This window comes from Kitasatospora sp. NPDC096147 (genome assembly GCF_044763225.1).
Taxonomy (GTDB): domain Bacteria; phylum Actinomycetota; class Actinomycetes; order Streptomycetales; family Streptomycetaceae; genus Kitasatospora.
In genome coordinates this window covers 57380-115050 of the sequence record NZ_JBIWFX010000011.1, presented here as the reverse complement: position 1 = coordinate 115050, position 57671 = coordinate 57380, and the positions used below count along the sequence as shown (strand labels likewise).

The 57671-nt window shown below is 73.5% G+C and carries 47 protein-coding genes and 2 tRNA genes; 36 read left to right on the top strand and 13 right to left on the bottom strand.

The genetic code is table 11. The features are described from left to right. Window positions 1-37: 37 nt before the first annotated feature. The gene (locus ACIRBX_RS28725) at window positions 38-895 is read right to left on the bottom strand and encodes a peptidase (protein WP_402300987.1); all 858 of its coding nucleotides are present in this window, start codon (window positions 893-895) and stop codon (window positions 38-40) included. A gap of 2 nt (window positions 896-897) precedes the next feature. Then, window positions 898-2184, bottom strand: a complete 1287-nt coding sequence (locus ACIRBX_RS28720) for a VWA domain-containing protein (RefSeq protein WP_402300985.1) — start codon at window positions 2182-2184, stop codon at window positions 898-900. A gap of 223 nt (window positions 2185-2407) precedes the next feature. On the opposite strand from ACIRBX_RS28720, the gene ACIRBX_RS28715 reads away from it, so the two are divergent. From ACIRBX_RS28715 to ACIRBX_RS28680, 8 genes are all read left to right on the top strand, one after another. Then, window positions 2408-2908, top strand: a complete 501-nt coding sequence (locus tag ACIRBX_RS28715) for a DUF1269 domain-containing protein (RefSeq protein WP_402300983.1) — start codon at window positions 2408-2410, stop codon at window positions 2906-2908. Window positions 2909-2953: 45 nt separating this feature from the next. Next, a complete protein-coding gene (locus ACIRBX_RS28710) occupies window positions 2954-4324 on the top strand; it encodes an FtsW/RodA/SpoVE family cell cycle protein (protein ID WP_402300981.1) in 1371 nt (456 codons plus the stop codon). Between the two features lie 56 nt (window positions 4325-4380). Then, window positions 4381-5844: a penicillin-binding transpeptidase domain-containing protein gene (locus ACIRBX_RS28705; RefSeq protein WP_402301238.1), complete on the top strand. Its 1464-nt coding sequence runs from the start codon at window positions 4381-4383 to the stop codon at window positions 5842-5844. 168 nt (window positions 5845-6012) lie between these two features. Beyond that, the gene (locus tag ACIRBX_RS28700; protein ID WP_402300979.1) at window positions 6013-7263 is read left to right on the top strand and encodes a glycosyltransferase 87 family protein; all 1251 of its coding nucleotides are present in this window, start codon (window positions 6013-6015) and stop codon (window positions 7261-7263) included. A gap of 1 nt (window position 7264) precedes the next feature. Then, on the top strand, window positions 7265-8881 hold the full coding sequence (locus ACIRBX_RS28695; RefSeq protein WP_402300977.1) for a DUF2079 domain-containing protein: 1617 nt from the start codon (window positions 7265-7267) through the stop codon (window positions 8879-8881). Between the two features lie 248 nt (window positions 8882-9129). Then, complete coding sequence (locus ACIRBX_RS28690; protein ID WP_402300975.1) at window positions 9130-10608, top strand: amino acid permease; 1479 nt, start codon at window positions 9130-9132, stop codon at window positions 10606-10608. Window positions 10609-10841: 233 nt separating this feature from the next. Continuing rightward, window positions 10842-12155: a hypothetical protein gene (locus tag ACIRBX_RS28685; protein WP_402300973.1), complete on the top strand. Its 1314-nt coding sequence runs from the start codon at window positions 10842-10844 to the stop codon at window positions 12153-12155. Window positions 12156-12237: 82 nt separating this feature from the next. Further along, window positions 12238-13767: a N,N-dimethylformamidase beta subunit family domain-containing protein gene (locus ACIRBX_RS28680; RefSeq protein WP_402300971.1), complete on the top strand. Its 1530-nt coding sequence runs from the start codon at window positions 12238-12240 to the stop codon at window positions 13765-13767. Between the two features lie 16 nt (window positions 13768-13783). Here the strand turns inward: ACIRBX_RS28680 and ACIRBX_RS28675 are convergent, their stop codons facing one another. From ACIRBX_RS28675 to ACIRBX_RS28660, 4 genes are all read right to left on the bottom strand, one after another. Beyond that, window positions 13784-15448 (bottom strand): penicillin-binding transpeptidase domain-containing protein, encoded by a 1665-nt coding sequence (locus tag ACIRBX_RS28675; protein WP_402300968.1) that lies wholly within the window; start codon window positions 15446-15448, stop codon window positions 13784-13786. A 125-nt stretch (window positions 15449-15573) separates the two neighbouring features. Beyond that, window positions 15574-17409, bottom strand: coding sequence for a dolichyl-phosphate-mannose--protein mannosyltransferase (locus ACIRBX_RS28670; protein ID WP_402300966.1), 1836 nt, complete (start codon window positions 17407-17409; stop codon window positions 15574-15576). 208 nt (window positions 17410-17617) lie between these two features. Beyond that, complete coding sequence (locus ACIRBX_RS28665) at window positions 17618-18052, bottom strand: YdeI/OmpD-associated family protein (protein ID WP_402300963.1); 435 nt, start codon at window positions 18050-18052, stop codon at window positions 17618-17620. Between the two features lie 75 nt (window positions 18053-18127). Next, entirely contained in the window at window positions 18128-18541 is a 414-nt protein-coding gene (locus tag ACIRBX_RS28660; protein ID WP_402300961.1) for a VOC family protein, read from the bottom strand. 118 nt (window positions 18542-18659) lie between these two features. Here ACIRBX_RS28660 and rsmI point away from each other — a divergent pair, with 118 nt between their 5' ends. From rsmI to ACIRBX_RS28615, 9 genes are all read left to right on the top strand, one after another. Further along, on the top strand, window positions 18660-19508 hold the full coding sequence (rsmI, locus tag ACIRBX_RS28655; protein WP_402300959.1) for a 16S rRNA (cytidine(1402)-2'-O)-methyltransferase: 849 nt from the start codon (window positions 18660-18662) through the stop codon (window positions 19506-19508). Between the two features lie 260 nt (window positions 19509-19768). Continuing rightward, window positions 19769-20179 carry a hypothetical protein gene (locus ACIRBX_RS28650; protein WP_402300957.1) on the top strand — a complete coding sequence of 137 codons (411 nt, stop codon included), beginning with the start codon at window positions 19769-19771 and terminating at the stop codon, window positions 20177-20179. An 85-nt stretch (window positions 20180-20264) separates the two neighbouring features. Next, window positions 20265-21884 (top strand): methionine--tRNA ligase, encoded by a 1620-nt coding sequence (gene metG, locus ACIRBX_RS28645; RefSeq protein ID WP_402300954.1) that lies wholly within the window; start codon window positions 20265-20267, stop codon window positions 21882-21884. Continuing rightward, entirely contained in the window at window positions 21884-22753 is an 870-nt protein-coding gene (locus tag ACIRBX_RS28640) for a TatD family hydrolase (RefSeq protein ID WP_402300953.1), read from the top strand. The genes metG and ACIRBX_RS28640 overlap by 1 nt, the downstream gene beginning before the upstream one ends. 28 nt (window positions 22754-22781) lie before the next feature. Beyond that, a complete protein-coding gene (locus tag ACIRBX_RS28635; protein WP_402300951.1) occupies window positions 22782-23348 on the top strand; it encodes a Uma2 family endonuclease in 567 nt (188 codons plus the stop codon). A gap of 16 nt (window positions 23349-23364) precedes the next feature. Then, window positions 23365-24249 carry a 16S rRNA (adenine(1518)-N(6)/adenine(1519)-N(6))-dimethyltransferase RsmA gene (rsmA, locus tag ACIRBX_RS28630; protein ID WP_402300949.1) on the top strand — a complete coding sequence of 295 codons (885 nt, stop codon included), beginning with the start codon at window positions 23365-23367 and terminating at the stop codon, window positions 24247-24249. Beyond that, window positions 24249-25169: a 4-(cytidine 5'-diphospho)-2-C-methyl-D-erythritol kinase gene (locus ACIRBX_RS28625; RefSeq protein WP_402300946.1), complete on the top strand. Its 921-nt coding sequence runs from the start codon at window positions 24249-24251 to the stop codon at window positions 25167-25169. The genes rsmA and ACIRBX_RS28625 overlap by 1 nt, the downstream gene beginning before the upstream one ends. 79 nt (window positions 25170-25248) lie before the next feature. Then, window positions 25249-26238, top strand: coding sequence for an aldo/keto reductase (locus ACIRBX_RS28620; RefSeq protein ID WP_402300943.1), 990 nt, complete (start codon window positions 25249-25251; stop codon window positions 26236-26238). Window positions 26239-26320: 82 nt separating this feature from the next. Next, window positions 26321-28123 carry an ABC-F family ATP-binding cassette domain-containing protein gene (locus ACIRBX_RS28615; protein WP_402300941.1) on the top strand — a complete coding sequence of 601 codons (1803 nt, stop codon included), beginning with the start codon at window positions 26321-26323 and terminating at the stop codon, window positions 28121-28123. A gap of 152 nt (window positions 28124-28275) precedes the next feature. On the opposite strand, the gene ACIRBX_RS28610 is transcribed toward ACIRBX_RS28615, so the two are convergent. After that, window positions 28276-30156 carry an FUSC family protein gene (locus ACIRBX_RS28610; protein ID WP_402300939.1) on the bottom strand — a complete coding sequence of 627 codons (1881 nt, stop codon included), beginning with the start codon at window positions 30154-30156 and terminating at the stop codon, window positions 28276-28278. A gap of 196 nt (window positions 30157-30352) precedes the next feature. Here ACIRBX_RS28610 and ACIRBX_RS28605 point away from each other — a divergent pair, with 196 nt between their 5' ends. The 8 genes from ACIRBX_RS28605 to ACIRBX_RS28570 all read left to right on the top strand — a co-directional run bounded on the left by ACIRBX_RS28605 (window position 30353) and on the right by ACIRBX_RS28570 (window position 39514). Beyond that, window positions 30353-31660, top strand: coding sequence for an MFS transporter (locus ACIRBX_RS28605; RefSeq protein ID WP_402300937.1), 1308 nt, complete (start codon window positions 30353-30355; stop codon window positions 31658-31660). Between the two features lie 94 nt (window positions 31661-31754). Continuing rightward, window positions 31755-31827: transfer RNA gene (locus ACIRBX_RS28600), tRNA-Thr, on the top strand. Between the two features lie 166 nt (window positions 31828-31993). Then, window positions 31994-32689, top strand: coding sequence for a LuxR C-terminal-related transcriptional regulator (locus ACIRBX_RS28595; protein WP_402300935.1), 696 nt, complete (start codon window positions 31994-31996; stop codon window positions 32687-32689). 188 nt (window positions 32690-32877) lie between these two features. Further along, window positions 32878-33972 carry a galactose-1-phosphate uridylyltransferase gene (galT, locus tag ACIRBX_RS28590; protein WP_402300933.1) on the top strand — a complete coding sequence of 365 codons (1095 nt, stop codon included), beginning with the start codon at window positions 32878-32880 and terminating at the stop codon, window positions 33970-33972. Continuing rightward, complete coding sequence (gene galE, locus ACIRBX_RS28585) at window positions 33965-34927, top strand: UDP-glucose 4-epimerase GalE (RefSeq protein WP_402300930.1); 963 nt, start codon at window positions 33965-33967, stop codon at window positions 34925-34927. Before galT ends, galE begins: the two co-directional genes overlap by 8 nt. After that, entirely contained in the window at window positions 34924-36054 is a 1131-nt protein-coding gene (galK, locus tag ACIRBX_RS28580; RefSeq protein ID WP_402300928.1) for a galactokinase, read from the top strand. The genes galE and galK overlap by 4 nt, the downstream gene beginning before the upstream one ends. A gap of 999 nt (window positions 36055-37053) precedes the next feature. After that, entirely contained in the window at window positions 37054-37917 is an 864-nt protein-coding gene (locus ACIRBX_RS28575) for a LuxR C-terminal-related transcriptional regulator (protein ID WP_402300926.1), read from the top strand. A 58-nt stretch (window positions 37918-37975) separates the two neighbouring features. Beyond that, window positions 37976-39514 (top strand): polysaccharide biosynthesis protein, encoded by a 1539-nt coding sequence (locus tag ACIRBX_RS28570; protein WP_402300923.1) that lies wholly within the window; start codon window positions 37976-37978, stop codon window positions 39512-39514. Between the two features lie 103 nt (window positions 39515-39617). Here the strand turns inward: ACIRBX_RS28570 and ACIRBX_RS28565 are convergent, their stop codons facing one another. From ACIRBX_RS28565 to ACIRBX_RS28555, 3 genes are all read right to left on the bottom strand, one after another. Beyond that, window positions 39618-40109: a MarR family winged helix-turn-helix transcriptional regulator gene (locus ACIRBX_RS28565; RefSeq protein ID WP_402301235.1), complete on the bottom strand. Its 492-nt coding sequence runs from the start codon at window positions 40107-40109 to the stop codon at window positions 39618-39620. An 80-nt stretch (window positions 40110-40189) separates the two neighbouring features. Continuing rightward, window positions 40190-40978 (bottom strand): TetR family transcriptional regulator, encoded by a 789-nt coding sequence (locus ACIRBX_RS28560; protein WP_402300920.1) that lies wholly within the window; start codon window positions 40976-40978, stop codon window positions 40190-40192. A gap of 26 nt (window positions 40979-41004) precedes the next feature. Beyond that, on the bottom strand, window positions 41005-41967 hold the full coding sequence (locus ACIRBX_RS28555) for an acyl-CoA desaturase (RefSeq protein ID WP_402300919.1): 963 nt from the start codon (window positions 41965-41967) through the stop codon (window positions 41005-41007). Between the two features lie 181 nt (window positions 41968-42148). Between ACIRBX_RS28555 and ACIRBX_RS28550 the strand changes: the two genes are divergently transcribed. The 6 genes from ACIRBX_RS28550 (at window position 42149) to ACIRBX_RS28525 (ending at window position 47072) form a co-directional block, all read left to right on the top strand. Further along, window positions 42149-42219 (top strand) — tRNA-Gln (locus tag ACIRBX_RS28550). 156 nt (window positions 42220-42375) lie between these two features. Beyond that, window positions 42376-43824: a bifunctional UDP-N-acetylglucosamine diphosphorylase/glucosamine-1-phosphate N-acetyltransferase GlmU gene (gene glmU / locus ACIRBX_RS28545; RefSeq protein WP_402300916.1), complete on the top strand. Its 1449-nt coding sequence runs from the start codon at window positions 42376-42378 to the stop codon at window positions 43822-43824. Between the two features lie 213 nt (window positions 43825-44037). Further along, window positions 44038-45018 carry a ribose-phosphate diphosphokinase gene (locus ACIRBX_RS28540; RefSeq protein WP_402300915.1) on the top strand — a complete coding sequence of 327 codons (981 nt, stop codon included), beginning with the start codon at window positions 44038-44040 and terminating at the stop codon, window positions 45016-45018. Between the two features lie 380 nt (window positions 45019-45398). Then, complete coding sequence (locus ACIRBX_RS28535) at window positions 45399-45983, top strand: 50S ribosomal protein L25/general stress protein Ctc (RefSeq protein WP_402300912.1); 585 nt, start codon at window positions 45399-45401, stop codon at window positions 45981-45983. Between the two features lie 103 nt (window positions 45984-46086). Further along, window positions 46087-46662, top strand: coding sequence for an aminoacyl-tRNA hydrolase (gene pth, locus ACIRBX_RS28530; RefSeq protein ID WP_402300911.1), 576 nt, complete (start codon window positions 46087-46089; stop codon window positions 46660-46662). Between the two features lie 146 nt (window positions 46663-46808). Beyond that, the gene (locus ACIRBX_RS28525; protein WP_402300909.1) at window positions 46809-47072 is read left to right on the top strand and encodes a hypothetical protein; all 264 of its coding nucleotides are present in this window, start codon (window positions 46809-46811) and stop codon (window positions 47070-47072) included. A 69-nt stretch (window positions 47073-47141) separates the two neighbouring features. On the opposite strand, the gene ppc is transcribed toward ACIRBX_RS28525, so the two are convergent. Further along, the gene (ppc, locus tag ACIRBX_RS28520; protein WP_402300908.1) at window positions 47142-49922 is read right to left on the bottom strand and encodes a phosphoenolpyruvate carboxylase; all 2781 of its coding nucleotides are present in this window, start codon (window positions 49920-49922) and stop codon (window positions 47142-47144) included. A gap of 310 nt (window positions 49923-50232) precedes the next feature. Between ppc and ACIRBX_RS28515 the strand changes: the two genes are divergently transcribed. Next, complete coding sequence (locus ACIRBX_RS28515; RefSeq protein ID WP_402300906.1) at window positions 50233-51501, top strand: sensor histidine kinase; 1269 nt, start codon at window positions 50233-50235, stop codon at window positions 51499-51501. A gap of 160 nt (window positions 51502-51661) precedes the next feature. Here the strand turns inward: ACIRBX_RS28515 and ACIRBX_RS28510 are convergent, their stop codons facing one another. Then, window positions 51662-52174, bottom strand: a complete 513-nt coding sequence (locus tag ACIRBX_RS28510; protein ID WP_402301232.1) for an SUKH-3 domain-containing protein — start codon at window positions 52172-52174, stop codon at window positions 51662-51664. A gap of 133 nt (window positions 52175-52307) precedes the next feature. After that, on the bottom strand, window positions 52308-52763 hold the full coding sequence (locus ACIRBX_RS28505; RefSeq protein WP_402300904.1) for a YwqJ-related putative deaminase: 456 nt from the start codon (window positions 52761-52763) through the stop codon (window positions 52308-52310). 271 nt (window positions 52764-53034) lie between these two features. On the opposite strand from ACIRBX_RS28505, the gene ACIRBX_RS28500 reads away from it, so the two are divergent. The 4 genes from ACIRBX_RS28500 to ACIRBX_RS28485 all read left to right on the top strand — a co-directional run bounded on the left by ACIRBX_RS28500 (window position 53035) and on the right by ACIRBX_RS28485 (window position 57639). Continuing rightward, window positions 53035-54201, top strand: a complete 1167-nt coding sequence (locus tag ACIRBX_RS28500; protein WP_402300902.1) for a Gfo/Idh/MocA family protein — start codon at window positions 53035-53037, stop codon at window positions 54199-54201. Further along, the gene (locus tag ACIRBX_RS28495) at window positions 54198-55178 is read left to right on the top strand and encodes an NAD-dependent epimerase/dehydratase family protein (protein WP_402300900.1); all 981 of its coding nucleotides are present in this window, start codon (window positions 54198-54200) and stop codon (window positions 55176-55178) included. Before ACIRBX_RS28500 ends, ACIRBX_RS28495 begins: the two co-directional genes overlap by 4 nt. A 178-nt stretch (window positions 55179-55356) precedes the next feature. After that, window positions 55357-56484, top strand: a complete 1128-nt coding sequence (locus ACIRBX_RS28490) for a DegT/DnrJ/EryC1/StrS family aminotransferase (RefSeq protein ID WP_402300898.1) — start codon at window positions 55357-55359, stop codon at window positions 56482-56484. A 51-nt stretch (window positions 56485-56535) separates the two neighbouring features. Beyond that, a complete protein-coding gene (locus ACIRBX_RS28485; RefSeq protein WP_402300897.1) occupies window positions 56536-57639 on the top strand; it encodes a DegT/DnrJ/EryC1/StrS family aminotransferase in 1104 nt (367 codons plus the stop codon). Window positions 57640-57671: the final 32 nt, after the last annotated feature.

Genomic DNA, 57671 nt, shown 5'->3' with positions numbered 1-57671 from the left:
CCGGGGCCCGATGGGCCCCGGCCCCCTCGGGGGTGGGTCAGTAGGTGCTCGGCGGCTGCGGCGGGGGCGGGCCGGCCGGCTGGGGGGTGGGGCGGTGGCCGCGCGGGTGGCGGGTGAGGCGGTAGCCCGCGACGCCGGCCAGGGCGGCCAGGATGCCGCCGGCCACCGTCCAGTACCAGCGGGTGTTGGCACCGGTGACGGCGGCCGAGATCCAGGACTCGTCGTCCTCGCCGGGGGCGACCGCGCGCTCGGAGGCGGCGGCGGACGGCGCGGTGGCCGGTGCGGTGCCGGCGGTGCCGGCGTTCACCGGCGGGACCAGCGGGGCGTTCAGCTCGCCGCCCTCGGGCTGGGCGTCGCCGGCCCCGCCGCGTTCGGTGAGCCGGAGCTTCACCTGGGCGGCCAGGCCGAGGTCCTGCTGCGGCACCTGACCGGCCGTCAGCCGGACGTAGTAGGTGCCCGGCAGCGGGTCGCCGGACCACGGCTCGGCCCAGGACCGGACCTGCCGCAGTGAGCAGCGCAGCTTCAGCACGGCGTCCGCCTGCTGCGCGGTGGCGTCCTGCGGCCCGGAGGTGCAGGACTGCCGGCGGCGCAGGCCGTCGAAGAACTCCACCGACCAGCTCTGCGCGCCGTGCCGTTCGGCGGTCGGCGGCAGGGTGACGTCGACGTCCACCGTGACCGTCCGCCCCTCGGCGGCGGCGAAGGCCCAGTACAGGTAGTCACCGGTGGAGGCGGCCACGTCGGCACCCTGCCCGGCCGCCAGCGTGGTGGCGGTCAGGAAGGAGGTGCCGGCGTCGGTCACCGGCTTGAGCGGGCCGGAGGGCGAGGGCGAGGCGGCGAGCAGCAGCGGGGCCGCCAGCAGCACCGCGCCGGCCCGGGTGATCAGAGTCGTACGCATCGTCAGTTCTCCCGCCAGACCGCGATCCGCCAGCGTGCCAGCCAGCCGAAGACCAGACCGGCCAGCAGGCCGGCCAGGGTGAGCACCAGCAGCAGCACCCAGCCGCGCCCGAGGCCGGCGGACCAGCCGTCGGGGGCGGGGGAGGCGGCGGCCAGGTCGACGGTCAGCTCCAGCGGCAGGCCGGGCTCGGCGGCGACGCCGGGGGCCGGGGCGAAGGAGTTGCTGACCACCAGGCAGACGGTGTCGGCCTGCTGACTCGCCGTCGGGGTGGCGGTGGGCTCCTTGCCGGAGGACCAGCGGACCCCGGTGGAGGCCACGTCGGTGCGACCGCTGCCCGCGTCGGTGCCGCGCACCAGCTCCTGGCCGGTGGTGTCGGTGGCCTTCAGCAGCACGCCGTAGTCCCGGGCCAGCGCCCGGTCCAGCGAGAGCGAGACGGAGGCGCGGAGCTCCTGGCCGGGGCGGACCGCGACCCGGTAGACCCGGTGCTCGGAGAACTTCTCCCGGTCGCTGTAGACGCCGGGGGAGAGCATCGGGGCGGTGTCGCACTGCTCGGTGCCGGCGGCCTTGGCCGGGGCGGTCCGGTTGGTGGTGCCGGCCCGCTTGACCAGCTGCTTGACCTTGTCGGTCAGCTGCTGCTGGCTCTGCACGTCGGTGAAGGTGCCGCCGGTCGCGGTGGCGATGCAGAGCAGCTGCTGGCGGGTCTTCTCGTCGTGCGCCAGGCCGAGGGTGTCGACCACCAGGTGGGTGCCGGCGGCGGCCAGCTCGCGGGCCACCTCGCACGGGTCCGGCGGGGCGCAGGAGTCCTCGCCGTCGGTGATCAGGACGATCCGGCGGGTGGTGGTGCCGGTGCCGAGGTCCTGGGCGGCGCCGCGCAGGGCCAGGCCGATCGGGGTCCAGCCGGTGGGCCGCAGGGTGGCGACCGCGGTCTTGGCCTCGGTCTTGTCGGTCTTGCCGACCGGGAAGAGCTGCCGGGTGTCCTTGCAGCCCTCGGTCTTGTCGTTGCCCGGGTAGGTGGCGCCGAGCGTGCGGATGCCGAACTGGGTCTCGTCGGGCAGCGCGTCGATCACCTCGCGGATCGACTGCTGGGCCACCTCCATCCGGCTCTTGCCCTGGATGTCGGTGGCCCGCATCGATCCGCTCACGTCGAGCACCAGGTCGACCCTGGGCGGTTCGACCCCCAACTCGTCGGCCTGGGCCGGGAATCCGTGCATCAGGGCCCCGGCGGATATCGCCAGGGCGGCCAGCAGCCCGAGCGGGCGGGCCGGCGTTCGTCCTCGTCTGGTGGTCACCGCCGCATCCTATGGATCATCAGTTCGCCCCTCCAAAGGGCCCCGTGGGCTTCCGGCCACCCCCGCGCCGGTGTCCGACGGTGCGTCAACGGACGTTTCACGCGCTCCGCCGGTCGGCCTGCCGCGAGGGGCCAATTCAGGACACACCACCCCTAAGGCCAATAAATATGGCTAATCCCGGTAGGGTCGGCGGAGAAACCCGTCGAGTTGGAAGGACCTCCCCGTGAGCAACCTGTTCGCGATCGCCTACCCCGACCTCGCCACCGCCCAGCAGGTCCGGGCCGAGGCGGTCGGCCTGCAGAAGCAGAAGCTGATCGACCTGGAGGACGCCGTCGTCGTGGAGCGGCGGGAGGACGGGAAGATCAAGCTGCACCAGGCCGTCTCGACCACCGGGGCGGGCGCCGCCTCGGGTGCGCTCTGGGGCGGGGTGATCGGGCTGCTGTTCTTCATGCCCTTCCTGGGCGCGGCGGTCGGCGGCGCGACCGGCGCGGCGGTCGGGGCCTCCACCGACGTCGGGGTGGACGACAACTTCATGCGGCAGGTCGGCGAGCACCTCCAGCCGGGCAGCGCCGCCGTCTTCCTGCTGGTCCGCAAGGCGACCGCCGACAAGGTGGTGCCGGCCCTGGCCCGGTACGGCGGCCAGATCATCCAGACCTCGCTGAGCGCCGAGGCCGAGGCCGAGCTGCGCGCCACCGTCGAGGCCTCCCGCGGCACCACCGCCTGACGGCCCCTCACCCGCCACCGCAGCGACAGCCCCGACAGGAGGTCCGTGGCCTCGCCGTCCACCACCGCCCCGCCGTCCGGTCCGCCGCAGGACCGCCCGCCCACCCGCCGCAACACCGAACTCGCCCTGGTGCTCGGCGCGGTGCTGATCGCCGTGCTCGGCTACGTCGAGGTCGGGGCGAACATCGACGGCGAGGTGCCCTCCGGCGCGGCCGGGTACGGGGCGGCGCTCGGCGTGCTGGCGCTGCTGGCGCACGGGGTGATCCGGTGGAAGGCGACGTACGCGGACCCGCTGCTGCTGCCGATCGCGATCCTGCTGAACGGGATCGGACTGGTCGTCATCTACCGGCTGGACCGGGCCACCCCGAGGAGCGAGGCGGCGCCGACCCAGCTGCTCTGGTCCACCCTCGGGGTGGCGCTGTTCATCGCCGTGGTGGTGCTGCTCCGGGACCACCGGCTGCTCCGCCGCTACGCGTACGTGGGCGCGCTGGTGGCGCTGGTGCTGCTGATCCTGCCGATCTTCTTCCCGCCGGTGTACGGCTCCCGGATCTGGATCACCGTCGGCCCGCTCTCCTTCCAGCCCGGTGAGTTCGCCAAGATCCTGCTGGCGATCTTCTTCGCGGCCTACCTGGCCGTGCACCGGGACGCGCTCGCGCTGACCGGGAAGAGGCTGTGGAAGTTCCAGTTCCCGCGCGGCCGGGACCTCGGGCCGGTGCTGCTGATCTGGGCCGCGTTCGTCGGGGTGCTGGTGCTGGAGACCGACCTCGGCACCTCGCTGCTGTTCTTCGGCCTCTTCGTGGTGATGCTCTACGTGGCCACCGCCCGCAGCGGCTGGATCGCCATCGGCCTGTTCCTGGCGGCGGTCGGCGCGGTCGCGGTGGGCTGGCTCTCCCCGCACGTGCACAGCCGGGTGACCGCCTGGCTGGACCCGCTGGGCTCGATCGCGGCGGGGGAGGGGGCGAACCAGATCGCCCAGTCGCTGTTCGCCTTCGCCTGGGGCGGGGTGCTCGGCACCGGCCTCGGCGAGGGCCACTCGATCCTGATCGGCTTCGCCGCCAAGTCCGACTTCATCCTGGCCACCATCGGCGAGGAGCTGGGCCTGGCCGGGCTGATCGCGGTGTTCCTGCTGTACGCGCTGCTGATCTCGCGCGGCTTCCGGACCGGCATCGCGCTGCGTGACCCGTTCGGCCGGCTGCTGGCGATCGGACTGGCCGCGATCGTCGCCCTCCAACTCTTCGTGGTGGCCGGCGGGGTGCTCGGGCTGATCCCGCTGACCGGCATGACACTGCCGTTCATCGCCCAGGGCGGGTCCTCGGTGGTGACCAACTGGATCATCGTGGCGCTGCTGGTCCGGATGAGCGACCAGGCCCGCCGCCCCGCCCCCGTCCCCGTCGCCGTCCCGGAGCACGCGGAGTGAAGCTGAGACGCCGTCAGGGCAGCACCTCCACCGGTGGCCCGCAGGGCCTGCCGGGCATCTCCACCACCGGCCGCCGGGCCGCCACCTTCTGCCTGCTGCTGATCCTGGCGCTGATCGGCCAGGCCAGCTACGTCCAGGTGTTCCAGGCCCGGGAGTTGGACGACAACCCGGCCAACCAGCGGGAGACCATCCAGCGCTACGCCCAGCCGCGCGGCAACATCCTGGTCGGCGCCGAGCCGGTGACCGGCTCCGCCCCGACCGGCGGCCGGTACGCGTACAAGCGCACCTACACCGACGGGCCGGCCTACGCCGCCGTCACGGGGTACTCCTCGCAGACCTACGGCAACACCCAGATCGAGGGCGTGGACGACAGCCTGCTCTCCGGCACCGACACCCGGCTGGCGAGCTGGGCGCTCTGGGACGCGATCGCCCGCCGGCAGAACCCCGGCGGCGACGTCCACACCACCCTCAGCAAGGCGGCCCAGCAGGCCGCGCTCAAGGGGCTCGGCGGCCAGACCGGCGCGGTGGCCGCGATCGAGCCGGCCACCGGGCGGATCCTGGCGCTGGCCTCCACCCCGTCCTACGACCCGGGCTCGTTCGCCGGCTCCTCCTCGGCCGACCAGGACGCCTGGAACAGGCTCCAGGCCGACAGGAACCAGCCGATGCTGAACCGGGCGCTCCGTCAGATCTACCCGCCCGGCTCGACCTTCAAGGTGGTCACCGCCGCAGCCGCGCTGGCGAACGGCGTGGTCACCGACATCAACGCGCCGACCGGTGCGCCCTACCCCTTCGTGATGCCGGGCACCACCACCGCGCTGGTCAACGACACCACCGCCTGCGACGCGCCCGGCCAGTCGCTGGACCGGGCCATGGTGCTCTCCTGCAACTCGGTGCTGGGCTGGCTCGGCACCCAGGTCGGGCTGGAGAGGATGACCGCGACGGCGGCGGCGTTCGGCTTCAACGACGCCAAGCTGGACATCCCGGTCCGGGCCGCCCGGTCCAACTTCGACACCGAGATGAACGCCTCGCAGGTGGCGCTCTCCTCGATCGGCCAGTACGACACCGCCGCCACCCCGCTGGTGATGGCCATGGTCGCCGCCGGGGTGGCCAACGACGGCAAGGTGATGCACCCTCAGCTGGTCGACCGGCTGACCAGGTCCGACGGCACCGACGTCCAGGTGATGGAGCCGGCCGTCTACCGGCAGGCACTCACCCCGGCGGTGGCCCGCCAGGTCCGGCAGCTGATGACCGACGTGGTGGAGAACGGCACCGGCCGCAACGCCCGGATCGCCGGCGCCACCGTCGGCGGCAAGACCGGCACCGCCCAGCAGGGCGTGGACAACTCCGGCATCCCGTACGCCTGGTTCGTCTCCTGGGCCGCCCCGAGCGGCTCCACCGGCGTGCCCCCGGTGGCGGTCGCGGTGGTGATCGCCGACAGCGGCGCCACCGACGTCACCGGCGGCGGACTGGCCGCACCGATCGCACGGTCCGTCATGCAGGCGGTGCTGAACGGAGGTTGAGACGCACTCATGAACCGGTGACAGGGCTGTGACAGCAGGTGTGGCCGGTGTCACTTCCCGCTCCCGGGCGCTCCGTTAGGGTGATCCGGTCCCTTTCGCTCCCGAGGAGATCCCCCATGCCGCCGTGCGCCCGTACCAGCCCCAGTCGTCCGAGGGTTGCGGGCCCGCGTGGCTGACCGGGGGGCTCGGACGACGCTCGGCCCCGCGCTCTGCGGCGCGGTGGTGCTGCTCTCCGCCTTCGCGGTGGTGCGCCACCTGCACGGCTTCAACATGGTGGACATGCTGGTCTACCGGGCCGAGGGCGAGGCGGTGGCCGACGGGCGGGACCTCTACGCGATGCGGCTGCCGGGCTGGGACCTGGCGGCCACCTACCCGCCGTTCGCGGCGATGCTGTTCGTGCCGGCCGGCTGGTTCGACGTCTCGCTGCTGCGGGTGCTGGTCACCCTGGCCAACGTCGCGCTGCTGGCCCTGCTGGTGCACCTCTCCTTCAAGCTGGTCGGCTGGCCCCGCCGGGTGGACCGCCCGGCCGCACTGCTGCTGGCCACCGGCGCCGGGGTCTTCCTGGAGCCCGTCTACACCACCTTCCAGTACGGCCAGATCAACCTGCTGATCGCCTGTCTGGTGCTCTGGGACCTCACCCGCTCCGACGCGCACCGCCTCAAGGGCGTCGGGATCGGCCTGGCGATGGGCATCAAGCTCACCCCCGGCGTCTTCGCCGTCTACCTGCTGCTGACCGGACGGATCCGGGCCGCGCTGGTCTCCGGCGGGGTGTTCGCCGGCACCGTGCTGCTCGGCGGGGCGGTCCTGCCCACCGACTCCTTCGGCTTCTGGACCGAACACCTCTGGGACTCCCGCCGGGTGGGGATCACCGAACTGGTGGACAACCAGTCGGTGCGCGGGATGGTCGCCCGGCTGCTCTCCACCAACCAGCCCGGGACGGTCGGCCTGCTGGCCGGCGCGCTGGTCGCGGTGGCCGGCTTCACGATCGCCGTGCTGGCCGCCCGGTCCACCCGGATGCTGCGCCGGGCCGAGGCCTGGGGCGTGCTCACCGTCGCGCTGACCGGGGTGCTGATCTCGCCGATCAGCTGGAGCCACCACTGGATCTGGTGCGTCCCGCTGCTGGTGCTGCTCGGCGCCGAGGCGGCCCAGGAGTCGGCCCGCGCGCTGGCCTGGCGGGAGCGCCGCTGGGCCTGGCTGCTCGGCGGCACCGCCCTGGTCTTCTTCTCGCATACCCTGTGGGTCGTGCCCAAACGCAGCGGTCTCGGCATCGAGCCGTACTGGCAGCCGCTGGCCTCGCCGTACCCGCTGCTCGGTCTCGCGGTCCTCGTCGTCACGGCGGTCCGGCTGCACCGCCGACTGCGCCGCCCCGCCGGGCTGCCGGGCACCACCGCCGTACCCGTGCTGACCGAGCAGAGCTGACGTGACCTCACCCGCCGTGCGCCCCGCGCCCGCCACCACCCCGTCCGCCGCCGTACCCGCCGCCGCCCCGTGGTGGCGGGACGCCCGGTACCGGGGCCCGGCCACCGCGCTCGGCGCCTTCCTGGTGCTGCTGGCGATCGGGATGCAGCAGTGGAGCTCGGTGCAGCTCGGCGGGTTCGACCTGGGGATCTTCGACCAGGGGGTGCGCGGCTACGCGCACTTCGGGCTGCCGGTCTCCTCGCTGAAGAGCTACCACCACGAGTTCCCGCCCGGCTTCTCGCTGCTGGGCGACCACTTCTCCCCGGTGCTGGCGCTGCTCGCCCCGCTGTACTGGATCTGGGACGACCCGCGCTCGCTGATCCTCGGTCAGGCGCTGCTGTTCGCCGCCGGGGTGCCGCTGGCCCGGCGGATCACCGCGCGCTGCTTCGCCGCCGCCGACCCGGGCACCGCACGCCGTGCGGTCGACCTGGCCGGCCTGGTCTACGGCCTGGGCTGGCCGCTGCTGGTCGCCTCGCGCGGCGGCTTCCACGAGGTGGCCTTCGCCGCCCCGCTGACCCTGCTGATGTTCGAGCGCGGCCAGGCCCGCCGGTACGGCGGCGTGCTGCTGGCGGCGGTGCTGCTCTGCTGCGTCAAGGAGGACCTCGGCCTGGTGGTCGGCGCCTACGGGCTGGTGCTGGTCCTGCGCGCCCGGCGGGCCGGGGACGACCGGCCCGGGCTGCTCACCGGCCTGGGCCTGTTGGTGGCCGGGCCGCTGGTGGCCGCGCTGACGGTCGCGGTGCTGATCCCGGCGATGGGCGGCGAGCCCGGCTACTACTGGAACTACGCCGCGCTCGGCACCGACGGCGGCGACGCGGTGCGCAACGTGCTGGGAGATCCGCTGCTGCTGGTGCGGGCCGCCTTCGACGCCCCGCTCAAGCCGCTGCTGCTGCTCTGGCTGCTCGGCACCACGCTGGCCCTGCCCCTGCGCTCGGCCACCCTGCTCTGCGCGGTGCCGCTGCTGGCCGAGCGGATCCTCTCCGCCAACCCCAACCACTGGTCGATCGCCCGGCACTACGACGTCTTCCTCTGGCCGATCCTGTTCACCGCCACCGTCGAGGTGCTCGGCCGGCTCTGCGTCGAGGGTGCCCCCACGGCCCGCCGGTACCGCCGGCTGGGTGCGGCGGCGGCCGGGCTCTCGCTGGCCCTGGCGCTGCCGTTCGGGGTGGCCCAGCTGGCCCTGCCGTTCGCCTGGCAGGCCAAGCCCAGCGAGGCGGCCCTGCTGCGCGGCGCCGCGCTGGTCCCTGACGGTGCGTCGGTCGAGGCGGACAACCAGGTCGCGCCCCGGCTCACCGCGCGCACCGACGTGGTGCTGGTGGACGGCACGCCGCGCGGCCGGGAGTACGTGCTGATGCGCTCGGACAAGCGGGCCTTCCCGTTCGCCACCGACACCGAGCAGGCGGCCCGGATCGCGCTGCTGGAGGCGAACGGCTACCGGCGGATCTGGTCCGAGGGCGGTGCGGTGCTGCTGCACCGGACGGGGGGTCAGCCGGTGCCCGGCGAGTCGGTGCCCGGGCCGGACAGCAAGCCGGTCCAGGACGTGGTCCCGTCCGACGTGGGGCACAACCTGTTCCGCGGCTGACACCGGGTCAGTCGGGGGTTAGCGCCGAACGGGCGAGTGCGCCGCGTGCGCTCTGTCCGGTTTGTCGGTTGATATGTGACGATCCGTACAAGGCGGACCCCGTCTCACACCGTTTGCGTGACTGGTGCGCTTCCGGGGTACTGTCCCATCTTTGTTCGGTTGGTCCGGATTGCCGCCCCCACAGCGGTCCCACAGCCTCCGGAGCAGCCGCCTAGGACACCCTCCCCCGCCTAGAAGGAACCACCGCCTTGAGCACCACGGGCACCGACCTGTTCCGCAAGAAGCCGGTAGCGACACTGATCGCCGAGAGCGGCGCCGCCGACGCACCGCCGCCCGGCGCCCCGGAGGAGGGTGGCCGGTCCGGCATCCACCTCAAGCGCTCCATCGGCCTCTGGCAGCTCTCCTCGATCGGCATCGGCGCCACCGTCGGCACCGGCATCTTCTTCGTGCTCAGCGAGGCGGTGCCGAAGGCCGGCCCGGCGGTGATCCTCTCCTTCGTGATCGCCGCGGTCACGGCCGGCCTGACCGCGCTCTGCTACGCCGAGCTGGCCTCCGCCATCCCGGTCTCCGGCTCCTCGTACTCCTACGCCTACGCCACCCTCGGCGAGGTGGTGGCGTTCGGCGTCGGCGTCTGCCTGCTGCTGGAGTACGGGGTCTCGGCCTCGGCGATCGCGGTCAGCTGGGGCGAGTACCTGAACGAGTTCTTCGACCTGGCCTTCGGCTTCCGACTGCCCGACTGGATGGCCAACCCGCCCGGTGACGGCGGGGTGTTCAACCTGCCGGCCGTCATCCTGGTCGCGATGGTGGTCTTCCTGCTGATGCGCGGGGCCAGCGAGTCGGCCAAGGTGAACGCGGCGATGGTGGCGATCAAGCTGGTCATCCTGGTGCTGTTCGTCGTGGTCGGCCTGACCGGCTTCCAGTCCGGCAACCTCGACCCCTTCATGCCGCTCGGCTTCGGCGGGGTCGCCACCGCGGCCTCCACCATCTTCTTCTCCTTCATCGGCCTGGACGCCGTCTCCACCGCCGGCGAGGAGGTCAAGAACCCGCGCCGCACCCTGCCGCTGGCGATCATCATCTCGCTGGTGGTGGTCACCCTGATCTACATCGGCGTGGCGATCGCCGCCGTCGGAGCGCAGCCCTGGGGCGAGTTCGAGGGCCAGAAGGCCGGCCTGGCGCAGATCCTGGAGGACGTCACCGGGCAGACCTGGCCGGCCATGATGTTCGCGGCCGGCGCGGTGATCTCGATCTTCTCCATCACCCTGGTGGTGATCTACGGCCAGACCCGCATCCTGTTCTCGATGGGCCGCGACGGCATGCTGCCGAAGAAGTTCGCCGAGCTCTCGCCGCGCACCGGCACCCCGGTCTGGAACACCCTGGTGGTCGGCGCCGCCGTGGCGCTGCTGGCCGCGTTCGTGCCGATCGACATCCTGGCCAACCTGACCAGCCTGGGCACCCTGGTCGCGTTCTCCGTGGTCAGCGTGGGCGTGCTCATCCTGCGCCGCACCCAGCCCGACCTGCCGCGCGGCTTCAAGGTGCCGGGCTACCCGGTGCTGCCGGTGCTCTCGCTGGTCAGCTGCGCCTACCTCATCTACGAGCTGCCGGGCGTCACGCACCTGTTCTTCGCCATCGCGCTGGCGCTGGCGGCGGTCGTCTACTTCACCTACAGCGTCAAGCACTCCAAGCTGCGCCACCCGGAGGGCGAGCCGACCGGCACCCGACGGTCCTGAGGGCGGGCACCCGGGGCGGGGCGCCGCCGACCTGCGGCCCCGCGCCCCGGGCCGACCCGCCCCAGGCCGACCCGCTCCGGCCCGTCCGCCGCCGGGCCCGCCCGGGGGAGCCGCACGGCCCCGCGCCGTCGGCCGCCACCCGGCCGGGACCGGCCGACGGCCCCGCCACACCTCCACCAAACCGTTGTCCCTTCCACGGCGGAAGGGCCCGGCCGACCCCCTAACCTTCCTGCATGGCCACCACGCGATCACCCGAGATACCCGAGCAGGCGCTCTGCGCCCTGCCCGAGACCGGGCGCTCCGTGCTGGCCGGAGGCCGGATACCCAGCCAGCGAACGGCCCGCCCGGCCCGGCGCAGCCTGCTCCGCCGCCGCCCGGTCCAGGTGCTCGGCTGCCTGGGCGCGGCGGGTTGGGCGGCGGCTTTCCCGCTGGTGTCGGACCTGTCGAACCAGGTCTTCTGGGGCTCAGTCGCCGCCCCCGCCTACCTGCTGGCCGCCGTGCTGCTGCTGGCCGTGCCGGGGCGGCGCGGGGCCAGGGCGGCGGCGGCCGTCGCCCTGATCGGTGCGGTCCTGGTGCCCTTGGTGCTGCTGGTGCTGACGGGGCGTCACCAGTCCGAGGTGATGGTGGTGGAGCGCTCGGCCCGGCTGCTGCTGGCGACCGGCAGCCCGTACCTGCCGCACCCGGTCACCGTCACCGACTACGACCCGTACCTCCCGGCGATGGCGCTGTACGGCCTGCCGCGCGCCCTGCTCGGCACCGGTGACCCGGTCTCCCTCCTGCTCGGCGACGCCCGGATCTGGTTCGCCGCCACCTTCCTGCTCTGCCTGCTGGCCTGCCGACGGCTGCTCCGCCCGAGCCGGGGCGGGGCCGCCCTGCTGCCGCTGGCCGCGCTGACCGCCTCGCCGCTGATCGCGCTGGCGCTGGCGGTCGGCGGGGTGGACCTGCCGCTGATCGGGCTCTGCTGCCTGGCCATGGCGCTGGCCGCCCGGGGCCGGGCCGTCCCGGCCGGGCTGGTGCTGGCGCTGGCCTGCACCCTCAAGTGGACCGCCTGGCCCGCGCTGCCGGTGGCCGCCCTGCTGCTCTGGCGGCTGTACGGGCGGCGCCCGGCGGCCCGGGCCACCCTCACCGCACTGGCCGGCGGGGCCGCCGTGGTGCTGCCCTACCTGCTGACGGTGCCCCAGGTGCTGCGCGAGCAGGTGGTCCGCTTCCCGCTCGGGATGACCGGCATCCGCACCCCGGCGGGCAGCCCGCTGCCCGGCAAGATCCTGGCCGGCTTCGGCCCGATCGGGCACACCATCTCGCTCTCCATGCTCTGTCTGGGCGCCTTCGGGGTGGCGGTCTGGCTGCTGGCCTACCCGCCCACCTCGGCGGTGCACGCCTGCGACGTGTTGGCGGTCGGCCTGGCGGTGGCCTTCGCGCTGGCCCCGGCCGGGCGGTTCGGGTACCTGGCGCTGCCGGCCGTGCTGGTGGTCTGGCCCCGGCTGGCCGCCGTGCCGCGCCGCCGACCGGACCGGCTGACCACCATCCTGACGGGCGTTCAGCTCTGAGCCGTGCCCGGCTCCGAGCCGTGCCCGGTCCCGGCCCGCGTGCCTGCGTCACCCCGGCCCGACACTGCGGGACGATACGGACATGTCGTACCCGACCGGACGCCGCCGCTTCCTCGGACTGGCCGCCGCCACCCTCGGACTGACGGCCTGTGGGGCCACCGCCGCGAGCGCCCCGGCCCCCGAGCCGACCGGCCCGGATCCCGCGCCCGCGCCCTCCCCTTCTCCGAGTGCCGTCCAGGACGAGAACTCCCGCCCCGGGGACGCCGACTGGGCGATCACCGACCCCGGCCCGCCGGAGGCGGTGCAGGGCTACGCCGACCGGGTCGGCGTGCTCCCCGGCGAGTCGTTCGGCCTGTACGTCTCCACCACCGACCCCGGCTTCACCGTCTCCGCCTACCGGATGGGCTGGTACGGCGGCGCCCGGGCCCGGCTGGTCTGGCGCTCCGGGCGGCTGCCCGGCACCCGGCAGCCGGCCGCCGTCACCGACCCGCGCACCCGCACCGTCCGGGCGCCCTGGGAGCGCACCACCACGGTGGACACCACCGGCTGGCCGGAGGGCAGTTACCTGCTCCGGCTGGACGCCGACACCGGCCGCCGCTTCGTCCCGCTCACCGTCCGCTCCCGCAGCACCGCCGGACGGACCGTCATCGTGAACGCGGTGGCCACCTGGCAGGCGTACAACGAGTGGGGCGGCCACAGCCTCTACAACGGGCCGACCGGCGGCTACCGCACCCGCGCGCTGGAGGTGAGCTTCGACCGGCCGTACCACTACGACGACGGCGCCGGGCTGTTCCTGGTCTACGAGGCCCCGCTGATCGCGCTGGCCGAGCGGATCGGCCTGCCGCTCGCCTACACCACCGGCCCGGACCTGGCCCGTGATCCGGCGCTGCTGCGCGGTGCCACCGCCGTGCTCTCCCCCGGCCACGACGAGTACTGGTCCGACGAGCAGCGCCGGCACGTCACCGCCGCCCGGGAGGCCGGTACCAACCTGGCCTTCCTGGGCGCCAACTGCTGCTACCGCCGGGTGCGGTACGAGCCCTCGCCGCTGGGCGAGGACCGCACGGTGGTCTGCTGGAAGAGCGACTACCGGGACGACCCGGGCTTCCGCGCGGGCCGGCCGGCCACCTGCGACTTCCGGGCGGGGCCGGGCGCCGATCCGGAGAGCACGCTGCTCGGGGTGATGTACGACGGCTACCCGGTGGACGCCCCGTACGTGGTGAGCAACCCCGGCCACTGGCTGCTGGCGGGGACCGGGGCGAAGGAGGGCGACTCCTTCCCGCACCTGGTCGGGGTGGAGTACGACCGGGTGCTGCCCGAGTGGCCGACGCCCGGGCCGATCGAGCTGGTCTCGCACTCCCCGGTGGTCTGCGAGGGCCGCGGCTCGTACGCCGACTCGGCCTACTGGACCGCGCCGAGCGGAGCGGCGGTGTTCGCCAGCGGGACGATGCGCTGGGTGGAGGCGCTGGACGCGAACGGGCCGGGCGGCGGCCGGGCCGACCACGGGATGGACCACCGGGCCGGCACCTTCACCCGTCAGGTCACCGAGAACCTGCTGCGGGCCTTCGCGGCCGGCCCGGCGGGCCCCGCACACCCGGTGCGGAGCCCGCTCTGACGGAGCGTCGGGCGGGTCAGCCGTTGCCGAGCTTGAGCACGGCGGCCGCGGCCGGTCCGGCGGCAGCCGCACCGTGGCCGCCGCCACCGACCTCGGCGGCCACCGCGAGGTTGCCCCGGTAGGCGGTGAACCAGCTGTTGTCGTCCGTCTGGCCGTCCACCTGGGCGGTGCCGGTCTTGGCGCCCGCGTTGGCGGTGATGCCGGCCATCACCTTGGCGGCGGTGCCCTGGGTGGCCGTCAGGTTCATCATCTGGCGCAGGCCGGTCAGGGTGGCCGGCGAGAGGGTCTTGGCGGCGGTCTGCTGCTCGTAACCCGGCACCACGATCGGCTGCTTGAAGACGCCGCTCTGCACCGTCGCGGAGACCGAGGCCATGGTCAGCGCGTTCATGGTGATCTTGCCCTGGCCGATCATCTGGGCGGCCCGCTCGGTCGCGCCGCCGGGCACCGGGGCGCTGGCCGGGGCGAGCGGGAGGCCGGTCTTCCAGGTCGGGCCGATGCCGAAGGCGTCCCGGGCCAGCTCCTCCATCTGACCGTTCTTCAGGAGGTCCTGGCCCTTCTGGATCATGGCGGTGTTGCAGGACTGGGCGAAGTCCTGGGAGAGCTTGTAGTCCAGGTGGTCGCCCTCGAAGTCGTTCTTGAAGGTCCGGCCGGAGACGTTCAGGGTGGCCGGGCAGGGCACCACGTCGTCCGGCTTGGCGCCGGCCTCCAGGAAGGCGGCGGCCGAGACCACCTTCATGGTCGAGCCGGGGGCGATGGCGGCCAGGAAGGCGCGGTTCTGGCCGGTGGCCGGGGCGTTGGCGATGGCCAGCACGTTCCCGGTGCTGGGCTCGATGGCCACCAGCGAGGCGGCCAGCCGTCCGTTGTCGGACGCGGCCTGGACGGCCTTCTCGGCCTCGGCCTGGAGGGTCGCGTCCAGGGTCACCTTGGCGGCCGGGCCGGGCTTGGGCTCGGTGATGGCGAACAGCGTCTCCTGGGAGCCGTTCGCCTTGGTGATCACCACACCGCTGCCGGCGGCGGCCGGGTCCACCTCGGCCGGCTTGATGTTGGCCAGCATGGCGTTCAGGGTGGGCGAGTTGAGCTTCTTCCCCTTGCGGTCCACCACCCCGGTGGGCTTGGCGCTGATCGGCTTGATGTCCGGGAACTCGCCCTGCTTCAGCTTGGGGTTGAGCACGCTCGACGCCCAGCGGACGGCCGCCTTGCCGTCGCTCATCTTCACCAGGCTGAGCCGGCCGTCGTAGGTCCAGGCGGTGCTGGTCCCGGCGAACTCGACCTTCGCCTTGAAGGTCAGCGGCACGCTGTTCGGGTCGGCGGCGGGCGCCGAGGCGGACGCGGAGGCGGATGCCGAGGCGGCGGGGGAGGGCGCGGCGGTCGGCGCCCCGCCCGGGGTCAGGGTGACCGCGCTCGGCTTCAACCGGTCCTGGAAGTTGCGCAGTTCGGTCTGGGCGGTGTCCGGCTTGTCGGTGAGCTTCCCGGCGGCCTCGAAGTCACCCTTGGCCCAGGCCTCCAGGAACTCCTTGGCCCCGGCCGCCGCCAGGTCGGCGGAGGGGGCCTCGGCCACCACCGTGCGCACCTTGGGCGTCTCCGCCTTGCTGCCGTCCGAGACGGAGTCGTAGATGTTGTAGGCGCCCAGCCCGGCCACGCCGACGACGCCGGCGCAGACGACGCCGATCCCTATCTTCACGCCCGTGTGCATGGTGGTCTTCCCCCGTTGGTCATGACAGGTCCACCCCACCATAAGCACAGGTCAACCACGCTCCCGTGACCGACGGGGCGGTTGTGACAGACCTGGTACGGAGTGTCGGACCGTCAGATCCAGGTGTTGAACCACATCCGGCCGCGCCAGTCCTCCATCGGGATGGTCTGCCCGGTGAAGATCGGCAGGAAGTAGAGGAAGTTCCACATCACCAGCAGCACGATCACTCCGGCCGCCGTGCCGCCGATCAGCCGGCGGTCCCGGCTCGCGGTGGCTGGCCCGATCAGCGCGCCGAGCATCATGGTCACCGCCAGCACCAGGTACGGGACGAAGACCACCGCGTAGAACAGGAAGATCGTCCGCTCCTGGTACATGAACCAGGGCAGGTACCCCGCCGCCAGCGCGCACAGGATCGCGCCGGCCCGCCAGTCCCGGCGGACCAGCCAGCGGTACAGGCAGTAGAGGATCGCGGCGATGCCGGCCCACCAGAGCAGCGGCGTGCCGATGCCGAGCACCTCGGAGGCGCACTCGCTGACCTTGCAGCCGGACTGGCCCTGCTTGGGGGACTCGTAGAAGAACGAGACCGGGCGGCCGACCAGCAGCCAGCTCCACGGGTTGGACTGGTAGGTGTGCGGGCTGGTCAGGTGGGTGTGGAAGTCCCACATGGTCGCGTGGTAGTGCCAGAGGCTGCGCAGCGACTCCGGCATCCAGCTCATGTCGAACTGGAAGGGCATCTTCAGGCCGCCCACGGAGTCCGGGGACAGCCCGGCCCGGCCGCCCGCCCAGTCCCGCCCGTAGCCACGGTCGGAGAGGAACCAGCCGGTCCAGCTGGAGAGGTAGACCGCGATCGAGATCACCAGCAGCGCCGGTCCCCAGATCAGCCCGTCCCAGAAGGCGCCGGCCAGAGGGGCCTTGGTACCGATCGTCTTCCGGGTGCCGTAGTCCCAGCAGAGCCCCAGCAGGAAGAACGAGAACAGGATGACCAGACCGCTCCACTTGGTGCCCAGGGTCAGCCCGAGGCACACCCCCGCCGCCAGCCGGTACGGCCGCCAGCCGAGGCTGAACCACTCCCCGGACGGCAGGTCACCCCGTTCGATCCGACGGGCGAGCAGACCCCGGGTGCGGTCCCGGTCCAGCAGCAGGAACCCGAAGGCGGCCAGGCACCAGAACATCACCACCAGGTCGAGCAGTGCCGACCGGCTCATCACGAAGTGCAGGCCGTCCACCGCGAGCAGCAGCCCGGCCACGCAGCCCAGCAGGGTGGAGCGGAACAGCCGCCGCCCGATCCGGGCGATCATCAGCACCGAGAGGGTGCCGAGCACGGCCATCGCGAACCGCCAGCCGAACGGGTTCATCCCGAACAGCTGCTCGCCGATCCCGATGATCCACTTCCCGACCGGCGGGTGGACGATGTACGCCGGGTCCGGGCGGAACGGGATCGACTGCTGCGGCGAGAGGATCTTGCCGTTGGAGTCGTCCGGCCAGCTGGTCTCGTAGCCCGCCTCCCAGAGCGAGTACGCGTCCTTGGCGTAGTAGGTCTCGTCGAAGATCAGCGAGCGCGGGGTGTCCAGCCCGGAGAACCGCAGCACCCCGGCGAACACCGCCACCGCGATCGGGCCGAGCCAGCCGGACCACCGACACAGCCAGGACCAGAGCGCGTCCGGCAGCCGGACGCCGAGCGTGAGCAGCACGGGGGAGGGCGGCACCCGACGGGGCGTCACCTTCGGTCCGTCCGGCATCGGCGGCACCAGCCGCTCGGCCACCGAGGACGGCTCCGCCGCCCGGTGTCCCAGCCGCTCCAGTGCCCGCCGCCAGCCCGACGTCGCCTCGTCGCCGTCCCTGGGGCCCGGCACAGCCACCGCCTCGTCCAGCAGCGCCACCGCGCCCGCCTCCGAGTGGTCTACGCCAACCGGTCCCTCGGGACCCTTCTCGCCGCTCACCCGCCACATCGTAGGGGTGCCCCCCTCCAAGGCAATGGCCCGCCGCAAAGCTGCCCGTTTCGTCACCAAATGAGGACGAGGCTCCCGGCAGGACCCCGAAGGTCGGGCCACCCGGCGGCCCGGGGCCGCAGGTCCCACCCGCAGGTCCCACCCGTGGGGGCCGCCCGCACCCGGCGCGGGGCCGGGCCCCGGGGGCTTCCGCCGAGCTGACGGGCGGTCAGCCGCGCAGGGAGGCGACGGCCTTCTCGATCCGGCGCTGCCGGGTCTCCGGCTTCTTCGCGCCCTCGACCGCACGCACGTGCTCGCGCTTGCGGCTGTCGGTGAGCAGCTCGTACGCGGCCCGGGCGGCGGGCTCCGCGTCCAGTGCCTCGGCGAGGTCGGCCGGCAGCTCGACCACCCGGGGCTCGGTGTCGAGCTCCACCTGCACCTCGACCCGCTCGCCGATCTCCACCCCGGCCGCCCGCCGGTTGGCGTTGCTCAGCCCGAGCAGGTGGCGCCCGCGCAGGATCGCCACCCGGCTGCGCCAGGAGTGCCCCTCCACCGTGATCACCACCGGCGGCCGGGCACCCCCGCCGAGCGCCGCCACCACCTCGGGCGGCACCTCCAGTCCGTGCATCGGCTCGGGGGGTTCGACGGTGGCGAGGAACTTCACGTCTGCACTCCTGACGGGGTCGGCCTGACGCGGGGTCAGGCCCGGCGAGGGCGGGGCGGGGTGAGGGCGGCAGGGCTACTCGGCGTACGGCTGGTCGGCGCCCTGGGCGCTGTAGCCCAGGCTCCAGACGTAGCCGTCCGGGTCGGCGAAGGTGCCGCCGTAGCCGCCCCAGGGCAGGGCGCCGGCCGGCTTGAGGACGGTGGCGCCGGCCTTCGCGGCCTCGGCCATCACCTCGTCGACCCGGGCCTCGCTGCGCACCACGTAGGTCAGCACCAGGCCGCTGAAGCCGCTGCCCTCCGCCGAGGTGCCGACCAGGTCGGCCAGGCCCTCGCGACCGTAGAAGCCGACCGGCGAGGCGCCGTCCGACTCGAAGAACACCGAGATGCCGAAGTCGTTCTTGATCTTCCAGCCGAGGCCCTCGGTGTAGAACTCCTTGGCCCGGTCGAGGTCGCGGACACCGAGCAGGATCGAGCTGACGTGAGCCTTCATGACGCTTCTCCTTGGTGAGGGGCCGTGCTGCCTTCCGTGGTCCTCACGCTACGGGCGACCCGGCCACCTGTGCTTCTCCATTCCTGACCGCTCTCCCCGGGTCTGGGAGGATGGGCGGGTGACTGGCGTACTGGTGCTTGCAGGGACCCCCATCGGCGACGTGGCGGACGCGCCGCCCCGGCTGCTGACCGAGCTCGGCTCGGCCGACGTGATCGCGGCCGAGGACACCCGGCGGCTGCGCCGGCTGACCCAGGCGCTCGGCGTGGAGCCGACCGGGCGGGTGGTCTCCTACTTCGAGGGGAACGAGGTCGGCCGCACCCCCGAGCTGGTGGAGGCGCTGAAGAACGGCGCCCGGGTGCTGCTGGTGACGGACGCCGGGATGCCCTCGGTCTCCGACCCCGGCTACCGGCTGGTGGACGCGGCGGTGGCGGCCGGCATCAAGGTGACGGCGGTGCCCGGCCCCTCGGCGGTGCTGACCGCGCTGGCCCTCTCCGGCCTGCCGGTGGACCGCTTCACCTTCGAGGGCTTCCTGCCCCGGAAGAACGGCGACCGGGCCCGCACGCTGGCCGAGCTCAAGGCCGAGCCGCGCACCATGGTCTTCTTCGAGGCCCCGCACCGGATCGCCGAGGCGCTGACCGCGATGGCCGAGGCGCTCGGCGCGGACCGCCCGGCGGCGGTCTGCCGGGAGCTCACCAAGACCTACGAGGAGGTCAAGCGCGGCCCGCTGGCCGAGCTGGCCGCCTGGGCCGCGGACGGCGTCCGGGGCGAGATCACCGTGGTGGTGGCGGGCGCCCCGCCGGCCCCGCCGCAGGAGCACACCCCGGCCGAGCTGGCCCGGCTGGTGGCCCTCCGGGAGGAGGCGGCCGGGGAGCGCCGCAAGGAGGCGATCGCCTCGGTGGCGGCCGAGCTCGGGCTGCCCAAGCGGGAGGTCTTCGACGCCGTGGTGGCCGCCAAACACGCCGGTTGAACAGTGGCTCCGGAACGCGCCGGGGGGCGCGTGAAAGGCGCGTGAAAGGCGGCTGAGCAGGGGGGTTCCCGGGCGCGTACCTTGGAGGGAGTACCGCGTAAAGCCAAGGCTCGTTGAAGCTTTCACCCGCTTGTCGTACAAGGCTTCCCAATTCGACGCCAAGGTTCGGAAAGCCGGTTGGCGGAGCGTGGGCCCCGGGCATTCCCTGGGATGGAAAGACCCGAGCCGGGCGAGCGCCCGGCGGGCGCTGGGAGACGGCCATGAGCGACACGATCGGCACCCCGACCACCACCCCGGCCAACACGCCGTCCGGCATGCACACCCCCGTGGAGACCGTCCACGAGGCGTACTCCTTCGCCTGCCTCAGCTGTGGCTACGGCTGGGAGCAGGGGTACCGGATCGAGCACCACACCGCCCGAGACGGCCACACCGTGATCGAGTACCACGCCAACGGCGTCCGGGTGCCCTCCCCGCTGCTCAAGCCGACCTGCCCCGGCTGCGGCGGCCACACCGTCCGGATCATGCGCGAGGGCCGGGTCTCCGCCGCCGAGCACAACCGGCACTCCTCGCCCGGCTACGCCTCGCACGCCGAGCCCGACAGCCCGGTCACCCGGCTCCCGCACCGCTCCTTCCGGACCTGGCTGCGCTCGCTCTTCGGCCGCGCAGCCTGACCCACCGGAGCCCACCTCCCGCCCGGAACCACCCCCGGCCTTAACCAGTCGAGGGTGGTTCCTTCGCGCCGCTAAGATTTCGGCCATGGCGGCCACTGCAGAGCACAGCACCACCGAGGCACCGAACTCGGCCTACTACGTCACCACCCCGATCTACTACGTGAACGATCGCCCGCACCTGGGCCACGCGTACACCACCGTCGCCGGGGACGTCCTCACCCGCTGGCACCGCCAGCGCGGCGAGAAGGTGTGGTACCTGACCGGTACCGACGAGCACGGCCAGAAGATCATGCGGACGGCGGACGCCAACGGCGTGACCCCGCAGGAGTGGTGCGATCGGCTGGTCGAGCAGGAGTGGAAGCCGCTCTGGCAGCACCTGAACATCGCCAACGACGACTTCATCCGCACCACCCAGAAGCGCCACACCGACCGGGTCCAGGAATTCGTCCAGGACCTGTTCGACAAGGGCGAGATCTACAAGGGCGGCTACTCCGGCCCGTACTGCGTGGGCTGCGAGGAGTACAAGCTGCCCGGCGAGCTGCTGCCCGGCGCCACCGAGGACGAGAAGCTCTGCCCGGTGCACAAGCGCCCGGTCGAGTGGCTGGAGGAGGAGAACTACTTCTTCCGGCTCTCCGCCTACGGCCCGCAGCTGCTGGAGTTCTACGCGGCCAACCCGGACTTCATCCAGCCGGCCTCGGCCCGCAACGAGGTGCTCCGCTTCGTCGAGCAGGACCTCAAGGACCTCTCGATCTCCCGCTCCACCTTCAACTGGGGCGTCCCGCTGCCCTGGGACGAGAAGCACGTCCTCTACGTCTGGGTGGACGCCCTCCAGAACTACATCACCGCCGCCGGCTACGGCTCCGACCCGGAGCGGTTCGCCGAGCTCTGGCCCGCCTCGGTGCACCTGGTCGGCAAGGACATCCTGCGCTTCCACGCGGTGATCTGGCCGGCCATGCTGATGGCCGCCGGGCTGCCGCTGCCCAAGCGGGTGGTCGCCAACGGCTGGCTGATGGTCGGCGGCGAGAAGATGTCGAAGTCGAACCTGACCGGCATCGCGCCGCAGGACCTCACCTCGCACTTCGGCGTGGACGCCTACCGCTACTACTTCCTGCGGGCCATCCCGTTCGGCACCGACGGTTCGTTCTCCTGGGAGGACTTCTCCGCCCGGTACACCTCCGAGCTGGCCAACGACTTCGGCAACCTGGCCTCCCGGGTGGCGGCCATGGTCGGCAAGTACTTCGACGGCAAGCTGCCCGCCGCCACGGCGGCCGGTGAGGACGAAGCCGCCGTCGCGGCAGGGCTGGTGACGGCCACTCAGCTCGCCGACCGCAAGATCGGCGAGGAGCTGGACTTCGCGGGCGGCATCGCGGCCGTCTTCGACTTCATCAAGCAGGTCAACGGCTACCTCACCGAGCAGGAGCCGTGGAAGGTGGCCAAGGACGCCTCGGAGGAGGGCCAGGCGCGCCTGGCCACCATCCTGTACACCGCCGCCGAGGCGCTGCGGGCCACCGCCGTGCTGCTCAACCCGCTGATGCCGGTCTCCGCCCAGAAGCTGTGGGACTCGCTCGGCGCGGAGGAGTCGCTCGGTGCGCTCGGTGCGCAGACCATCGCCACCGTCGCGGACTGGGGCCGGCTGCCCGCCGGGGCCACCGTGACCAAGGGCGACATCCTGTTCCCCCGCCTGGAAGAGAAGCCCGCAGCCTGATGGCCGACGACCGCTCGACCCCGCCGCCGCTGCCGGCACCGCTCGCGGTGCCGGTGGCCGACTCGCACACCCACCTGGACATGCAGTCCGGCACCCCCGCCGAGGGGCTGGCCAAGGCCGCCTCGGTCGGGGTGACCACGGTCGTGCAGGTCGGCTGCGACGTGCCCGGCTCCCGCTGGGCCGCCGAGCTGGCGGCGGAGTTCGAGCAGGTCCACGCGGCCGTCGCGCTGCACCCCAACGAGGCGCCCCGCCTCGTCCTCGGCGATCCCGACGGGTGGTCCGGCCAGCGCCGGGCCCCCGGCGGGTCCCCCGCCCTGGAAGCCGCGCTGGCCGAGATCGACGCGCTGGCCGCCCACCCGCAGGTGCTCGCGGTCGGCGAGACCGGCCTCGACTACTTCCGCACCGGCCCGGAGGGCGTGGACATCCAGAAGGAGTCCTTCCGCCGCCACATCGAGATCGCCAAGCGTCACGGCAAGGCGCTCGTCATCCACGACCGGGACGCCCACGAGGACGTCATCGCCGTCCTGCTGGAGGAGGGCGCCCCCGAGCGGACCGTCTTCCACTGCTACTCCGGCGACGCGGCGATGGCCAAGGTCTGCGCCGAGCACGGCTGGTACCTCTCCTTCGCCGGGCCGGTCACCTTCAAGGCCAACCAGCCCCTGCGCGACGCCCTGGCCGTCACCCCCCTCGACCGCGTCCTGATCGAGACCGACGCCCCCTTCCTCACCCCCCACCCCTACCGGGGCCGCCCCAACGCCCCGTACCTCATCCCGGTGACCCTCCGCTCGATGGCCGACACCCTCGGCCTGCACGAGGACGAACTCGCCACCGCCATCGCCGCCAACACGGCCCGCGCCTTCGGCTACTGAGCCGGGCGTTCCGGCCTAGGCTCGGCTCGTGATCGACGAATGGATGGAGTCCCCGTCCCGTGGGTGGACGTACCACCAGGTCGCGGAAGTCGACGTTCCGTTCGACTGGGACCTGGTGGACGGCGTGGTCACGCCTCGGGCCCGCACCGACTTCTGGCACGACGTGGTTCGGGACGCCTTGGCGGAGGCGCTGCACCGGGTGAGGCCGACGCCCTTCACGGTGACGCACCCGACGACGGTGCTGCTCGACCCCCACAATGTCGTCAGGCCCGATGCCGTGGTCTTCGACCCGGCCGGACTGGACGTCTTCGCCCTGGAGGGTCTTCCGCCGACGGCGATCGTGCTGCTGGTCGAGGTGGTGACGCCCAGCTCACGGGCCAACGATCGGTTCCGTAAGCCGGGGCAGTACGCAGAAGCGGGCATTCCGTTCTACTGGCGGGTGGAGCGCGGTGAGGACGACCTTCCGGTGGTGCACGAGTTCCACCGGGATGAGGCCCAGGGCGTCTACCTGCCGGTCGCCGTGCACGAGGGCCTGCTCCGGGCGGAGCTGCCGTTCGCCGTCGAGATCGATCTGAAGCAGGTCGTGGAGCTCTGACCCTTATCCTTGCCGGGTGAGCAGCACCGAAGAACCCACCACCCCCGACAGCCACCTCCTGGGCGCCTCCGACATCCGGGAGCTGGCCGCCACGCTGGGTGTGAAGCCGACCAAGCAGCGCGGGCAGAACTTCGTCATCGACGGGAACACCGTGCGGCGGATCGTCCGGGCGGGCGGGGTGACGGCCGAGGACGCGGTGGTGGAGGTCGGGCCGGGGCTCGGGTCACTGACGCTGGCGCTGCTGGAGGTGGCGGAGCACGTCACGGCGGTGGAGATCGACCCGCTGCTGGCGCAGCACCTGCCGACCACGATCGCGGCCCGGATGCCGGAGCGGGCGGGCCGCTTCGACCTGGTGCTGAGCGACGCGATGGAGGTCACCGAGCTGCCGGGCCCGCCGCCCACCGCGCTGGTGGCCAACCTGCCGTACAACGTGGCCGTGCCGGTGCTGCTGCACATGCTGGCCACCTTCCCGAGCATCGAGCGCACCCTGGTGATGGTGCAGAGCGAGGTCGCCGACCGCCTCGCCGCCAAGCCGGGGAACAAGGTCTACGGCGTCCCGTCCGTGAAGGCCAACTGGTACGCGGACGTGAAGCGGGCCGGTGCGATCGGGCGGAACGTCTTCTGGCCCGCGCCGAACGTCGACTCCGGGCTGGTCTCGCTGATCCGCCGCGAGCCGCCGAAGACCACCGCCACCCGGCAGGAGGTGTTCGCCGTGGTGGACGCCGCCTTCGCGCAGCGCCGCAAGACCCTGCGGGCCGCGCTGGCCGGCTGGGCCGGCTCGCCGGCCGCCGCCGAGGAGGCGCTGCGCGGGGCGGGGATCGACCACACCCTGCGCGGCGAGATGCTGACGGTGGAACAGTTCGCGGCGATCGCCGAGCACAAGCCGAAGGGCGACAGCTGATGGTCACCGTCCGGGTCCCCGCCAAGGTCAACGTGCAGCTGGGCGTGGGCGGTCTGCGCCCGGACGGCTTCCACGACCTGGCCAACGTGTTCTTCGCGGTCGCCCTCGGCGACCTGGTGACGGCCCGTCAGGGCGAGGGCGTCACGCTGACCTGCGAGGGCCCCGGCTCGGACCAGGTGCCGCTGGACGACAGCAACCTCGCCGCCCGGGCCGCGTACGCGCTGGCCGCCCACCACGGCATCGAGGCGAACGTCGCGCTGCACATCGAGAAGGCCATCCCGGTGGCCGGCGGGATGGCCGGCGGCAGCGCCGACGGGGCCGCCGCGCTGGTCGCCTGCGACGCGCTGTGGGAGCTGGGCACCCCTGCCGAGGTGCTGCACGGGCTGGCCGCCGAGCTGGGCTCGGACGTGCCGTTCGCGCTGCTCGGCGGGGTGGCGCTGGGCCGGGGCCGGGGCGAGATCCTGACCCCGCTGCCGGTCGAGGGCACCTTCCACTGGGTGTTCGCGGTGGCCGACGGCGGGCTCTCCACCCCGGCGGTCTACCGCGAGTGCGACCGCCTCCGGGCCGAGGCCGGCACCGGGTACACATCCGAGGAACTACCGGACCCCGACGCCGACCCGGCGCTGCTCGCCGCGCTGGCGGCCGGTGACCCGATACTGCTCGCCGACGCACTGGCCAACGACCTCCAGGCCGCCGCCGTCTCGCTCCGCCCCTCGCTGGCCGACACCCTGCGGGCCGGCACGGCGGCGGGCGCGCTGGCCGCGCTGGTCTCCGGCTCCGGCCCGACCACCGCCTTCCTGGCCAAGGACGCCGAGGCGGCCGAGGGCATCGCCCGGGCCCTGCGCGAGTCCGGCACCTGCCGGGCCGCGCACGTCACGTACGGCCCGGTGCCGGGGGCGGCGGTCCGGACCTCCGCTTGACCTGGAGCGCGCTCCAGCTCCCAGACTCCTCTGCACGGGCCCGTAGCTGACGGGCCGTGAGAACGGGGAGAGCTCCGCCATGCGCTACCGCACCATCGGCACCGATCCGCAGCACCGCCGTGAGGTCAGCGTGCTCAGCCTGGGCGCGATGCTGTTCGGCACCCGCACCGACGAGGCCACCGCCTTCGCGGTGCTGGACCGCTTCGTGGAGGCCGGCGGCACCTTCGTCGACACCGCCAACAACTACGCCTACTGGCTGGACGACAGCCGGGGCGGTGCCAGCGAGCAGGTGCTCGGCAACTGGCGGCGCAGCCGGGGGATCACCGACGAGGTGGTGATCGCCACCAAGCTGGGTGCCCGCCCGAAGGCGGTCGGCACCGGCTACGTGGAGAACCGCGAGGGCCTGTCGGCGGCGGCGATCCGGCGGGAGGCGGAGGAGAGCCGGCAGCGGCTCGGGGTGGAGAAGCTGGACCTGCTCTACGCCCACGTGCAGGACCCGGCGGTGGAGCTCGCCGAGACGGTCGGCGCGTTCGGCGCCCTGGTGGCCGAGGGCACCGTCGGCCTGCTGGGGGTCAGCAACCACTGGTCCTGGCAGGTCGAGCGGGCCCGGCAGCTGGCGGCCCGGGACGGCCTGGCCGGGTACGAGGTGCTCCAGTACAGCCACAGCTACTTCCGCCGCCGGGCCGACCGGCCGAGCCCGCTCTCGCCGGACGGCGACGCCGGGGTGGTGGTCGGCGACCTGCTCTCGTACGTGCGGGCCAACCCGGAGCTGGCGATGGTCGCGTACTCGCCGCTGCTCGGCGGCAGCTACGGCAATGAGACGGCCAAGCCGCTGGACCCGGCCTTCGACCACGCGGGCACCCGGGCCCGCAGCGCGGAGCTGGACCGGGTGGCCAAGGAGACCGGCGCCACCCACAACCAGGTGGTGCTGGCCTGGCTGCTCGGCGGCGAGGTGCCGGTGATCCCGCTGACCGGGGCCTCCTCGGTGGCCCAGCTGGACGAGAGCCTGGCCGCCCTCGACCTGGAGCTGACGGAGGATCAGCGGGCCCGGCTGGACGCCGCGCACTGAGGGCCCCGACGGCCGCTCGACTAGGCTGGACAGGTCCCGGGGGCGTACTCCGGGACTGTCCCTAGCTCAGGAGCGCGCAGCAGTGGCCGTCAACCTCGCCACCATCGAGTCCGTCAGCAAGGTCTACGGCACCCGGGCCCTGCTCGACGGGGTCAGCCTCGGCGTCAGCGAGGGTGACCGGATCGGCGTCGTCGGCCGCAACGGTGACGGCAAGACCACCCTGATCCGGATGCTGGCCAAGCTGGAGGAGCCGGACAGCGGCCGGATCACCCACTCCGGCGGCCTGCAGATGGCGGTGCTCACCCAGCACGACTCGCTGGACCCGAAGGCCACCATCCGGCACGAGGTGATCGCCGACCGGGCCGACCACGAGTGGCTCGGCGACGCCCGCATCCGCGACATCATCCAGGGCCTGTTCGGCGGCCTGGACCTGCCCGGCTTCGCGGACGGCCTGGACACCGTGATCGGCCCGCTCTCCGGTGGCGAGCGCCGCCGGATCGCGCTGGCCCAGCTGCTGCTCGGCGAGCACGACCTGATCGTCCTCGACGAGCCCACCAACCACCTGGACGTCGAGGGCATCGCCTGGCTCGCCCAGCACCTGCAGAACCGGCGCTCCGCGCTGGTCTGCGTGACCCACGACCGGTGGTTCCTGGACCAGGTCTGCACCCGGATGTGGGACGTCCAGCGCGGCGAGGTCCGCGAGTACGAGGGCGGCTACTCCGACTACGTCTTCGCCCGCGCCGAGCGCTCCCGGATCGAGGCGACCGAGGAGCAGAAGCGGCAGAACCTGGCCCGCAAGGAGCTGGCCTGGCTGCGCCGCGGCGCCCCGGCCCGGACCTCCAAGCCGCGCTACCGGATCGAGGCGGCCAACGCCCTGATCGCCGACGTGCCGGAGCCCCGGGACAAGAGCGAACTGATGAAGTTCGCCAACGCCCGCCTGGGCCGCACGGTCTTCGAGCTGGAGAACGTCACCGTCAAGGCTGGCCCCAAGCTGCTGCTGGAGAACCTCACCTGGAACCTCGGCCCGGGCGAGCGGATCGGCCTGCTGGGCGTCAACGGCGCCGGCAAGACCTCGCTGCTGCGCGCCATGCAGGCCGCCCACGCCAGCCAGGGCGACGTGCAGCCCGCCTCCGGCGTGATCAAGGTCGGCAAGACGGTGCGGCTGGCGTACCTCTCGCAGGAGATCGCCGAGCTGGACCCGGCCACCCGGGTGCTCCAGGCCGTCGAGCAGATCCGCGGGCGGGTCGACCTCGGCAAGGGCCGGGAGATGAGTGCCGGTCAGCTCTGCGAGCAGTTCGGCTTCGGCAAGGACAAGCAGTGGACGCCGGTCGGCGACCTGTCGGGCGGTGAGCGGCGGCGGCTCCAGCTGCTCCGGCTGCTGATGGACGAGCCCAACGTGCTCTTCCTGGACGAGCCCACCAACGACCTGGACATCGAGACCCTCAACCAGCTGGAGGACCTGCTCGACGGCTGGCCCGGCTCGATGATCGTGATCTCGCACGACCGGTTCTTCATCGAGCGCACCACCGACACCGTGCACGCGCTGCTCGGTGACCAGCGGCTGCGGATGCTCCCCAACGGCGTGGACGAGTACCTGGAGCGGCGCACCCGGATGGCCGAGCAGGCCGCCGCGGCCTCGGCCGTCCAGGCCCCGGTCGCCGCCGCCAAGCCGGCGGGGGACACCCGGGCGGCCAAGAAGGAGATGCAGAAGCTGGAGCGCCAGATCTCCAAGCTGGACCAGCAGGAGTCCAAGCTGCACACCCAACTGGCCGACAACGCCGCCGACTTCTCCAAGGTCGCCGAGCTGGACGCGCAGCTGCGCAAGGTCCGCGAGGAGAAGGAGGAGCTGGAGATGGCCTGGCTGGAGCTGGCCGAAGAGGTCTGAGCAGGGAGCCGCGCCGAGGCGCGGGTACCGAGGGCGGCCCACCGGCAACCGGCCCACCGTCAGCCGACCCACCGTCAGCCGGTGGCACGTGCTGCCGTTCCCCCGCGCGCGGTTCCCCGTGCCCCGGGTGCCTGCCTGGCGGGCCTCGCCGGTCAGGCCAGCAGGGCGTCGAGTTCATTCGCCGCGCGGGCCAGGGCGCTCAGGGTGGGGTCGTGCGGTGCGCTCGGACGCTCCGTCAGGCCGGACGGGGGGCGGTGGCTGCGGGCGGCGGCCGTGAGGCGGTCGAGGGCGTCGAGGACGCGGGCCGCCTCGGCCGGGTCGGGGGAGCGGTCGCCGTAGCGGATCTGGGCGCCGTAGGCGGCGACGGCGCCGGCCAGGCGTTCCAGGGCGGCGGTGGCCGGGAGCCACTGGGCGGCCAGCCGTCCGTTCGGCGGGGGTTCGGTGAGGCCGTGCCGGACCTCCTGGCGGGCGTCGGCCAGGGCCCGGTAGGCGGTGCGGCGCAGCCAGACCTCGGCCACCGGCGGTCCCTCGGTGACCACCGAGGCCAGGTAGGCCCGGACGGCGGTGGCGGCGGTGGCCAGCCGGGGTTCGATCCGGTGCTGCGGGCGCTCGGGCCAGAGCAGGTAGCCGAAGACCAGCACGATCGCGCTGGCCAGCGCGGTGTCCAGGACCCGGGGCCAGAGCTCCTCGGTGCCGGACTCGCCGCCGAACTGCACCAGGATCAGCGCCATCGGCGTCATCACGGCGGCGTTCAGCCCGTAGTGCACGCCCAGCGAGTACGGCAGCAGCGCGACGCAGAGCGCGGCGATCGCGGCCAGGGCCCACTCCGAGGTGGTCAGGGAGAGCAGCCCGGCGGTGACGGCGACGCCGAGCACGGTGCCGACCGAGCGGCTGACGGCCCGTTGGAACACCGAGCCGAGGTCGGGCTTGAGCACGAAGGCGACCGTCATCGGCACCCAGTACCCCCGGCTGAGCGGCACCCCGGCGGTGAGCAGCGAGGCGACCGCGATGCAGAGGGCCACCCGCAGGCCGTAGCGGACCGAGGCGGGGGAGAGCAGCCGGGCCCGCAGCCGCCAGGGGTCGGGCGGCGGGGCGGGGGCGGTGCCGAGCACCACCGGGCGGCCGGCCACCGCGTCGGTGAGGTCGCGCAGGGCGGCGTCCAGGGCGCGCAGGGCCGGGGTGTCGGGCCGCCAGTCGGGATAGCCGGGCGGTGGGGCGGCACCGAGCACGGCGGCGGCCAGCTGCCGGGGCAGGGCGGCCACCTCGGCGGGGACGGGGCGCCAGGCCCAGAGCAGTCCGCTGGCGGTCTCGGTGGCGGCCAGGGCGGCCTCGTACAGGGTGCGCAGCTGCCGGACCCGTTCGGATTCCTGACGGCCCGTCCGGTGCGGCGGCAGCAGGTCCTGGAGCTGGTTGAGCCGGGCGGTGAGGGTCTGGCGCGAGTCCGCCCCGCGGGGGGTGCCGAGGTCGGCAAGAGTGGTGCCGAGGGCGGTCAGGGCGGCGGCCAGCGCACGGCGGCGCGGGTCGGCGGCCGGGCGGCGGGAGGGGCGGAGGGTGCCGAGCAGCACGACGAACGCGGCGCCCGTCAGCATGGTCGGGGCCGCCGCCCACCAGGGGGTGGAGAGCGGCATCCCGGCGCCCAGGGTGGCCGAGACCAGCAGCAGCATCCCGGCGCCGGAGCCGCGCGGGCCGGTCGCGCTGAGGGCGCCGGAGGCGAAGCCGAGCAGGGTGAGCACCAGGCCGGCCAGCAGGGTGGGGGCCCCGAAGTGCTGGAGCGCGGCGCCGGTCAGCATGCCGAGCGCGGAGGCGCCGACCGCCCCGGCGATCCGGGGCACCCGCAGACCGGCGGGCTCGTCCCGGTCGTTCATGGTGGCGTGCATCGCGCCGAGCCCGGCGTACACCCCGAGGTCGAGGCGCCCGGTCAGCAGGCCGAGGGCCAGCGGCGTCCCCATCCCGGCCGCCCCGCGCGCCATCAGCCCCCACGGCACGGGCGGGCGTCCGGTCCTGGCGGCCTGCGCCCACCACGAGGCTGACACGCACTCACCCACCAGGGACGGAAACGGAACGTACGACGCCAGCTTAGAACGACCCGCCGGGCGCGGAGGGCGGCCCGGGCCCTCCGCGCCTCGGCACCGACGGGCGCGCGCCCCCGGAGCGGCGGCCGGCGGTGCACCACCCGGTCACCCGGATGACCGCTGTGCTGCGTACCCGCACCGCCGCCAGGGTGGGGCCATGACGCCCACTCAGGCCCCCGCGCTGCGGCGGGTCGCCGCCGCCGCGCTGGTCGGCACCACGATCGAGTTCTACGACTTCTTCCTCTACGGCACGGCCGCGGCGCTGGTCTTCGGCCGGGTCTTCTTCCCGGGGCTGGGCACCACCGGCTCGCTGCTGGCCGCCTTCTCGGTCTACGCGGTGGCCTTCCTGGCCCGTCCGGTCGGGGCGGTGCTGTTCGGGCACTACGGCGACCGGCTGGGCCGGAAGACCACCCTGGTCGGGTCGCTGCTGCTGATGGGCGTCTCCACCGCGCTGGTCGGGCTGCTGCCCGGGTACGGGGCGTGGGGGATCTGGGCGCCGGTGCTGCTGGTGGTGCTGAGGTTCGGTCAGGGGATCGGCCTGGGCGGGGAGTGGGGCGGGGCGGCGCTGCTGCTGGCCGAGCACGCGCCGGCCGGGCGGCGTGGGCGGTACGGCGGGTACCTCCAACTCGGGCCCTGCGCCGGGTTCTTCCTGGCGAACGCGGTGTTCCTGGCGCTCTCCGAGGGGCTCAGCCGGGAGGCCTTCCTGGCCTGGGGGTGGCGGGTGCCGTTCCTGGCCTCGGCGGTGCTGGTGGCGTTCGGGCTGTTCGTCCGGCTGAAGGTGGCCGAGTCGCCGCTCTTCGCCGGGCAGCCGGACCGGCCCCGGGTGCCGGTGCTGGAGCTGCTGCGCGGCCACGGCCGGGCGGTGCTGCTCGGCGGGGCCTCGATCATGGTCGGCTACACCGTCTTCTACCTGACCACCACCTACGCCCTGGCCCACGCCACCGCCGACCTCGGGCTGGCCGGCGGGCTGGTGTTGGGGGCGCTGCTGACCGGGGTGGTGGTGAAGGCCGGCACGGTCTGGCTGAGCGCGGGCTGGGGCGACCGGTACGGGCGGCGGCTCACCCTGCTGGTCTCGACGGCCGTGCTCGCGCTCTGGTCGCTCGCGCTCTTCCCGCTGCTGGAGACGGCCCGGCCGGCCCTGGTCGCCGGGGCGCTGGTCTGCTCGATGGCGGTGCTGGGGCTGCACTTCGGGCCGATCGCCTCCTACCTTCCGGAGCTCTTCCCGACCCGGCTGCGGTACACGGGGGTGGCGCTGAGCTACAACCTCGGCGGGGTGGTCGGCGGGGCCACCGCGCCCCTGGTCGCGACCAGGCTCACGGCGGCGTACGGGACGGCCGTGCCGGTCGGCTGGTACGCGGCCGGGATGGGCGTGCTGTCACTGCTCGCGCTCCGGGCGCTGCCCGAGACCAGGGGGCGTGATCTGGCGGCCGTACGCCCCGGGAGTCTGGCGGTCGAGGGCGGCTGACGGAGCCGCCGAGCGGATTTCACATGCGGGGCGATCACCGTGTAATGTCTTCCTCGTTCGACCGGCCCGGTCAGAAGGAAACGAAGACCGGCAAGCCCCTATAGCTCAGTCGGTAGAGCGTCTCCATGGTAAGGAGAAGGTCTGCGGTTCGATTCCGCATGGGGGCTCGGACAGAAGGCTCCCGCCGTAACGGCGGGGGCCTTCTTTCGTTTCCGCTTCCGGCAAGGGCTGTCGGCACTCTGGCGGGCCGGGGCCGGATGCGCTGTGATGGTGCGTCAACGGCCGCCCGCCGGTAGCGGAGTGGGGTGCGCCGGACGGGGACTGGGAGGCGCCGTGGGCGTTCGGCTCGTGGTGGTCGACGACCACCGGCTGCTCGCCGAGGCGCTCGCCTCGGCCCTGCAACTGCGCGGGCACCGGGTGCTGGCGATCGGCTCGCCGGCCAAGGCCGTGTGCGAGCTGGTGACGGCGCGCCGCCCCGAGGTCTGCCTGGTCGGGGTGGCCGGGCCGGGCGGGCCGGACGCCTTCGAGCCGGTGCGGCGGCTGCGGCGGGACCGGCCGGAGATCTCGGTGGTGGTGCTCGGGCCGGTCGGCGAACCCGGGCGGGTGGCGGCGGCGTTCGCGGCCGGGGCGGCGGGGTACGTCCGCAGCGACGAGCGGATCGAGGTGGTCGAGCGGGCCATCGCCCGGGTCCGGGCGGGCGAGGCGGCCGTCGCGGTCGAGGTGCTCCAGGGGGCCTTCGAGCGACTGCTGAGACCGCTGGCCGAGCCGGACGACGACGCGGTCCGGCTGCTCCGGGCGCTGACCCGCCGTGAGGTCCAGGTCCTGCTGCGGATCGCCGAGGGGCAGGACACCGGAGCGATCGCCGAGGGCATGGGCATCGCCCCGAGCACGGCCCGCACCCACGTCCAGCGGGTCCTGATGAAGCTCGGTGCCCGCACCCGGCTGGAGGCCACCGCCACCGCCGCCCGCACCGGCCTGCTGGAGCGGATCACCCCGGCGTACGACCAGGGGGCCCCGGCGGGTCTCTGACGGGGTGTCGGCCGCGGCCGCTCCGCCGTGAGCGCGGCGTCCGGGCCACCCGAGTGCCACCGCCGCAGCTTCGCACCGCCCGTCTCCGGCCGGGCCCCGGGTGCCCGCGGCAGGCTGCTCCGCGGGGCCCGGCCCGGCCCGAGCGGCGCCCTGTTGACTCTTGTTGGATTCTGTTCGACCATGTTGCCGTGCAGAAGACCACCACCAAGCTTGCCGACGGCCGTGAGCTGATCTACTTCGACGCGGACGGCACCGTCGCCGACCGGAACTACAGCGACCTGCGTCCGCTGGAGCCCACCACCGCGCTGTCCGAGATCCGCCGCGACCCGGTCACCGGCGACCACGTGACGGTCGCCGCACACCGCCAGGGCCGCACCTACCACCCGCCGGCCGACGAGTGCCCGCTCTGCCCGTCCCGGGACGGCCGGCTGAGCGAGGTCCCCGCGCCGGACTACCAGGTGGCGGTGTTCGAGAACCGCTTCCCCTCGCTGGCCTTGGCGGCCGCCGACCACGTGGCCGCCGACCCGGCCCCGTTCCACCGGACCGCCCCGGGCGCGGGCCGCTGCGAGGTGGTCTGCTTCACCTCCCAGCACGACCTGTCCTTCGCGGGTCTGACGGAGCAGCAGGCCGGCCTGGTGCTGGACGCCTGGACCGACCGGACGGCCGCGCTCTCCGCACTCCCCGGCATCGAGCAGGTCTACTGCTTCGAGAACCGGGGCGTGGAGATCGGCGTGACGCTGGCCCACCCGCACGGGCAGGTCTACGCCTTCCCGTTCACCACCCCGCGCACCACCAAGGCGGTCGCCGCCGCCACCGCGCACCGCGCCGCCACCGGCCGCAACCTCTTCGACGACCTGATCGCCGATCAGCTCGCGCACCCCGAACGGGTGGTGCTGACGGGCGAGCACTGGACGGCCTTCGTCCCGTTCGCCGCCCGCTGGCCGTATGAGGTGCACCTCTACCCCAACCGCCGCACCCCCGACCTGACCGGCCTGAACGAGGCCGAGCGGGCCGAGTTCCCGGGGATCTACCTGGAACTGCTGCGCCGCTTCGACCGTCTCTTCGACTCGAGTGCGCCCACCCCGTACATCTCCGCCTGGCACCAGGCCCCCGCCGGGCACCGGGACGAACTGGCCCTGCACCTGGAGCTCTTCACGATCCGTCGTACGGTAGGCAAGCTCAAGTTCCTGGCCGGGACCGAATCCGGTATGGACGCTTTCATGAACGACGTGTCGCCCGAACAGGCGGCACACCGCCTGCGGGAGGTCGCAACACATGGGTAAGTACCTGGTCACGGGTGGCGCTGGATACGTCGGCAGCGTGGTCGGCGCGCACCTGCTGGAGGCCGGCCACCAGGTCACCGTGCTCGACGACCTCTCCACCGGCTTCCTGGAGGGCGTCCCGGCCGGTGCCGAGTTCGTCCGGGGCCGGATCCAGGACGCCGCCGAGGTGCTGGACTCCTCCTTCGACGGCGTGCTGCACTTCGCCGCCTCCTCGCAGGTCGGCGAGTCCGTCGCGGACCCGGAGAAGTACTGGCGCAACAACGTGGCCGGCTCGCTGGAGCTGATCAGCGCGATGCGCAAGGCCGGCGTCCGCCGCCTGGTCTTCTCCTCCACCGCCGCCACCTACGGCGAGCCGGACGAGGTCCCGATCAAGGAGACCGCCCGCACCGCGCCGACCAACGCCTACGGCGCCACCAAGCTCGCGGTGGACCACCTGATCACCAGCGAGGCGATCGCCCACGGCCTGGCCGCGGTCTCGCTGCGCTACTTCAACGTGGCCGGCGCGTACGGCGCCTACGGCGAGCGGCACGACCCGGAGTCGCACCTGATCCCGCTGGTCTTCCAGGCCGCGCTGGGCGAGCGTCCGCACATCGCCGTCTTCGGCGAGGACTACCCGACCCCGGACGGCACCTGCATCCGCGACTACATCCACGTCGCGGACCTGGCCGAGGCCCACCTGCTGGCGATCGCCGCGGCCAAGCCCGGCGAGCACCTGATCTGCAACCTCGGCAACGGCAGCGGCTTCTCGGTCCGCGAGGTGATCGAGTCCGTCAAGCGCGTCACCGGCCGGGAGATCCCGGTCGTGGTCGCCGACCGCCGCCCCGGCGACCCGGCCGCCCTGGTCGCCTCCGCCGCCCGCGCGCACGAGGCGCTCGGTTGGACCCCCCGCCGCCCGGAGCTGGACGAGATCGTCCGTGACGCCTGGCAGTTCACCCTGGAGAAGAAGCAGGCATGACCGATTTCCAGTCCGTCCACGGAGCCGCCCCGACCGGAGTCTGGGCGGCCCCCGGCCGCGTCAACCTGATCGGCGAGCACACCGACTACAACGACGGGTTCGTGCTCCCGATCGCGCTGCCGCACGCCGCCAAGGCGGCGGTCCGGCTGCGCACCGACGGCCTGCTCCGGTTCTGGAGCGAGCAGGGCGACGGCCAGGTGACCGAGGTCGCGGTCGAGGGGCTCGCCCCCGGCTCCGTGGAGGGCTGGGCCAAGTACCCGGCCGGCGTGGTCTGGGCGCTGCGCGAGGCGGGCTACCTGGTCGGCGGCGCCGACTTCTGGTTCGACAGCGACGTGCCGGGCGGGGCGGGCCTGTCCTCCTCCGCCGCACTGGAGTGCGTGGTCGCCACCGCCTACCGGGACCTGTACGACCTGCCGCTGAACAACGCCGACCTGGCGCAGCTGGCGCAGTTCGCCGAGAACGCCTTCGTCGGCGTCCCCTGCGGCGTGATGGACCAGATGGCCTCGATGTGCTGCTCAGAGGGCAACGCGCTGGTGCTGGACACCCGGGACCTGACGCAGCGCCAGGTGCCGCTCGACCTGGCCGCCCAGGGGCTGCGGCTGCTGGTGGTGGACACCCGGGTCAAGCACGACCTGGGCGACGGCGCCTACGCCGAGCTGCGGGCCGGCTGCGAGAAGGCCGCCGCGCTGCTCGGCCTCCCCGCGCTGCGCGACCTGGCCCCGGAGGGCCTGGCCGACGCGCTGGACCGGCTGCCGGACGAGCTGGCCCCGCTGGTCGCCCACGTGGTGACCGAGGACGCCCGGGTCCAGCAGGCCGTGGCCCTGCTGGACGCGGGTGAGTTCGCCGGGCTGGGCCCGGTGCTGACGGCGGGTCACGCCTCGCTCCGCGACGACTACCGGGTCTCCTGCCCGGAGACCGACCTGGCGGTGGCGGTCGCGGTCGAGGCCGGTGCGCTCGGCGCCCGGATGACCGGCGGCGGCTTCGGCGGCTCGGTCATCGCGCTGGTCCGCGAGGAGCAGCTGACGGCCGTCTCGGACGCCGTGCTCGCCGCCTTCGCGGCGGCCGGCTACGCGGAGCCGCGCGCCTTCACCGCCGTCCCCTCGGCCGGCGCCCGCCGCCTGTCCTGACCGTCCGCCACCGGTTCGGGGGCCGGGGGTTCGGAGGGTGGTGGCCCGGTGTCCTGCCGTGGGCCGGTGCCGGTCGTCCCTGCTGCTGCGTCACCGGCCCCGGGGGTGGCCACTGCCCGGCGTGTGGTGGTCGGTGACGGGCCGGGATCCGAGCGGTCGGTCCGGCCGGGGGTTCGGAGGGTTGTGGCGCGGTGTCCTGTCGTGGGCCGGTGCCGGTCGTTCCTATTGCTGTGTCACCGGCCCGTTTGGTGGTCCGGGCTCCGACTGGGGGGGACTGCCCGGCGGGTGGTTGTCGGTCGTTGACGGGCCGGGGTCCGAGCGGTCGGTCCGGCTGGGGGCTCGGCCGGCGGCCGCCACCGGTGCGGGGGAGCGGTTCGCTGGGCGGTGTCCCGCCGCGTGTCTCCGGCCGGGCCGCCGGGGTCCGTGGGCCGGGGACGGGTCGTCCCGGTCCGTGCCGGGCCGGGGGCGTTAAGCGCTGCCCGGTCGGTCGGTACCCCCGCTGACCGGAGGTGTCCGGAGACCGGCCGGAGGTGGCAGCCGGCTGCGGTCCGCCCGGTGGTCGCCCCCGTCCGGCCGGGTCGGGTCGGTGGGCGGCGACCTGCTGCGGACCACTGCCGCCGTCCGTCCTGACCCTGCGTCACCAGTCCGTCCGGTGCCCGATCGGGCCCCGGCCGCCGCCCGCCCTGCGGATGCCCCGCCGCCGGCGGCGGTCTCTCCCGGCGGCCCGACGCCGCCCTCGCCGCCGCCGCGCGCCCTCGCCGGAGCGCCGGGCGCCGCCCCCAAGTGACCAGCGCCGCAAGGGTCTTCGCGCCGCCCGGGGCGCCCGTGCCGGGCCGCGCTGCTCCCGGGACGAACCGTGCCGCCGCCGCCCGTACCGGCCCCCGCACGCTCCCCGGGTGCCGCACGGAACTTCACGAAACCCCCACCGACCCGCCTCCCACTTCCGTACGCTGAGTCCGGTACCGGTGGGGGTCGGCACCTGAGCAGGGGGGTACGACGATGGGGCGGGTACGCGTCCTGGTGGTCGACGACCACCGCATCTTCGCCGAGGCACTGGCGGCCACCCTGGCCGCCGAGCCCGATGTCGAGGTAGGTGTGGCCGGCAGCGCGGCCGGGGCCGAGCGCGCCCTGGAGCGGGCCGCCGCCGAGGGACGTCCGTTCGACGTCGTCCTGGTCGACGCCGACCTGGGGGCCGCCGCCCGCCGACCGGGCCGCCCGGTGGAGGCGGAGGCACCGCCGGGCCGTGCCCCGGCACCCCGGAGACCGTCCGGCCCGCTCACCGCCGTGCCCCCGCCCCGTCCGGTCGGCCCCGCACCGGACGGACTGCTCCTGCTCGCCCGGGCCTGCCGGAGCCATCCGGAGCTGCGGGCCGTGGTGCTGGCCACCGAGGACGACCCGCGCCGAGCGGTCCGGGCCCTGCAGTCCGGCGCCGGTGGCTGGGTGGCCAAGGACAGCTCGCTGCCGCGCCTGATGGCCGTGATCCGGGGCGTGCTGCGCGGTGAGACCCACCTCCCGCCGACCCTGCTCACCGGTGTGGTCCGGGAGTTGACCGCCGCCCGGCGGGACCGGACGGAGAGCGAGCGGCTGGTGGAGACGCTGACGCCGCGTGAGGAGGAGGTGCTCCGCTGCATGGTGGCCGGTCTCGGCCGGCAGGCCGTCGCGGAGCGGCTCTACCTCTCGCCGCACACCGTCCGCACCCACATGCAGAACGTGCTCGGCAAGTTGGGGGTGCACTCCACCCTCGCCGCCGTGGCCGTGGCCCGGCGGGCGGGCGTCAGCCCGTCCGAACCGTCCGGGCCTCCCCAGCACCCCACCCCAACCACCCCAACCGTCGCCTCGACCGCAGGCCCCGGCGCCGGCTGACCGGCCCCCCATGCCCCAGGTACCGACTCCGTCAGGTCAGGGAATCCGGAGGACACCCATGTCGCCGTACAGCAATGCCGACCGCCTGAACCCGCTCGACCCGTCGTCAGAGGACGACGGGCGCGGCGGGCTGCGCACCATAGTCGTCGGGGCCGGCGCGGCCGGCTCCGCGCTGGTCCGCGACCTCGGCCGGACCCCCGAGTTCGGACTGGTCCCGGTCGGTCTGCTCGACGACGACCCGCTGAAGGCGGGCGAACTGGTCGGCGGGGTGCCCGTGTTGGGCACCCTGGCCGAGCTCACCGAGCAGGCCGTGAAGAGCCGCGCCCAGGTGGTGGTGCTGGCCATCCCCGGGCTGGCCCACCAGAAGGTCCGCGCGCTGGCCACCGCCGCCGCCGCGGCCGGCGCGGCCGTCCGCTACCTGCCGTCCTTCCTGGCGGCGCTGCGCCGCGAGGTGGTCGGCTCCGACCTGCGCAGCCTGGACGTGAACCGGCTGATCGGCCGTCACGAGGTGCACGTGGTCTCCTCCGACGTGCGGGCCGTGATCGAGGGCAAGCGGGTGCTGGTGACCGGCGCCGGCGGCTCGATCGGCAGCGAACTCTGCCGCCAGGTGCACGCGTTCGGCCCGTCCGAGCTCTACATGCTGGACCACGACGAGTCCAACCTGCACCGGCTCCAGCTGGAGATCTGGGGCGAGGCGCTGCTCACCGACGACTCGCTGGTGATCGCCGACATCCGGGACCGGCCGCGGATCCAGCAGATCTTCCGCGACCTGCGCCCCGAGGTGGTCTTCCACGCCGCCGCGCACAAGCACCTGCCGCTGCTGGAGCGCCACCCCAGCGAGGCGGTGAAGTCGAACGTGCTCGGCACCGACAACCTGGTGGAGGCCGCGCTGGCCACCGGCGTGGAGCGGTTCGTGCTGATCTCCACCGACAAGGCGGCCGACCCGACCTCGGTGCTCGGTGCCTCCAAGCGCCTCGCCGAGCTGATCGTCCAGGCCAACGCCCGGGACGCCCGCAACCTCGGCACCGGCGTCTTCTCCGCCGTCCGCTTCGGGAACGTGCTGGGTTCCCGGGGCTCGCTGCTGTCGGTGCTGGCCGAACAGCTGCGCAGCGGCGGCCCGGTGACGGTCACCCACCCCGACGTGACCCGGTTCTTCATGACCATCGAGGAGGCCGTCGGCCTGGTCCTGGAGGCCGGCCGGATGGCGCACGGCGGCGAGGTCTTCGTGCTCGACATGGGCGAGCCGGTCCGGATCGTCGACCTGGTGCACAACTTCGCCCGCCAGGTGCAGCTGGAGGCGGAGGAGGTGGAGATCCGCTACACCGGCCTGCGGGCCGGCGAGAAGCTGAACGAGGCGCTGTTCTCCGAGGGCGAGGAGCGGCTCCCCACCGCGCACGCCCGGATCTACGCCACGGTGGCCGACGACCTGGCCGGCCCGGAGGACCTGGCGGGCTCCCTGACCGCCCTGTACGCGGCTGCCGCCGGGAACTCCGACCCGGAGGTCCGCCGCCTGCTGGGCGCCATCCTGCCGGGCTACACCACCCCGGAGCCGCAGCCCGTCCCGGCGCTCAGCACGCCCTACCCGGACGGTTTCTGACCGGTCGTCACCGTCGGGGGTCCGCTCCGGGTCCCCGGCGGTGGCACGGCCAGATGCGCAGGTCGGCGCATCGGCCGGCCCGCCGTCCGGTCGGGAGCGGGTGTCAGGCCTGGTCGAAGGGGGCGATCAGCAGCCGCAGCAGGGTGGCCAGCTCGGCCCGCTGAGGGCCGGTCAGCTCGGCCAGCAGGGCCCGCTCGTGGGTCAGCAGCCCGGCCAGCGCCTGGTCCGCCCGCTCCTGCCCGTCCTCGGTGAGCCGCACCAGCACGCCGCGCCGGTCGTCCGGATCGGGCAGCCGGACCACCAGGCCCTTGCCGGTGAGCCGGTCGATCCGGTTGGTCATGGTGCCGGAGGTGACCAGGGTCTGGGTGAGCAACTGCCCGGGGGAGAGCTGGTACGGGGATCCGGCCCGGCGCAGCGCGGTGAGGACGTCGAACTCCCAGGGCTCCAGGCCGTGCTCGGCGAAGGCCGTGCGGCGGGCCCGGTCCAGGTGCCGGGCGAGCCGGCTGACCCGGCTGAGCACCTCGAGCGGTTCCACGTCGAGGTCGGGGCGCTCTCGGCGCCATGCAGCGACCAGCCGGTCGACCTCGTCCTCCATGTGGATCAGTGTATCCACGGGTGTGTCGATATAAAGCCTCTTGACGTCAAGACTTCGGACACCCGGAGGTCAACCGCCACTCACTGCTGCCGGTCACCGACCAGCTTGGGGTGCCGCTCCAGGCCCTCCAGCCCGTGCCAGGCCAGGTTCACCAGGTGCGCCGCGACCTCGGCCTTGCCCGGCTTGCGGACCTCCAGCCACCACTGGCCGGTGAGCGCCACCATGCCGACCAGCATCTGCGAGTACATCGGGGCCAGCCGGGCGTCGAAGCCCCGGGACTTGAACTCCAGGCCCAGGATGTCCTCGACCTGGGTGGCGATGTCGCTGATCAGCGAGGCGAACGAGCCGGTGGACTGGGCCACCGGGGAGTCCCGGACCAGGATCTTGAAGCCGTCGGTCGAGGTGTCGATGTAGTCCATCAGCGCGAACGCGGCCTGCTCCAGCAGCTCCCGGGAGTGCCCCCCGGTGAGGGCGCCGGTGACCATGTCCAGCAGCAGCTGCATCTCGCGGTCGACCACCACCGCGTAGAGCCCCTCCTTGCCGCCGAAGTGCTCGTACACCACCGGCTTGGAGACCCCGGCCCGCTCGGCGATCTCCTCCACCGAGGTGCCGTCGTAGCCGCGCTCGGCGAAGACCGTGCGGCCGATGTCGAGCAGCTGCTCGCGGCGCTGCTTGCCGGTCATCCGGACCCGGCCCTTGCCGCCCCGGGCGGCCGACCGGGCCGGGGCGGTGCGGGCGGAGGTGCCGCGGGCGGCGGGAGCGGCGGCCCGGGCGCGCGGGGCGGGCGAGCCGGGGGAGGCGGGCGCGCCGGCGGCGGCCTCCGCCCGGTCGGTCCGGCCGGCTGCGCTGTCTCCGTTGCTCCCGTTCACCCTTACATCATGCTGTAGACGTCGGGTCATGCGGAGCGGCGGGCGGCGATCCGGGCCTCGTCCGGCCAGCGGACGTCCCGGGCCCAGCCGAGCTGCTCGAACCAGCGGATCAGCCGGGCGGAGGAGTCGACCTGGAAGCGGAGCACCCCGTGCCGGGCCGAGGTCGGGTCGGCGTGGTGCAGGTTGTGCCAGGACTCGCCGCAGGACAGCACGGCCAGCCACCAGACGTTCCCGGACCGGTCCCGGGACTTGAACGGGCGCTCGCCGACCGCGTGGCAGATCGAGTTGATCGACCAGGTGACGTGGTGCAGCAGGGCCACCCGGACCAGCGAGCCCCAGAAGAAGGCGGTCAGCGCACCCTGCCAGCTCATCGAGACCAGCCCGCCGATCAGCGGCGGCAGCAGCATCGAGATCAGCGTCCAGAGCCAGAACAGCCGGGAGACCGCCCTTATCACCGGGTCGTTGACCAGGTCGGGGGCGTACTTCATCTGCGGGGTCTGCTCCTCGTCGAAGAGCCACCCCATGTGGGCCCACCAGAGGCCCTTCATCAGCGCGGGCACCGACTCGCCGTAGCGCCACGGGGAGTGCGGATCGCCGTCCTTGTCGCTGAACCGGTGGTGCTTGCGGTGGTCGGCGACCCAGCGCACCACCGGGCCCTCGATGGCCAGGCTGCCGGCGATCGCCATCGCGACCACCAGCGGGCGCTTGGCCTTGAACGAGCCGTGGGTGAAGTAGCGGTGGAAGCCGACCGTGATGCCGTGGCAGGCGACGAAGTACATCACCGTCATGATCGCCAGGTCGGTCCAGCCGACCCCCCAGCCCCAGGCCACCGGCACGGCAGCCGCCAGGGCCAGGAACGGCACGCCGATGAAGAGGCCGAGCGTGATGCGCTCGGCGAGTCCCTGCTGCTCACCGCCCCGGGTGGCGGACAGCTGGGTGGCGGCGACGGAGGCGGCTCCCGGGGGCGCCTCGCTGGCCTGGATCGTCATGGCGGGTCCTCAGGGGAAGGGGCTACCTACGTAGCCGTAACCTACGGCATCGTAGGTAATGCCGCCCCGGATGGGAAGACGTGTCGCGGGCCGCCCGGGAGCGCGCAAGGTGGTGGATGTGCGGCGCCGCACCCCGTAGGCTGTGGACCGCGCGTCGGGACGCTGACGCGGTGTGTGCCCTTCCCGGATCGTCTAAGGGCAGGACAGCTGGTTTTGGTCCAGCTTATGGGGGTTCGAATCCTCCTCCGGGAGCCGTTCGGTCCAGCCTCCGCCGGGTACTCCGGCCGGAGGCTGACGACTTTTCGTTCAGGATGTCCCGATAGTCTCTGAGCTGCCCCGGTGCGGCCGTGCGGAGTACCGCCCCCAGGGCACCCTCCCCTCTCTCCGCCGACCCGAGGAGCCTCCCGCGTGAGTGCCAACACCCCTGCCGCCGTGATCGTGCTCGCCGCCGGCGGCGGGACGCGGATGAAGTCCACGAAGCTGCCCAAGGTGCTGCACCCGATCTGCGGGCGCACCCTGGTGGGCCACGCGGTGGCCGCCGCCCAGGAGCTGACGCCCCGGCAGCTGGTCGTGGTGGTCGGCCACCAGCGCGAGCTGGTGCAGGCCCACCTGTCCGAGCAGTACCCGGGCGTGAGCACCGCCGTGCAGCTGGAGCAGAACGGCACCGGCCACGCCGTCCGCACCGCGCTGGCCGAGCTGGCCTCCCGGGGCGAGCAGCCGTCCGGCACCGTGGTGATCACCACCGGCGACGCCCCGCTGCTCACCGGCGCCACCCTGGCCGCCCTGGTCGACGCGCACGCCGGGCAGGGCAACGCGGCCACCGTGCTGACCGCCGAGGTGCCCGACTCCACCGGCTACGGCCGCATCCTGCGGGACGCCACCGACGCGGTGACCGCGATCGTGGAGGAGAAGGACGCCACCGAGGCCCAGCGGGCCGTCCGCGAGATCAACTCCGGCGTCTTCGCCTTCGACGCCGAGCGGCTGGCCGAGGCGCTCGCGAAGATCACCACCGACAACGCCCAGGGCGAGGAGTACCTCACCGACACCCTGGAGATCCTCCGCGCGGACGGCCACCGGGTCGGCGGTGTGGTCGCCGAGGACCACCGCGACGTGCTCGGCATCAACGACCGGGTCCAACTGGCCGAGGCCCGCCGCATCCTGAACGCCCGTCTGGTCGAGCGCGCGATGCGCGCCGGGGTCACCGTGGTCGACCCGGCCACCACCTGGCTGGACGTCCAGGTGACCTACGAGCCGGACGCCGTGGTGCTGCCCGGCACCCAGCTGCACGGCGCCACCCACCTGGGCGAGGGCTGCGAGGTCGGCCCGAACTCCACCCTGACCGACACCGCCGTCGGCCCCGGCGCCACCGTCAGCAACACCACGGCGATCGGTGCCGAGATCGGCGAGCTGGCCCAGGTCGGCCCGTACGCCTACCTGCGCCCGGGCGCCAGGCTGGCCCGCAAGGCCAAGGCCGGCACCTACGTGGAGATCAAGAACTCCGAGCTGGGCGAGGGCGCCAAGGTGCCGCACCTCTCCTACATCGGCGACGCCACCATCGGCGCCCACAGCAACATCGGCGCCGCCTCCGTCACGGTGAACTACGACGGCGTGAACAAGCACCGCACCACCATCGGCGCCCACTGCCGCACCGGTTCGGACAACATGTTCATCGCCCCGGTCACCGTGGGTGACGGCGCCTACACCGCGGCCGGGTCGGTCATCACCAACGACGTCCCGGCCGGCGCGCTCGGCGTCTCCCGCGCCCAGCAGCGCAACATCGCGGGCTGGGTGGCCCGTAAGCGCCCCGGTACGGATTCGGCCAAGGCCGCCGAGGCTGCCGGGACGCAGGAGTCCTGAGGGACCCGAACGGCCCACCGGGGATCTTGCAGGGTGGTCCCGGGGCGGACGCTTCCCGGGCCAGCGCGTAACCTGGAGTACATACGTGCGCCACTGGGCTCCCTGGCCCGTGTTCTGGGCGTACCCCCATCCACTCGTCGACCACCTCGCCCGGGCGCCTGCCCGGGCGCGGTGCGGCGGGGCCATGCGGCAGCAACGCGAGGAGACGGTTCAGTGAGCGGGATCACGACGTCGGGTGAGAAGAAGCTGCGGCTCTTCTCCGGCCGTGCCCACACCCAGCTGGCGGAGGAGGTGGCCGCGGAGCTCGGGACCGAGCTGGTCCCCACCAAGGCCCTCGACTTCGCCAATGGTGAGATCTACGTCCGCTTCCTGGATTCCGCCCGGGGGGCGGACTGCTTCGTGATGCAGAGCCACACGGCTCCCATCAACCAGTGGATCATGGAGCAGCTGATCATGATCGACGCGCTGAAGCGGGCCTCGGCCCGCTCCATCACGGCGATCCTGCCGTTCTACGGCTACGCCCGGCAGGACAAGAAGCACCTCGGCCGCGAGCCCATCTCGGCCCGCCTGATCGCCGACCTGCTGCGCACCGCCGGTGCCGACCGCCTGATGGCGGTGGACCTGCACACCGCGCAGATCCAGGGCTTCTTCGACGGCCCGGTGGACCACCTGTTCGCCCTGCCGATGCTGGCCGACTACGTGGGCGACCGGGTCTCCGACCGCTCCAAGCTGACCATCGTCTCGCCGGACGCCGGCCGGGTGAAGGTCGCCGACCAGTGGTGCGACCGGCTCGGCGCCCCGCTGGCCGTGATCCACAAGCGCCGCGACCTGACCCAGGCCAACACCATCCTGTCGGCCCAGGTGGTCGGTGACGTCAAGGACCGGATCTGCGTCCTGGTCGACGACATGATCGACACGGCCGGCACCATCTGCGCCGCCGCCGACGCGCTGTACGAGAACGGCGCCGCCGACGTCATCGTGGCCGCCACCCACGGCGTGCTCTCCGGCCCGGCCGCCGACCGCCTGAAGAACTCCCGGGTGAGCGAGTTCGTCTTCACCAACACCCTGCCCACCCCGCAGGAGCTCCAGCTGGACAAGGTGACCACCCTCTCCATCGCCCCCTCGATCGCCGCCGCGATCAAGGAGGTCTTCGAGGACGGTTCGGTCACCAGCCTGTTCGAGGGCGTCCACTGATCCCGAAGAAACGTCCCTGCTGACGGGTCGTCAGCTCTGGTCGGCCCCCCGGCATTCATGCCGGGGGGCCGATTTCAATTCCCGAGCCGGAGAACCGCGCCGATGCCGAAAGGGAGCAGCGAGGGAGGGGTGACGGTCGGGACCGGGGGAGGGCGGTTCGGCGGGGAGGGGTGGATTTCACGGTTGACGAGCTTCCCGGTTAGACTCGTGAGACTGCTCGGCGAGGGATGCTGTGCGCCCAAAACGGTGCCGTATCCGTGATCGACGCGCTGGCCTACCCGGTCCGTCGTCTCCGCCGCCGAGCGAACCCCCAGCGTATTTGTGGGTGTGGCTTCGGCGGTTTTCGCTTGTCTGCACCCGGACCTTCACGAGGAGCAGACGTGTCCGAGATCCGCCTTGCCGCCGAGTCCCGCACCGAGTTCGGCAAGGGTGCCGCCCGTCGTGCCCGCCGCGCCGGCTTCGTCCCCGGTGTCGTCTACGGCCACGGCCTCGCCCCGGTTCACCTGAACCTGCCCGGCCACGACCTGATGATGGCGCTCAAGACCCCGAACGCCCTGCTGGTCGTCCCGATCGAGGGCAAGGACGAGTACGTCCTGCCGAAGGCCGTCCAGCGCGAGGCCATCAAGCGCTCCATCGAGCACGTCGACCTCCTCCTGGTGAAGCGCGGCGAGACCGTCACCGTCGAGGTCCCGGTCCACACCGAGGGCGAGCTGGCCGCCGGTGGCAACCTGCTCGAGCACGTCCTGAACGCCCTGCCGATCGAGGCCGAGGCCACCCACCTGCCCGAGGCCGTCACCGTCTCGGTCGAGGGCCTGGAGGCCGGTGCCTCCGTCACCGCCGGCGACATCGAGCTGCCGAAGGGCGCCAAGCTCGCCGTCGAGGCCGACACCGTCGTGCTGCAGGTCATCGGCGCCCAGGCCGCCGAGCCGACCGCCGACGAGGCCGCCGAGGGCACCGAGGCCTGAGCCTCACCCCGCACCTGACCGCTGCCCCGGTCGCTCCCTCCGGAGCGACCGGGGCAGCGGTGCGTCCGGGATGATGGCCGAAGCGAAACAGGAGGAGCGGTAGATGGACGACTACGACGGTCCCTGGCTGGTGGTCGGGCTCGGCAACCCCGGGGAGCAGTACGCCCGGAACCGGCACAACATCGGCTTCATGGTGGCCGATCTGCTGGCCGAGCGGATCGGCGCCCGGTTCAAGGCGCACAAGAGCCGGGCGCAGACCGCCGAGGGGCGGATCGGCGGGCGGCGGGTGGTGCTGGCCAAGCCGATGACCTTCATGAACCTCTCCGGCGGGCCCACCACCGCACTGCGCGACTTCTACAAGGTGCCCACCGGCGCGATCGTGGCGGTCCACGACGAGCTGGACCTCGACTACGCGGCCCTGCGGCTCAAGCTCGGCGGCGGGGACAACGGGCACAACGGCCTGAAGTCCATCACCAAGTCGCTCGGCCCGGAGTACCACCGGGTGCGCTGCGGCATCGGCCGGCCGCCGGGCCGGATGGAGGTGGCGGACTTCGTGCTCAAGGACTTCTCGTCCACCGAGCGCAAGGAGCTGGACTGGTTCGTCGACCGCTCCGCCGACGCGGTCGAGGCGCTGCTGACGGAGGGTCTGGAACGGGCCCAGTCCACGTACAACTCCTGACGGTCCGTCAAGGAGTGCGCGCGGTTCGCGCAACGGTCGTGCAACGCTTGCCTGCTCGTTCCGGAAACCGTGTGGGAACGACCGGTCCGATCCGATAGCGTCGTCCTGTGCGTAGGGTTGAGGGGTCGGTACAGGGGGTAGGGACCGTGGTTCGGTCGCGGCGGGTGCGGGTCGGTCGGCTGGTCGGCGGGACGGCACTGCTGGTCACGGCGCTGGGGGCGCCGGCGGCGCAGGCGGTCGAGCCGAGCGTCACGCCGGAGCCCGCCGCCGCCCAGTTCCCCGGGTCGGGGGACGTCGATCTGGAGGGCGGCTCCGGGCTGTACGCGGTCGGCGGCGGCCTGGTGGTCGCGGCCGGTGGTGCGGCGATGTGGCTGCGCCGCCGTCGGACCGGCCGGCCGGGCACCCACTAGTCACGGAGAAGGGGGCGGCCCCCGGGGAAGATCCCCGGGGGCCGCCCCCTCGTCGTGCCCGACCGGCCGTCAGCCGGTGTTGCGCAGGCCGGCCGCGATGCCGTTGACCGTCAGCAGCAGGGCGCGGGCCCGCAGCGGGTCCTCCTCGCGGCCCTGGGCGACCAGCTCGCGCTGGCGGCGGAGCAGGGCGACCTGGAGGTAGGAGATCGGGTCGAGGTAGGCGTCGCGGACCTGGAAGGTCTGCTTCAACACCTCGTTGTGCTCCAGGAGTTCGGACTCGCCGGTGAGGCGCAGCACCTCACGGAGGGTCAGCTCGTGCTCGGCCACGATCTGGTCGAAGACGTGGTGCAGCTCGGCCGGCACCAGCTGCTCGACGTAGTGGCGGGCGATCCGCAGGTCGGTCTTGGCCAGCGTCATGGCGACGTTGGACAGGAAGTTGCGGAAGAAGTGCCACTGGCCGTGCATCTCGTCCAGCACGTCGCCGAGGCCCGCCTCGCGGGCCGCCGCCAGGCCGGAGCCGACGCCGTACCAGCCGGGCACGATCTGCCGGGACTGGGTCCAGCCGAAGACCCACGGGATGGCCCGCAGGCCGTCCAGGCCGGCGCCGGAGTCGGGGCGGCGGGACGGGCGGGAGCCCAGGTGGAGCGAGGCCAGCTGGTCGACCGGGGTGGCCGCGAAGAAGTACTTCGGCAGGTCCTCCTGCTCGACCAGGGCGCGGTACGCGGTGTGCGCGGCCTCGGAGACCCGGTCCATCGCGGCGTCCCAGCGGGCCAGCTCCTCGGGGGCCTGGCGCGGGGAGGTGTGCAGCGCGGAGGCGGCCAGCGTGGCCGAGATGGTGAGCTCCAGGTTCTCCCGGGCGAGGGAGGGGAGCAGGTACTTGTCGGAGATGACCTCGCCCTGCTCGGTCACCTTGATCTCGCCCTCCAGGGTGCCCCAGGGCTGGGCCAGGATGGCCTCGTGCGAGGGGCCGCCGCCGCGGCCGACGGTGCCGCCGCGGCCGTGGAAGAGCCGCAGCCGGATGCCGTAGCGGTGGGCCACGTCGCGCAGCCGGCGCTGGGCCCGGTGGATCTCCCACTGGGAGGTGGTGATGCCGCCGAACTTGGAGGAGTCGGAGTACCCGAGCATGACCTCCTGGATGTCGCCGCGGAGCGAGACCAGCAGGCGGTAGGACGGGTCGGAGAGCATCTCGTCGAGGATCCGGTCGGCCTGCTGGAGCTCGTCGGTGGTCTCCAGCAGCGGCACGATGCCGATCTTGGCGATCCCGGCGTGCAGGTCGATCAGGCCGGCCTCGCGGGCCAGCACGGTGGCGGCGAAGACGTCGTCGGCGCCCTGGCACATGGAGATGATGTAGCTCTCCACGATCTCGTCGCCGAACCGCTCGAAGCCCTCGCGGATGGTGTTGAAGACGCCCAGGGTCTTGGTGCCGGCCGGGTCCAGCGGGGCCGGGGTCGGCGCCAGCGGGCGGCGGGAGCGGAGCTCCTTGGCGAGCAGCTTCTGGCGGTACTCGCGCGGCATGTCGGAGTAGCGCCAGGCCTCCTCGCCGAGCCGGTCGAAGAGCTGGCCGAGGGTGTGGTGGTGGGCCTCGGCGTGCTCGCGGACGTCCATGGTGGCGAGCTGCAGGCCGAAGGCCTCGACGGTGCGGATGGCGCGGGCCAGCCGGCCGTCGGCGATCAGGCCGCCCCGGTGGGCGCGCAGCGAGTCCTGGATGAGCTTGAGGTCGGCGACCAGCTCGCGGGTGCCCAGGTAGTCCCGGCCGGGCAGGTGCGGGGTGCCGGCCGCCAGGCGCTCGCGGGTGTTCTCCAGCTTGAGCCGGACGCAGGTGGCCTTGAGCCGGTAGGGCTCCTCGGCGTTCATCCGCTTGTAGCGCGGGCTCAGCTCGGGCAGCACCCGCAGGTCGGCCTCCAGCGAGGCGAGCAGCTCCTCGGAGGCGCCGGCCAGGCGGACCGAGGTGGAGAGCGAGCTGCGCAGGTCGTCGACGGCGGCCAGGGCGTCCTTGATGCCGTACTCGTGCTGGAGGTTGAGCACGTCCCAGGTGACGGCCGGGGTGACGTTCGGGTTGCCGTCCCGGTCGCCGCCGATCCAGGTGCCGAAGGTCAGCGGGCGGACGCCCTCGGGGAGGGCGAGGCCGACCCGGGCCAGCTCCTCGTGCAGCTCCTCCAGCACCTCGGGGACGGCCTCGCGGTAGAGCTCGTCCAGGTAGTAGACCGCGTTCCGGGCCTCGTCGGTGGGCTCGGGGCGGGCGATCCGGAGCTCGTCGGTCTGCCAGAGCAGGTCGATCACCTCGGCGAGCCGGCGGTCGGCCTGCCGCTTGGCCGAGCTCTGCCGGGCCGGGTCGGCGCCGGAGGCGGCCTGCTCGCGGTGGATGCGCTCCAGCAGCTCGCCGATCCGGCGGAGCTTGTTGAGCACCGAGCGGCGGGCGGCCTCGGTCGGGTGCGCGGTGAAGACCGGGCGGACCGCGAGGTTCGCCAGGGTGTCTTCCAGGTGCTTGGGATCGGCCTCGGCCAGCTGGTCGGCGGTCTGCGCCAGCAGCGAGCCCTCCTTGGCCCGGCGGGTGGCGAACTCGCGGCCGCGGTGCACCTGCTCGGTGACGTTGGCCAGGTGGAAGTAGGTGGAGAAGGCCCGGACCAGCTTCGCCGCGGTCTCCAGGTCGATGCCGGAGAGCAGTTCGGCGGTGGACTCGCCGTCGGTGCGGCTGAGCAGGCGTACCTGTTCGACCAGGCCGAGCAGTTCGGGACCCTCCTGGCGGACCAGGGTCTCGCCCAGCAGGTCGCCGAGGCGACGGATGTCCGCGCGCAGGGCGGCGTTGTCGGCGATCGGGTTCTCCGCCGAGGTGGGGACCGGAGCGGTCACGGCTGGCTCCCTGTGGTGGTGGGGTTCGGCAACGGCTCGCGCGGACCTCGCTGTCCGACGCGACCAGCATAGGTGGCACCCCGTGCCATCTCACCCGGGTAACCGAATGCCGGACACCGCCGATCCCGGTGGTACCCCGGGGAACGGGTCTGATTGGCGGTCAGGGCTGGTCCTCCGTCGATCTGCCGGGGCTGGTCGGACGGTCCGCGTGCCCCGACCGTACGGAGCGGGGCCGACCTTGTCAGGTCGCCCCGCTGACGACCTGTTACTCGGGTGCCCGGCGCTCGGGCGCTGCCCTAGGCTGGGCGGCATGAGCAACTCGCCGGACGGGGGCGGGCCGGGCCGATCACTCTGGTGGTGGGGGCGGCGCCGCAGCGTGGTGCTGGATGTCGGGCTGGCCCTGCTGGCCGCCCTGGAGTGTGCGGTCGGGGCCTACGCCACGGCGGTGCAGAAGTTCCACTGGGACACCCCGTGGGGGGTGGCCACCGCCGCGCTGGGGGCGCTGTGCGGGGCCTCGCTGGTGGTGCGGCGGCGCTGGCCTGCCGTGCCGGTGGTGCTGGCCCTGCTGTTCGTGCCCGGCTCGTTCGGCGTGGTGCTGCTGGTGGTGTCGCTGTACACCCTGGCGGCCACCTGGGAGTGGCCGTCCAGACGCGGCCGGGTGATCTCGCTGTCGGCGCTGGCCTTCGCGGAGACCGTCGCGGTGGTGCTGTTCGGCATGTTCGAGCCGGTGCCGCCGGAGGAGGGCACACCGCCGATCTGGGTGCTGGTGCTGATCGCGGTGTTGGTCTCGGTCGGCGTGACGGTGCCGCCGGTGGTGACCGGCCTCTACCTGGGTGCCCGGCGGCGGCTGGTGGAGAGCCTCAAGGACCGGGCGCACGGCCTGGAGACCGAGCTCGACCTGCTGGCCGAGCAGGCCCAGGAGCGGGCCCGCCGGGCCCGGCTGGAGGAACGGACCCGGATCGCCCGGGAGATGCACGACGTGGTGGCGCACCGGGTGTCCCTGATGGTGGTGCACGCCGGGGCGCTGGAGCGGATCGTCGCCAAGGACCCGGAGAAGGCCCAGCAGAGCGCCAAGCTGATGGGCGAGGTCGGGCGGCAGGCGCTGAACGAACTGCGCGAGATCCTCGGGGTGCTGAGGATGTCGGAGGAGCGCGTGCTCGGGGTGGACGACCTGTCCGGGCTGCCCGGGCTGGTCTCGCAGTCGGAGGCGGCCGGGATGCCGGTCACCCTGACGGTGAGCGGCAGCCGGCTGCCGTACACCACCGAGGCGGAGCAGACCGCGTACCGGGTGGTGCAGGAGGGGCTGACCAACGCTCACAAGCACGCCGGCGGAGCCCGGGTGACGGTGCTGCTGGCGTACGTGCCGAACGGGGTGCGGGTCGCGGTGCTGAACGAGTGCCCGGGCGGTGCGGCCAAGCGGGCCGGGCTGCCGAGCGGGGGCAACGGGCTGGTCGGCATGCGGGAGCGGGTGGTGGCGCTGGGCGGCAGCTTCTCCGCCGGGCCGGAGGCGGACGGCGGCTTCCGGGTCGAGGCACTGCTGCCCTCGCGGCTCGCGGTGCAGGACAGCCGGCTCGCCTAGGGCCGGGGACGGTCGGGGCGGGCGGGGGCCGACGGCTCCGCCGAGGCGGGTGCGCCCTGCGGAGCGCGGAGCGGGGCGGCTCGCGGTGGCGCGGTGCGGGGTGACCGGGCCGGTGCGCGCCGGGGGGTGTCCGCCGTGCGCGCCCGGGGGTGAGGGGGCGTCAGGCGTCGAGCGGGAGCAGCCGTTCGGGCCGGAGGCCGAGTACCAGGGTGCCGACGGCCTGGTCCACCGAGCGGCCGAGGTACCACTCGCCGGCGTGGTCCAGGCTGTAGACCCGGCCGTCCTCGTCCAGTGCCAGCAGGGCCTGCCCGTACGCCTCCTCGCCCAGCGGGGCGACCCGGCGGCCGAGCGCCCGGCCCAGGTCGGCCAGGGTCCGGGGCTGGTGCAGGCCGCGGCGCGGGTCCAGCAGGAAGGGGGTGCGGGCGATCTCCCGGCCGGCGCCGGACAGGTCGAAGGCCAGCCCGCCGAACTCGGCCCAGGCCTCGATCGCGGCCGGGAAGACGGAGTGCTGCACCCCCTGCGGATCGCCGTGCGCGACCAGCGCGTCGGCCCACTCCTCGGCCTGCCGGATCTGCCAGCGGCCGGGGTGCCAGCCGGCCTGCTTGAGCTCGGCGGCCACGTCGGCGGGGAAGCGGGGCTGGGTGCGGAGGGCGGAGTTCAGAGCGGGCTCCAGACTGACGGTGCGTAAGGACGTGGTGCGGGCGGGCGCGGTGTTCACGGGCAAGGTGTTCACGGGTGGGGCGTCCACGGGCACGGTGTCCACGGGTGCGGGGCGCGGGGTCGGCGGGCGTGAGGTCAAGGGGCGGTCAAGGAGCGGTGGGACCGACGGCCACGCTGGCGACCTGGAAGTGGGCCAGCAGCGGCTCGCAGGACCGGCAGGGCGGGGCGTGGGTGCCGTGCGCCGGATCGCCCTCCTCGCGGATCCGGACGGTGGTCAGCCGGGCGCCCTTGAGCGACTTGCGGGCGTCGTGCAAGGTCAGCGGCTTGCGGGCGGCCCGCTTGGACCGGCCGGTGTCCACCTCGGCCAGGTAGCGCGAGAGCAGCACCGCCTCCGGGCAGCGCCCGAGGAAGCGCTCGCGCTGGTCCACCGGCAGCGTGGTGAGGAACTCGCCGACCAGCGGGTGCAGTTCGGGCAGTTCGTCCGGCTTGTGCCCGGCCAGGGTGTGCACGGTGCCGTTCTTCAGCGAGAGTGCGGCGGCCACCGCGGGCAGCAGGCTGTCCCGGTGGTGGCGCAGCGTCGGGGCCTGCTCCGACGGCTCCATGACTGCTCCTCACCTGGCCAGCCGCCCCTCGGCGGGTGGCGCTCCGGTGCGCCACGTTAGGGCACAAGCCTGCCAAATGCCGCCGACACGGGGCGCGCCGGGGGTGCGTGCCCCACCACGCTTCACCATTCCCACACGGTTTCCCGATTCGCCCCCCGAGCGCCGATGACAGCAGATAGCGTTCCGCACCATGGGCCGGGCCGCCGTCCGCCGGGGGATCGGTGCGCGGCCACGACGATGCCCTCGGATGTCGGGCAAGGGGGGTCTTGCGATGACGAACACGGCTGACCAAGTGGCGCACGAGGCGCCGGGCGAGCACGTGGAGACGGCGGGCGCGCCCGGATCACGGGCCGCCGAGCGGATCGGCATGGCGGTGGTCGGAGCGGGCTACTGGGGGCCGAACCTGGTGCGCAACGCGCAGCAGACGGCGGCCCTGCGGCTGCACTGGCTCTGCGACCTGGACGAGGCCAAGTCCCGCCGGGTGCTGGGCGAGTACAGCACGGTGCGGCCCACCACCTCGTACGAGGAGGTGCTGGCCGACGAGCGGGTCCGCGCGGTGGCCATCGCCACCCCGGCGGCCGGCCACTACAAGCTGGTGCGGGCGGCCCTGGAGGCCGGCAAGCACGTGCTGGTGGAGAAGCCGATCACCACCTCGGTCGAGGAGGCCGCCGAGCTCTGCGAGCTGGCGGAGGAGCGCGGCCTGGTGCTGATGACCGATCACACCTTCTGCTACACCCCGGTTGTGCGCCGGATCCGCGAGCTGGTGCACGGCGGCGAGATCGGCGACGTGCAGTTCTTCGACTCGGTGCGGATCAACCTCGGGCTGGTCCAGCCGGACGTGGACGTGCTCTGGGACCTGGCCCCGCACGACCTCTCGATCCTGGACTTCGTGCTGCCGCCGGGCGTCGAGCCGGTCGGGGTGAGCGCCCAGGGCGCCGACCCGATCGGGGCCGGCCGGGCCTGCGTCGCGTACCTGACGGTCCGGCTGTCCAACGGCGCGCTGGCGCACTGCCACGTCAACTGGCTCTCCCCGACCAAGGTCCGCACCACCATGATCGGCGGCTCCCGCCGCACCCTGGTCTGGGACGACCTCAACCCGCAGGCCCGGCTCGCCGTGCACGACCGGGGCGTGGACCTCACCCCGCCGGACGAGCTGACCGACGCCATCCGGCACCAGGCGCTGATCTCCTACCGGGTCGGCGAGATGGTCGCCCCCGCGCTGGTCGAGCAGGAGGCGCTGCGCAACGTGATGGCCGAGTTCGCCGCCGCCATCACCGAGGGCCGGGCCCCGCTCACCGACGGCCGGTCCGGCCTGCGGGTCCTCAAGCTGCTGCACGCCGCGTCGCGCAGCCTCGAACTCGGCGGTGCCACCGTGCCGGTGGACGCCGACGACGACGTAGAACTGATCACCGCACAGGAGAGGGCCACCGCCCGATGAACGCCGTACCGATCGAGGGTTCCCGCTGCCTGGTCACCGGAGGTGCCGGCACCATCGGCTCCACCGTGGTCGACCAACTGATCGCCGCCGGGGCCCGCGAGGTCGTGGTGCTGGACAACTTCGTCCGGGGCCGGATGGCCAACCTGGCGGACGCCGAAGCCGCCGCCGCACCGGGGCAGTTGCGGGTGGTGGACGGTGACATCCGGGACCGCGCGCTGCTGCGCGAGCTGCTCGGCGACGACACCGACCTGCTGTTCCACCTGGCGGCGATCCGGATCACCCAGTGCGCCACCGAGCCCCGGCTGGCGCTGGAGATCATGGTGGACGGCACCTTCGACGTGGTCGAGGCGGCGGCCGAGTGCGGGGTGAAGAAGGTCATCGCCTCCTCGACCGCCTCGGTCTACGGGCTGGCCGACGTCTTCCCGACGCCGGAGACCCAGCACCCCTACAACAACGACACCCTGTACGGGGCGGCCAAGGTCTTCAACGAGGGCCTGCTGCGCTCCTTCCACGCGATGTACGGCCTGGACTACGTCGCGCTCCGGTACTTCAACGTGTACGGCCCCCGGATGGACGTGCACGGCAAGTACACCGAGGTCTTCATCCGCTGGATGGAGCGGATCATCGGCGGCCAGCCCCCGCTGATCTTCGGCGACGGTGCCCAGACCATGGACTTCGTCTACACCGAGGACATCGCCCGGGCCAACCTGCTGGCGGCGGCGGCTCCGGTGACGGACCGGGTCTACAACATCGCCTCGGCGAGCGAGGTCTCGCTGCGCGGGCTGGCGGACGCGCTGCTGGCCGCGATGGACTCGGAGCTGGACGTCGAGCACGGCCCGGCCCGGGAGACCGCCGGCGGCGTGACCCGGCGGCTGGCGGACATCTCGGCGGCCGAGCGCGACCTCGGCTGGAAGCCGGAGCTGGGCCTGGAGGACGGGCTCCGCCGGCTCGTCACCTGGTGGCAGCAGGCTCGTTAGGGGCCGTCCCGGGGGCGCTGGGCGCCGACCCCTGCGGCTCCGCCGCGGGGCGCGACCGGCCACCGACCCGCCGTCAGATCGCGGCACGTGCAACCGACCCACTCGGGAGCGGCCCTACGGTGCGCTCCTTCCGCAGCGCGCAGTTCCTCGCGCCCCCGGTGTAACGGAGTTCCTCCCCATGACCATCCCGGTGATGATCCCCTGGCTCGGTGAAGAAGAAGCCCTGGCCGCCGCCGAAGCCGTCCGTTCCGGCTGGGTGGCCCAGGGCCCCCGGGTGGCCGAGTTCGAGAAGGCGTTCGCCGAGTACCTCGGCGTGCCGCACGCGGTCGCCGTCTCGTCCTGCACCACCGCCCTCCAACTCGCCCTGATCGGGGCCGGGGTGGGCCCGGGCGACGAGGTGGTGGTGCCGTCCTTCTCGTTCATCGCGACCGCCAACGCCGTCACCTACCTCGGGGCCGTCCCGGTCTTCGCCGACGTGGAGCTCGCCTCGGGGAACCTCACCCCCGAGACGGTGACCCCGCTGTTCACCGACCGCACCAAGGCGGTGATCGTGGTGGACCAGGGCGGTGTCCCGGTCGACCTGACCGCGATCGAGGCGGTGGCCGCCCCGCGCGGCATCACCGTGGTGGAGGACGCCGCCTGCGGCGCCGGGTCGGTGCTGCGGGACCGCCCGGCCGGCAGCGGGGCGGCGATCGCCGCCTACTCGTTCCACCCGCGCAAGCTGCTGACCACCGGCGAGGGCGGCATGGTCACCTGCCAGGACGGCGAACTGGCGTCCCGGCTGCGGAGGTTGCGCGAGCACGGGATGAGCGTCTCGGCCGCCGACCGGCACGCCGCCAGCGGCGGCGCCAGCGTGGTGGAGACCTACGACGAGGTCGGCTACAACTTCCGGATGACCGACATCCAGGCCGCGATCGGCCTGGTGCAGCTCGGCAAGCTGCCCGCGATGGTCGCCCGCCGCCGGGAACTGGCCGCCCGCTACCGGGAGTTGCTCGGCCCGCTGGGGGAGCGCCTGGTGGCCGACCCGCCGCACGGCAGCTCCAACTTCCAGGCCTGCTGGCTGCTGCTCCCCGAAGGCGCCCCGGACCGCACCGAGGTGCTGGCCCGGCTGGCGGAGAAGGGCGTCTCGGCCCGGCGCGGGATCATGGCCGCCCACCTGGAGGCCCCGTACAAGGGGGCGGCCCGGGTGGAGCTGCCCAACACCGAACTGCTGACCACCCGTTCGCTGATCCTGCCGCTCTACCACTCGCTCACCGAGGAGCAGCAGGACACCGTGATCGCCGCCCTGCGGGAGATCGTCGGCTGACGCCGTCTCCGTCCGAGACCCTGCTCCACCGACCCTGGAAGGCCCCGTCCGATGAACCCGATCCCGCTGGTGGACCTGCAAGCCGCTCACGCCGAGGTAGCCGAGGAGGTCCGGGAGGGCATCGACCGGGTGCTCGCCTCCGGTGCCTACATCAAGGGGCCGGACGTGGCCGCCTTCGAGGCCGAGTACGCGGCGTACTCCGGCGTCGGGCACGCGATCGGCACCGCGAACGGCACCGACGCCATCGAGATGGCCCTGCGGGCGCTCGAACTCCCGCCGGGCGCCCGGGTGGTGCTCCCGGCCAACACCTTCGTGGCCAGCGCCGAGGCGGTGGTCCGGGCCGGGCTGCGGCCGGTGCTGGTGGACGCCGACCCGGAGCACCTGCTGATCGACCCGGAGCGGGCCGGGGAGGTCGCGGCGGACGCGTACCTGCCGGTCCACCTGAACGGCCAGCTGGCCCCGGTGGAGCACGTCCTGGAGATCGCCGACGGCCGCCCGGTGGTGGAGGACGGCGCCCAGTCACAGGGCGCCACCCGGCACGGCCGGGTCTCCGGCTCCTGGGGCGTGCTGGCGGCGACCAGCTTCTACCCCGGCAAGAACCTCGGCGCCTACGGCGACGCGGGCGCCGTGGTCACCGACTCGGCCGGACTCGCGGCGGCGGTCCGGGAGATCGGCGACCACGGGTCCAGCCGGAAGTACGTGCACGAGCGCTTCGGCTTCAACTCCCGGATGGACACCGTGCAGGCGGTGGTGCTGCGGGCCAAGCTGCGGCGGCTCCCGGCATGGAACGCGGCCCGCCGCGCGGCGGCGGCGCGGTACGACGCGCTGCTCGGCGAGCTGCCCGGGGTGACCCTGCCGCGGACCCTGCCGGGCAACGAGCACGTCTGGCACCTCTACGCCGTCCGGATCGCGGGCGGCGGCCGGGACGAGGTCCTGGCGGCCCTGAACGCGGCCGGCATCGGCGCCGGCGTGCACTACCCCGTGCCGGTGCACCTCCAGCCCGCCTTCGCGGACCTGGGCCACGGCGAGGGCAGCTTCCCGGTCGCCGAGCGGGCCGCCCGCGAGCTGCTCAGCCTGCCGCTCCACCCGCACCTGACGGAGGACCAGCAGACCTACGTGGCGGAGACCCTGGCCAAGGCGCTCACCCGGATCTGACGGCGGCGCGGCGCCCGAGTGCCGGTCCTCGG

Coding starts and splice junctions, on each gene's coding strand:
- ACIRBX_RS28565 (WP_402301235.1), bottom strand. CDS start 40,109: ATGGAGGACGAGGTCGACCGGCTGGTCGCTGCATGGCGCCGAGAGCGC.
- ACIRBX_RS28500 (WP_402300902.1), top strand. CDS start 53,035: ATGACGAACACGGCTGACCAAGTGGCGCACGAGGCGCCGGGCGAGCAC.
- ACIRBX_RS28620 (WP_402300943.1), top strand. CDS start 25,249: ATGCGCTACCGCACCATCGGCACCGATCCGCAGCACCGCCGTGAGGTC.
- ACIRBX_RS28575 (WP_402300926.1), top strand. CDS start 37,054: ATGGGGCGGGTACGCGTCCTGGTGGTCGACGACCACCGCATCTTCGCC.
- ACIRBX_RS28570 (WP_402300923.1), top strand. CDS start 37,976: ATGTCGCCGTACAGCAATGCCGACCGCCTGAACCCGCTCGACCCGTCG.
- ACIRBX_RS28660 (WP_402300961.1), bottom strand. CDS start 18,541: ATGAAGGCTCACGTCAGCTCGATCCTGCTCGGTGTCCGCGACCTCGAC.
- ACIRBX_RS28685 (WP_402300973.1), top strand. CDS start 10,842: ATGGCCACCACGCGATCACCCGAGATACCCGAGCAGGCGCTCTGCGCC.
- ACIRBX_RS28640 (WP_402300953.1), top strand. CDS start 21,884: ATGGCCGACGACCGCTCGACCCCGCCGCCGCTGCCGGCACCGCTCGCG.
- ACIRBX_RS28515 (WP_402300906.1), top strand. CDS start 50,233: ATGAGCAACTCGCCGGACGGGGGCGGGCCGGGCCGATCACTCTGGTGG.
- ACIRBX_RS28680 (WP_402300971.1), top strand. CDS start 12,238: ATGTCGTACCCGACCGGACGCCGCCGCTTCCTCGGACTGGCCGCCGCC.
- ACIRBX_RS28670 (WP_402300966.1), bottom strand. CDS start 17,409: ATGTGGCGGGTGAGCGGCGAGAAGGGTCCCGAGGGACCGGTTGGCGTA.
- ACIRBX_RS28650 (WP_402300957.1), top strand. CDS start 19,769: ATGAGCGACACGATCGGCACCCCGACCACCACCCCGGCCAACACGCCG.
- metG (WP_402300954.1), top strand. CDS start 20,265: ATGGCGGCCACTGCAGAGCACAGCACCACCGAGGCACCGAACTCGGCC.
- ACIRBX_RS28505 (WP_402300904.1), bottom strand. CDS start 52,763: ATGGAGCCGTCGGAGCAGGCCCCGACGCTGCGCCACCACCGGGACAGC.
- ACIRBX_RS28485 (WP_402300897.1), top strand. CDS start 56,536: ATGAACCCGATCCCGCTGGTGGACCTGCAAGCCGCTCACGCCGAGGTA.
- ACIRBX_RS28495 (WP_402300900.1), top strand. CDS start 54,198: ATGAACGCCGTACCGATCGAGGGTTCCCGCTGCCTGGTCACCGGAGGT.
- ACIRBX_RS28555 (WP_402300919.1), bottom strand. CDS start 41,967: ATGACGATCCAGGCCAGCGAGGCGCCCCCGGGAGCCGCCTCCGTCGCC.
- ACIRBX_RS28605 (WP_402300937.1), top strand. CDS start 30,353: ATGACGCCCACTCAGGCCCCCGCGCTGCGGCGGGTCGCCGCCGCCGCG.
- ACIRBX_RS28490 (WP_402300898.1), top strand. CDS start 55,357: ATGACCATCCCGGTGATGATCCCCTGGCTCGGTGAAGAAGAAGCCCTG.
- ACIRBX_RS28625 (WP_402300946.1), top strand. CDS start 24,249: ATGGTCACCGTCCGGGTCCCCGCCAAGGTCAACGTGCAGCTGGGCGTG.
- ACIRBX_RS28725 (WP_402300987.1), bottom strand. CDS start 895: ATGCGTACGACTCTGATCACCCGGGCCGGCGCGGTGCTGCTGGCGGCC.
- galE (WP_402300930.1), top strand. CDS start 33,965: ATGGGTAAGTACCTGGTCACGGGTGGCGCTGGATACGTCGGCAGCGTG.
- galK (WP_402300928.1), top strand. CDS start 34,924: ATGACCGATTTCCAGTCCGTCCACGGAGCCGCCCCGACCGGAGTCTGG.
- pth (WP_402300911.1), top strand. CDS start 46,087: ATGGACGACTACGACGGTCCCTGGCTGGTGGTCGGGCTCGGCAACCCC.